At 57.7% G+C, this 56,094-nt stretch carries 53 protein-coding genes (1 of these 53 only partly in view); 24 read left to right on the top strand and 29 right to left on the bottom strand.

Going from position 1 to position 56,094, the window contains the following annotated elements; all coding sequences use genetic code 11:
- A protein-coding gene (gene lhpI / locus ACVTFQ_RS31800; RefSeq protein ID WP_269703786.1) for a bifunctional Delta(1)-pyrroline-2-carboxylate/Delta(1)-piperideine-2-carboxylate reductase crosses the window boundary here: on the top strand, positions 1–511 show its 3' portion. The gene continues 476 nt to the left of window position 1, outside the view; the window shows 511 of its 987 coding nt (coding positions 477–987); its start codon lies beyond the left edge, outside the window; its stop codon occupies positions 509–511.
- A 159-nt stretch (positions 512–670) separates the two neighbouring features.
- On the opposite strand, the gene ACVTFQ_RS31795 is transcribed toward lhpI, so the two are convergent.
- Positions 671–880, bottom strand: coding sequence for a hypothetical protein (locus ACVTFQ_RS31795; RefSeq protein WP_269703789.1), 210 nt, complete (start codon positions 878–880; stop codon positions 671–673).
- 189 nt (positions 881–1,069) lie between these two features.
- Complete coding sequence (locus ACVTFQ_RS31790) at positions 1,070–1,639, bottom strand: hypothetical protein (RefSeq protein ID WP_269703791.1); 570 nt, start codon at positions 1,637–1,639, stop codon at positions 1,070–1,072.
- Positions 1,640–1,693: 54 nt separating this feature from the next.
- Between ACVTFQ_RS31790 and ACVTFQ_RS31785 the strand changes: the two genes are divergently transcribed.
- Positions 1,694–1,981: a hypothetical protein gene (locus ACVTFQ_RS31785; RefSeq protein WP_269703793.1), complete on the top strand. Its 288-nt coding sequence runs from the start codon at positions 1,694–1,696 to the stop codon at positions 1,979–1,981.
- Positions 1,982–2,932: 951 nt separating this feature from the next.
- On the opposite strand, the gene ACVTFQ_RS31780 is transcribed toward ACVTFQ_RS31785, so the two are convergent.
- The 3 genes from ACVTFQ_RS31780 to ACVTFQ_RS31770 all read right to left on the bottom strand — a co-directional run bounded on the left by ACVTFQ_RS31780 (position 2,933) and on the right by ACVTFQ_RS31770 (position 6,850).
- Entirely contained in the window at positions 2,933–3,868 is a 936-nt protein-coding gene (locus tag ACVTFQ_RS31780; RefSeq protein ID WP_269703795.1) for a patatin-like phospholipase family protein, read from the bottom strand.
- Between the two features lie 233 nt (positions 3,869–4,101).
- The gene (locus ACVTFQ_RS31775) at positions 4,102–5,328 is read right to left on the bottom strand and encodes an MFS transporter (RefSeq protein ID WP_269703797.1); all 1,227 of its coding nucleotides are present in this window, start codon (positions 5,326–5,328) and stop codon (positions 4,102–4,104) included.
- A 13-nt stretch (positions 5,329–5,341) separates the two neighbouring features.
- On the bottom strand, positions 5,342–6,850 hold the full coding sequence (locus ACVTFQ_RS31770; protein WP_269703799.1) for an FAD-dependent oxidoreductase: 1,509 nt from the start codon (positions 6,848–6,850) through the stop codon (positions 5,342–5,344).
- 44 nt (positions 6,851–6,894) lie between these two features.
- Between ACVTFQ_RS31770 and ACVTFQ_RS31765 the strand changes: the two genes are divergently transcribed.
- Positions 6,895–7,389, top strand: coding sequence for a MarR family winged helix-turn-helix transcriptional regulator (locus tag ACVTFQ_RS31765; RefSeq protein ID WP_269703801.1), 495 nt, complete (start codon positions 6,895–6,897; stop codon positions 7,387–7,389).
- A 342-nt stretch (positions 7,390–7,731) separates the two neighbouring features.
- Here the strand turns inward: ACVTFQ_RS31765 and ACVTFQ_RS31760 are convergent, their stop codons facing one another.
- From ACVTFQ_RS31760 to ACVTFQ_RS31745, 4 genes are all read right to left on the bottom strand, one after another.
- Positions 7,732–9,237, bottom strand: coding sequence for a tripartite tricarboxylate transporter permease (locus tag ACVTFQ_RS31760; protein ID WP_269703813.1), 1,506 nt, complete (start codon positions 9,235–9,237; stop codon positions 7,732–7,734).
- Positions 9,238–9,250: 13 nt separating this feature from the next.
- Positions 9,251–9,718: a tripartite tricarboxylate transporter TctB family protein gene (locus ACVTFQ_RS31755; protein WP_269703803.1), complete on the bottom strand. Its 468-nt coding sequence runs from the start codon at positions 9,716–9,718 to the stop codon at positions 9,251–9,253.
- Positions 9,719–9,757: 39 nt separating this feature from the next.
- Positions 9,758–10,834, bottom strand: coding sequence for a tartrate dehydrogenase (locus ACVTFQ_RS31750; protein WP_283159216.1), 1,077 nt, complete (start codon positions 10,832–10,834; stop codon positions 9,758–9,760).
- 113 nt (positions 10,835–10,947) lie between these two features.
- Positions 10,948–11,916, bottom strand: coding sequence for a tripartite tricarboxylate transporter substrate binding protein BugD (locus tag ACVTFQ_RS31745; protein ID WP_269704317.1), 969 nt, complete (start codon positions 11,914–11,916; stop codon positions 10,948–10,950).
- 147 nt (positions 11,917–12,063) lie between these two features.
- Between ACVTFQ_RS31745 and ACVTFQ_RS31740 the strand changes: the two genes are divergently transcribed.
- Entirely contained in the window at positions 12,064–12,807 is a 744-nt protein-coding gene (locus ACVTFQ_RS31740; protein ID WP_269704319.1) for a GntR family transcriptional regulator, read from the top strand.
- On the opposite strand, the gene pyk is transcribed toward ACVTFQ_RS31740, so the two are convergent.
- The 4 genes from pyk to ACVTFQ_RS31720 are packed head-to-tail and all read right to left on the bottom strand — an operon-like array spanning position 12,793 to position 17,932.
- Positions 12,793–14,241 (bottom strand): pyruvate kinase, encoded by a 1,449-nt coding sequence (gene pyk, locus ACVTFQ_RS31735; RefSeq protein WP_269704321.1) that lies wholly within the window; start codon positions 14,239–14,241, stop codon positions 12,793–12,795. The two genes, ACVTFQ_RS31740 and pyk, sit on opposite strands and share 15 nt — an antisense overlap.
- Before the next feature lie 8 nt (positions 14,242–14,249).
- Complete coding sequence (locus ACVTFQ_RS31730; protein ID WP_269704323.1) at positions 14,250–15,518, bottom strand: glycerate kinase type-2 family protein; 1,269 nt, start codon at positions 15,516–15,518, stop codon at positions 14,250–14,252.
- Positions 15,515–16,609 carry a tartrate dehydrogenase gene (locus tag ACVTFQ_RS31725; RefSeq protein ID WP_283159215.1) on the bottom strand — a complete coding sequence of 365 codons (1,095 nt, stop codon included), beginning with the start codon at positions 16,607–16,609 and terminating at the stop codon, positions 15,515–15,517. Before ACVTFQ_RS31725 ends, ACVTFQ_RS31730 begins: the two co-directional genes overlap by 4 nt.
- A gap of 21 nt (positions 16,610–16,630) precedes the next feature.
- Entirely contained in the window at positions 16,631–17,932 is a 1,302-nt protein-coding gene (locus ACVTFQ_RS31720) for an MFS transporter (protein ID WP_269703719.1), read from the bottom strand.
- A gap of 123 nt (positions 17,933–18,055) precedes the next feature.
- Between ACVTFQ_RS31720 and ACVTFQ_RS31715 the strand changes: the two genes are divergently transcribed.
- Both ACVTFQ_RS31715 and ACVTFQ_RS31710 read left to right on the top strand, forming a co-directional pair.
- Positions 18,056–18,970, top strand: coding sequence for a LysR family transcriptional regulator (locus tag ACVTFQ_RS31715; RefSeq protein WP_269703717.1), 915 nt, complete (start codon positions 18,056–18,058; stop codon positions 18,968–18,970).
- Between the two features lie 156 nt (positions 18,971–19,126).
- Positions 19,127–20,293 carry an IS110 family RNA-guided transposase gene (locus ACVTFQ_RS31710; RefSeq protein WP_269703715.1) on the top strand — a complete coding sequence of 389 codons (1,167 nt, stop codon included), beginning with the start codon at positions 19,127–19,129 and terminating at the stop codon, positions 20,291–20,293.
- Positions 20,294–20,784: 491 nt separating this feature from the next.
- Here ACVTFQ_RS31710 and ACVTFQ_RS31705 read toward each other — a convergent pair whose 3' ends face one another.
- The 3 genes from ACVTFQ_RS31705 to ACVTFQ_RS31695 all read right to left on the bottom strand — a co-directional run bounded on the left by ACVTFQ_RS31705 (position 20,785) and on the right by ACVTFQ_RS31695 (position 25,643).
- The gene (locus ACVTFQ_RS31705) at positions 20,785–22,590 is read right to left on the bottom strand and encodes a UvrD-helicase domain-containing protein (protein WP_269703713.1); all 1,806 of its coding nucleotides are present in this window, start codon (positions 22,588–22,590) and stop codon (positions 20,785–20,787) included.
- A complete protein-coding gene (locus tag ACVTFQ_RS31700) occupies positions 22,590–24,725 on the bottom strand; it encodes an ATP-dependent nuclease (protein ID WP_269703712.1) in 2,136 nt (711 codons plus the stop codon). The genes ACVTFQ_RS31705 and ACVTFQ_RS31700 overlap by 1 nt, the downstream gene beginning before the upstream one ends.
- A 132-nt stretch (positions 24,726–24,857) precedes the next feature.
- Positions 24,858–25,643, bottom strand: a complete 786-nt coding sequence (locus tag ACVTFQ_RS31695; RefSeq protein ID WP_269703710.1) for an AbiJ-NTD4 domain-containing protein — start codon at positions 25,641–25,643, stop codon at positions 24,858–24,860.
- Between the two features lie 91 nt (positions 25,644–25,734).
- Between ACVTFQ_RS31695 and ACVTFQ_RS31690 the strand changes: the two genes are divergently transcribed.
- Positions 25,735–27,171, top strand: coding sequence for a DUF6035 family protein (locus tag ACVTFQ_RS31690; protein ID WP_470424650.1), 1,437 nt, complete (start codon positions 25,735–25,737; stop codon positions 27,169–27,171).
- Positions 27,172–27,316: 145 nt separating this feature from the next.
- Here ACVTFQ_RS31690 and ACVTFQ_RS31685 read toward each other — a convergent pair whose 3' ends face one another.
- Positions 27,317–27,982: a hypothetical protein gene (locus ACVTFQ_RS31685; protein WP_269703706.1), complete on the bottom strand. Its 666-nt coding sequence runs from the start codon at positions 27,980–27,982 to the stop codon at positions 27,317–27,319.
- A 330-nt stretch (positions 27,983–28,312) separates the two neighbouring features.
- Here ACVTFQ_RS31685 and ACVTFQ_RS31680 point away from each other — a divergent pair, with 330 nt between their 5' ends.
- Both ACVTFQ_RS31680 and ACVTFQ_RS31675 read left to right on the top strand, forming a co-directional pair.
- Complete coding sequence (locus ACVTFQ_RS31680) at positions 28,313–29,173, top strand: hypothetical protein (protein WP_269703704.1); 861 nt, start codon at positions 28,313–28,315, stop codon at positions 29,171–29,173.
- Positions 29,174–29,422, top strand: coding sequence for a hypothetical protein (locus tag ACVTFQ_RS31675; RefSeq protein ID WP_470424649.1), 249 nt, complete (start codon positions 29,174–29,176; stop codon positions 29,420–29,422).
- Between the two features lie 294 nt (positions 29,423–29,716).
- Here the strand turns inward: ACVTFQ_RS31675 and ACVTFQ_RS31670 are convergent, their stop codons facing one another.
- The 5 genes from ACVTFQ_RS31670 to ACVTFQ_RS31650 all read right to left on the bottom strand — a co-directional run bounded on the left by ACVTFQ_RS31670 (position 29,717) and on the right by ACVTFQ_RS31650 (position 35,149).
- Positions 29,717–30,808 carry an IS5 family transposase gene (locus tag ACVTFQ_RS31670; protein WP_269703701.1) on the bottom strand — a complete coding sequence of 364 codons (1,092 nt, stop codon included), beginning with the start codon at positions 30,806–30,808 and terminating at the stop codon, positions 29,717–29,719.
- 36 nt (positions 30,809–30,844) lie between these two features.
- Complete coding sequence (locus ACVTFQ_RS31665) at positions 30,845–31,267, bottom strand: hypothetical protein (RefSeq protein ID WP_269703699.1); 423 nt, start codon at positions 31,265–31,267, stop codon at positions 30,845–30,847.
- Between the two features lie 53 nt (positions 31,268–31,320).
- On the bottom strand, positions 31,321–31,602 hold the full coding sequence (locus ACVTFQ_RS31660; RefSeq protein ID WP_269703697.1) for a hypothetical protein: 282 nt from the start codon (positions 31,600–31,602) through the stop codon (positions 31,321–31,323).
- Positions 31,603–31,764: 162 nt separating this feature from the next.
- Positions 31,765–34,023, bottom strand: a complete 2,259-nt coding sequence (locus ACVTFQ_RS31655; RefSeq protein ID WP_269703695.1) for a S8 family peptidase — start codon at positions 34,021–34,023, stop codon at positions 31,765–31,767.
- A 1-nt stretch (position 34,024) separates the two neighbouring features.
- Positions 34,025–35,149, bottom strand: coding sequence for an ATP-binding protein (locus ACVTFQ_RS31650; protein ID WP_269703693.1), 1,125 nt, complete (start codon positions 35,147–35,149; stop codon positions 34,025–34,027).
- 116 nt (positions 35,150–35,265) lie between these two features.
- Here ACVTFQ_RS31650 and ACVTFQ_RS31645 point away from each other — a divergent pair, with 116 nt between their 5' ends.
- The 3 genes from ACVTFQ_RS31645 to ACVTFQ_RS31635 are packed head-to-tail and all read left to right on the top strand — an operon-like array spanning position 35,266 to position 36,077.
- Positions 35,266–35,490, top strand: coding sequence for a DUF2188 domain-containing protein (locus tag ACVTFQ_RS31645; protein ID WP_112945516.1), 225 nt, complete (start codon positions 35,266–35,268; stop codon positions 35,488–35,490).
- 51 nt (positions 35,491–35,541) lie between these two features.
- Positions 35,542–35,802, top strand: coding sequence for a hypothetical protein (locus ACVTFQ_RS31640; RefSeq protein WP_269703689.1), 261 nt, complete (start codon positions 35,542–35,544; stop codon positions 35,800–35,802).
- Positions 35,803–35,819: 17 nt separating this feature from the next.
- Positions 35,820–36,077 carry a hypothetical protein gene (locus ACVTFQ_RS31635; RefSeq protein ID WP_215567775.1) on the top strand — a complete coding sequence of 86 codons (258 nt, stop codon included), beginning with the start codon at positions 35,820–35,822 and terminating at the stop codon, positions 36,075–36,077.
- A gap of 96 nt (positions 36,078–36,173) precedes the next feature.
- Here ACVTFQ_RS31635 and ACVTFQ_RS31630 read toward each other — a convergent pair whose 3' ends face one another.
- Positions 36,174–37,298 (bottom strand): RHE_PE00001 family protein, encoded by a 1,125-nt coding sequence (locus ACVTFQ_RS31630; RefSeq protein ID WP_371338339.1) that lies wholly within the window; start codon positions 37,296–37,298, stop codon positions 36,174–36,176.
- A gap of 66 nt (positions 37,299–37,364) precedes the next feature.
- On the opposite strand from ACVTFQ_RS31630, the gene ACVTFQ_RS31625 reads away from it, so the two are divergent.
- From ACVTFQ_RS31625 to ACVTFQ_RS31615, 3 genes are read left to right on the top strand one after another with little or no spacing between them, the layout of a single operon-like run.
- On the top strand, positions 37,365–39,014 hold the full coding sequence (locus ACVTFQ_RS31625; protein ID WP_269703682.1) for a Mu transposase C-terminal domain-containing protein: 1,650 nt from the start codon (positions 37,365–37,367) through the stop codon (positions 39,012–39,014).
- 5 nt (positions 39,015–39,019) lie between these two features.
- Entirely contained in the window at positions 39,020–39,898 is an 879-nt protein-coding gene (locus ACVTFQ_RS31620) for a TniB family NTP-binding protein (protein WP_269703680.1), read from the top strand.
- Complete coding sequence (locus ACVTFQ_RS31615; protein ID WP_077472604.1) at positions 39,895–40,950, top strand: TniQ family protein; 1,056 nt, start codon at positions 39,895–39,897, stop codon at positions 40,948–40,950. Before ACVTFQ_RS31620 ends, ACVTFQ_RS31615 begins: the two co-directional genes overlap by 4 nt.
- 261 nt (positions 40,951–41,211) lie before the next feature.
- Here ACVTFQ_RS31615 and ACVTFQ_RS31610 read toward each other — a convergent pair whose 3' ends face one another.
- Positions 41,212–43,119, bottom strand: coding sequence for a HAMP domain-containing methyl-accepting chemotaxis protein (locus ACVTFQ_RS31610; RefSeq protein ID WP_269703678.1), 1,908 nt, complete (start codon positions 43,117–43,119; stop codon positions 41,212–41,214).
- A 255-nt stretch (positions 43,120–43,374) separates the two neighbouring features.
- Between ACVTFQ_RS31610 and ACVTFQ_RS31605 the strand changes: the two genes are divergently transcribed.
- Positions 43,375–43,884: a hypothetical protein gene (locus ACVTFQ_RS31605; protein WP_077472602.1), complete on the top strand. Its 510-nt coding sequence runs from the start codon at positions 43,375–43,377 to the stop codon at positions 43,882–43,884.
- A gap of 309 nt (positions 43,885–44,193) precedes the next feature.
- On the opposite strand, the gene scpB is transcribed toward ACVTFQ_RS31605, so the two are convergent.
- On the bottom strand, positions 44,194–44,892 hold the full coding sequence (gene scpB / locus ACVTFQ_RS31600; RefSeq protein ID WP_077472601.1) for an SMC-Scp complex subunit ScpB: 699 nt from the start codon (positions 44,890–44,892) through the stop codon (positions 44,194–44,196).
- A gap of 2 nt (positions 44,893–44,894) precedes the next feature.
- Complete coding sequence (locus ACVTFQ_RS31595; RefSeq protein WP_470424648.1) at positions 44,895–45,848, bottom strand: DUF1403 family protein; 954 nt, start codon at positions 45,846–45,848, stop codon at positions 44,895–44,897.
- Positions 45,849–45,971: 123 nt separating this feature from the next.
- Between ACVTFQ_RS31595 and ACVTFQ_RS31590 the strand changes: the two genes are divergently transcribed.
- The 8 genes from ACVTFQ_RS31590 to ACVTFQ_RS31555 all read left to right on the top strand — a co-directional run bounded on the left by ACVTFQ_RS31590 (position 45,972) and on the right by ACVTFQ_RS31555 (position 51,814).
- A complete protein-coding gene (locus tag ACVTFQ_RS31590) occupies positions 45,972–47,105 on the top strand; it encodes a site-specific integrase (RefSeq protein ID WP_077472599.1) in 1,134 nt (377 codons plus the stop codon).
- Between the two features lie 350 nt (positions 47,106–47,455).
- Positions 47,456–47,746, top strand: coding sequence for a type II toxin-antitoxin system Phd/YefM family antitoxin (locus ACVTFQ_RS31585; protein WP_142843345.1), 291 nt, complete (start codon positions 47,456–47,458; stop codon positions 47,744–47,746).
- Positions 47,743–48,120, top strand: coding sequence for a type II toxin-antitoxin system VapC family toxin (locus tag ACVTFQ_RS31580; RefSeq protein ID WP_142843344.1), 378 nt, complete (start codon positions 47,743–47,745; stop codon positions 48,118–48,120). Before ACVTFQ_RS31585 ends, ACVTFQ_RS31580 begins: the two co-directional genes overlap by 4 nt.
- 12 nt (positions 48,121–48,132) lie before the next feature.
- Positions 48,133–48,381 (top strand): type II toxin-antitoxin system Phd/YefM family antitoxin, encoded by a 249-nt coding sequence (locus ACVTFQ_RS31575; RefSeq protein WP_142843343.1) that lies wholly within the window; start codon positions 48,133–48,135, stop codon positions 48,379–48,381.
- Between the two features lie 42 nt (positions 48,382–48,423).
- Positions 48,424–48,711 (top strand): DUF7673 family protein, encoded by a 288-nt coding sequence (locus ACVTFQ_RS31570; protein WP_142843342.1) that lies wholly within the window; start codon positions 48,424–48,426, stop codon positions 48,709–48,711.
- Positions 48,711–49,868, top strand: coding sequence for a site-specific integrase (locus ACVTFQ_RS31565; RefSeq protein ID WP_142913679.1), 1,158 nt, complete (start codon positions 48,711–48,713; stop codon positions 49,866–49,868). The genes ACVTFQ_RS31570 and ACVTFQ_RS31565 overlap by 1 nt, the downstream gene beginning before the upstream one ends.
- Before the next feature lie 121 nt (positions 49,869–49,989).
- Positions 49,990–51,120, top strand: a complete 1,131-nt coding sequence (locus tag ACVTFQ_RS31560; protein WP_142843341.1) for an AAA family ATPase — start codon at positions 49,990–49,992, stop codon at positions 51,118–51,120.
- A 4-nt stretch (positions 51,121–51,124) separates the two neighbouring features.
- Positions 51,125–51,814, top strand: a complete 690-nt coding sequence (locus ACVTFQ_RS31555) for an HNH endonuclease (RefSeq protein WP_237681480.1) — start codon at positions 51,125–51,127, stop codon at positions 51,812–51,814.
- Positions 51,815–52,490: 676 nt separating this feature from the next.
- On the opposite strand, the gene repC is transcribed toward ACVTFQ_RS31555, so the two are convergent.
- From repC to repA, 3 genes are all read right to left on the bottom strand, one after another.
- Positions 52,491–53,705 (bottom strand): plasmid replication protein RepC, encoded by a 1,215-nt coding sequence (gene repC, locus ACVTFQ_RS31550; protein WP_142843340.1) that lies wholly within the window; start codon positions 53,703–53,705, stop codon positions 52,491–52,493.
- 155 nt (positions 53,706–53,860) lie between these two features.
- On the bottom strand, positions 53,861–54,883 hold the full coding sequence (gene repB, locus ACVTFQ_RS31545) for a plasmid partitioning protein RepB (RefSeq protein WP_064334703.1): 1,023 nt from the start codon (positions 54,881–54,883) through the stop codon (positions 53,861–53,863).
- A partial coding sequence (gene repA, locus ACVTFQ_RS31540) for a plasmid partitioning protein RepA (protein ID WP_064334742.1) occupies positions 54,880–56,094 on the bottom strand: 1,215 nt, incomplete at its 5' end. The genes repA and repB, both read right to left, overlap by 4 nt.

The following is a 56,094-nucleotide window of genomic DNA, read 5'->3' as shown; positions in this document are numbered from 1 at the left end:
CGTCAAGATCTGGGACATCGACCCGGCTAGTGCCGAACGCCTACGCTTAAAGCTGACAGACGATGGTTTCGGTTGCGAGATCGTAGAATCCCTGGAAGAGGCTGTGAATTCGGCCGACATCGTGTCAGCCGCGACGTTGTCGAGAACACCGCTTGTTCTTGGAAAATGGCTGCATCCCGGAACACATGTCGATCTCATTGGCGCGTTCACAGCAGACATGCGCGAAAGCGACGACGAATGTATCGCTAGGGCGGACGTCTATGTCGACACGATGGAGGCTTTTCACGAGGCCGGTGACTTGATCCAGCCACAACGAAGCAACGCCATAGACCGCGACCACGTGAAAGGCACCCTGGCCGACATCGTATCAGGTCGCCTCCCCGGCAGACAGTCTCGAGATGCGGTCACTGTTTTCAAAGCGGTTGGTACCGCGCTTGCCGATCTTTCGGCGGCAAGTTTAGCGTACGAGGGCAGTTCGAAACAATTTAAATCCTCCTCTAGGAAGGTTTAAAGACGTAAAGGACAGCACGTCGTCTGGTCGGGCGCGAACCGGTTTGGTTTCCTTATTCTCGGCGGCGCGCTCGGGCGACTGGTCGGCCTCGTCTTCCCCGGCGATCCCAGTTTTTGGGTGTTGGTTCCATTTCGCCTTGTCGGTGAAACGATTCCGCCTTCAGGATGCGTTGTCGCCGTCGCCGACAATTTCAACACGCTGACCACGGCTTACCCCTACAAGGAGGCCTAAACCATCGAGCGCGCCGTCGCACATGTCTTTAGCCGTGCCGGCACGCAATTCGACCCTCACTGTGTGGACGCCTTCGAGCAGGCGCCACCTTCCATCCTCGCGATCAGGCTGGCGAACATCGATGATCCATCCATTCATTTTTCGGCGCGAAGTGGATCAAGAAGGATCGTGTCTGCAGCATGAGGTCTTGACAAGGATCTAAACCGCCGCCCTTACAATTCGCTCCCTGAGCGTGGACACATATGCTTCCTCCGTAGAAGCATTTCACGGGAACAGCGATGAGTGCCGACCGACAAAGTCCAGTAAGCGCGCACATCGACAGAAGGATCACTTCGGTTCAAATCGCTTGAGCAATTGCCTCAGTTGATCATTCTGAAGCCGGAGCTTCACTGCCAGTTGGGACCGCAGCTCCCTGATCTCGCCGTCCAGTGCCTGCACGGGATTTGCCTCGATTGGCCCAGGCCGATCCGCCAAAGCAATGTCCAGCTCCGCATCCCTGGTGTGCCACGGCACCTTCGCCCTGGTTTTTCGGCGGATCGTTGGGAACGCCTTGCGCTTCGGATCTCGACGCTCGGCGCCCACGGTGCCAATAGTACGATCCGGGGTCAAAGCGGGGTCTTCTCCGGCCGGCGTCCCGTCAGCGACCTCTGCCGCGATTGTCGGCGATGGCTCCTGACGATCGCCTGTTTCGATCTTGCCAGCTAGCGATGCGGCCGATGATCCTTGCCCAGGTGCGGGCTCGCCTTCGTTCGCTGTTTCAGAGGGGTTGGAACGAGTTCCGGGCCTCTCAGCATCGTTGAGAACCTCGATGGGGTTGGCCTGGTCAACATAACGCTGATTAGCCGTCTTGCCCCGAGACAGCAATCCGGTGAGAAGTTTCCAAGGCGACTTTACCATCGCTTCTCAACTCCCATCTTGTCGTACGCTCCGGTAACCCGCCGGGAAACGGAGATGTCCGTTGCAGCGGCCGAGCACCATCGCGCTGAAGCGAAAGGCCGACCTGGCAGCAACCAATCCTCCGACATCACCTCAGTCAAGGCCGAGGCGTTTGCGAAGATCCGCGTTCTCCGTGCGGAGCTTTTCCGCAAGCAGCTTCCGCAGTCGCTGATTTTCCTGCTCGAGCTGAAGCAGATCCTCCATTTCCTCACCGGCAGCCGTGACAGGCGAGACAGCCTGCTGGGCGGGTTCGACAACCTCTCCGGCAGCAACCTTGGCTTTGCGTCCGCCTCGGCGAGCTGATGGCTTCATCTCGGTTGCGACGCTCTTGCTACCCCTCTTCGCCCGAGCTTTCTTGACGGTCGGGGCTTCAACCGAAGCATCCGAAGTTGCAATTTCCGACGCTGCGTTCTTGGCACGCGGGCCACGCTTCCTGGGCTCCGGCATCTTCGGCAGAGCGGTTTCGACTTCGGTGGACGTCGGTTCGGGCACGTTTGTTTCGTCAGACATTTGTTCCTCCGGAAAAAAGTTTGATGTTGGCGATTGCTGAATAGCTGCTGTCAACGCGGGTGCGCGCTGTGGCCGGTCTACGGCTGCATCTGAGCCTGCGGGAGATGCGCCAGCCCCGGGTGCCTGTAAGTTGCCATCGTGCTCGGCGAATTGGCGCAAATCGACCGTTCCCCAGATCGAATTGGATTGCGGAACGGGTTTTCGACGCGCACCCTTGTACTCAACGACAAAGTTCTTTTGTGGCTTTTTCAAATGTTCGAGGCTCCAGGTGCGCTCATCTCTTCATGCGCAGAGAAATTGTCGCGCATAAAAACGCAAAGTTCGGTCCTGCACAAGATGGGGCTGCCGGAGACGTGACGGGCGTGACGGAAGCCATGGTCCCGGGAAATGGCCCCCGGGAAATGGCTACCCGCGGCGGCCCCGCGTAGGCTATTCAGGAGACTCGGAAAAGGGGCATCGCCGCCTTCATCTAGGCCACTATTGCTGCAGAAAGGCTCGCTGAGACGAAAAGGCGGTTGTCAAGCAGGAATTGGAAAGTGAGCGACTCGTTCATCTGATGCCGGACGCTCATCGGCTAGTGAAATTAGCCTACTGTGTCGTGGCCGCACGGAGGACCCATCGCCGGTCAGCACATGGTTCATGACTGTGTCGTGGTGCGGGAACTAATCTTGGCCGGTCACCGACCCAGCTCACATCTCCGGCAACCTTTAAACAGGAATGCAGACTCTCTCGGCCCGCTTGGTGTCATTGCGAGCCTGGAAACGTTGGCCGCTGCGCCCAAACACTACCGTCGACCGTCTTTCGGTAGCCGATGTCATACACCGTGCGCATGTAGCTCCCGTTCAGCGGGTCGGTCATGGAATAGGGCACCTGCTCATCGATCGCCGCGATATTGAGATCAATGGCGGATCTCCGTCCATAGTTGTAAAGGGCGATCAACCCTTGCTTCGTCTGTGACTTGAGGAGGATCGCGTATGCTCGTGCCATGATTGGCAACGCCCGTTCAGGTGACATCGAAAACTCCGGAATGAGCGCGTTGTTGATGATCACATAGATATGGAGGTTCTCGTTGCCTGCTTGACCCGATGCGACGAACAGATGTTCGGGCAATGTCAGAAACTGCGACGAGCTGCCTCCGTCAGAGTGCAGTTCACGAATCTGCCTGCCATCCACTATCGCCCGGATAGAAACCGGCGGAAAGATGCCGGGAACGCTTGCTGATGCGATTAGTATTTGGCGCACAAGAGCGAGAGCATCCTGGCTGTCGCTATCCGCGATGGCGCCTATGTTCCAGACGACGGCCCGCTGCGTGTCGAGGTTTGTGGTCATGACCAGGAGACGGCGTCCCGCTTGATGTTCGCGCGCGATTTGGCGCAGGATTTCATCCGTAATGTTGTCTTCGACCATCTTTCGAAGAGCATCCCCCTGAAGGAGGCTTGCTGAGAGGACGCCAAGCCCTCTCCAGTTGATGTCGACAAGACTACGAGCTTCATTGGAAAGATAGAGGCGCCTCAGCCGCGCATCATAGGCGGGCCCCAGGAATGCGAACGGCGCAATCAGGGCCCCTGTGCTCACACCGGTTACCACCTCGAACTGTGGTCGGCTGCCGAGTTCGCTCCAGGCGGAGAGAATTCCTACAGAAAACGCGCCTCCAGCGCCACCGCCCGATATGGCGAGCATAGACGGCTTTTGTTTACCGATAACCGGGCGCCAGGAGGCGTGCACTGACTCCGGGGGCCGCGGATCATCCAAATGAGCCCTTATATTTCCGAAGCCGACGATTTGTGCCCGCCCGGCTTGCGATGCGGTGTATACCGGGCGAGCGGGTGCCGTACACCCGCTGAGGAAAAAGAGAAGACATAGCGCAATGACATTTGCGCTAAACCCGCAGGAACTCGGCATGGAGCGCATCGTCACGCTTCAGCGCCGCCCTGACGCGGAAGCCGGGCCGCCGCTATGAGTGCGCCGACGATTGCCACGGCTACTGCAATGGCAATCCATAAGCTATAGAGCGCGTATCCAAGGATGAACCCACCGAGGACCGGTGCGATAATATCTGTTACTGCGAGCAGGGACTGGGCGGCACCCAGAACCACGCCCTGCCGCTCGGACGGCACATGGGTAGAAAGAGCTGCGAGATATGTCGGCTTTGCAAGAGCATCGCCGGTACTGATACACAGAACCGCGATGACCAGCACGGGTATACGGTTAGCGACACCGGCGGTGATGAACCCCAAGCAAATCAGAAGGAATATCAGGAGGATCAGATCACGTTCGGTAAGGTGTTTGCCGAGCCAGCCGAGTAGGAACACCTGGGCAAAGACATTGACCGCACCATCCAACATGATGAGGTAGCTCAATTCCTTCGCGCCGAAAGCATGACCATGCCATTGAAAGGTCTCCGCAAGGAAGACCGGCATTTGCGAAATGTATGTCCCGTAGGCGAAGAAGTGGCATAGCATGACGATGACGAGAGCACGAACGACAGGCGACGCTGCGATCGCGCGGAGCGATATGTGCCCATCGTGCGGCCGCTCTTTTCCAGTCTTTGTTGGACGCCCTCCATCCAAGCAAAGAGATGTAACGACAATGGACGTGGCTACCAACCCAAGCGCGGCGAGGACGGGAATTGTCAGCGACATCTCGGATAGGAAACCTGAAAGCCCTGCGCCAACGATGCCGCCGAGGCCCGCACCGCCCATGAGTATCCCCATGGCACGTCTGCGGTTTGAGGCATCGGTGTGATCTGCAATATAGGCCGCAGTGACAGAGATGTTGCCTCCGGTAAGTCCGAAGAGTGCCCGAGCGATAAGGATGAACGCAACGCTCGGCGCGATTGCAAGTAGCGCAAGGCTCGCCGCTGCAACGCACTGGCTCGTCAGCAGGACATTCCTCCGGCCGAAGCGATCCGAGAGCTGCCCAAGAGCAGGGGCAGAGGCGAATTGGCCGACTGCCTCGGCGGCGATAACTATGCCCAGAACAAGCGGTGTGCCGCCCATTGCCCGGACATGAAAGGGCAGAACCGGCAAAACGGAAGCGGTGCCGGCGGTGTTCGCGCAGACGATTGCAAAGACCGGAAGGATGATCCGCCAATCGAGCGGCTTGGATGGACTGATGTCGAATTGCGGTTTGGTCGTCATATTCCATCCCCCCCTATACGGCCTCGCCTGACGGCAAGCCCACGCGTTCGAGATAGGCTTCCAGTTGCGCCACGCCTTCCGCGTCAAAAGCCAGAATCGCACCGACATACCCGTCTGGTCTGATGAGGACGCACTCATCCGCCTCCAATCCGTACGCGGCTCGGATATGACCGAACGCATCGAGCACGTCGCCGCGCTGGCCGAGGCGGTGGATATGCAATCCCGGCCGCGATGCCACGCTCCATTCTCCGTTTACGAGCAGCGTCCAATGCGGCCCGATGAACAAGCTGAAGAGCCGCGAAGGCTGCCCTCCTGCCCCCTTAATGGGCGCGTCCGGTGCGCGATCGCCCGCCTGCAGACCGCTGTTGCGGCTTGCTGCGCGCAAGGCGAGAGGCGATTGCGGATATCCGATGTCGAGCTGCTGCACCTCGCGCCCGCGACGGATCTCGCCATGCTTTCCCGCTTCGAGCAGTCGACTTGACAGACCCAGAACCTCCTCCGCCACAGGACGGCGCTCGGCCTGGTAGGTGTCGAGAAGTTCATCGCCGGCTCCACAAAGCGCGGCCGCGAGCTTCCAGCCGAGATTGTAGGCATCTTGAACGCTGGTATTGAGTCCCTGACCGCCGGTGGGCGGGTGGATATGAGCAGCGTCGCCCACCAAGAATACGCGATCGACCCTGTATCTGTCGGCTAGTCGGGCGTTCATAGCGTAGGCCGATGCCCAACTGACGTCGTGGACCTTCACCTCGTTGCGGCCCGTCCGCTCGACGATCAGCTTTTCCAAACCATTTGCTGAAAGGTCCGGGTCCCCATCCGCAGAGACCGGCGCCTGTATCTGGAACAGATCGGTACCCATGAGCGGGCAGATGGCAACCATCCGCTGCATGTCACCGGTGTTGAACTGCCACCAAACATCACGGCTTAGGCCGGTCAGGCCAACGTCAGCGACAATCGCGCGCACGCCCAGGGTTTTGCCGGGGAACGCGATACCAAGTGCGTGTCTTACGAAGCTGCGACCTCCGTCCGCGCCGATCAGATGGCGTACGCGAACCGTCTCCGCTCCGCCTGAACCAGAAAGACGCGCCGTAACTCCGTCGCCATCGTGCTCGAAGCCCGTCAACTCGCTTCCGAACTCAACCCGCCCACCCAGCTCCGCCAGCCGGTCCCGCATGATTTTCTCAGTCAGAAACTGCGGGATCATCAGCGGAATATGATACGGCTCCGCGGGTGTCGCCTGAGCCCGCTCCCCAAAATCTTTCTCCATGAAGCTGCCGTCGTCGCGATACTCGCGCATCCTTGGGTAAACGCCCCCCGCCGCGACGACCTTATCCAGGATACCGAGATCCTCGAAGACCTCTTGCGTCCTTGGCTGAATGCCTTTGCCTCGCGAGCCCGGGAACGGTTCGCGCGTCTTGTCGATCAGGCGGAAAGAGACCCCTCGCCGCGCCAGTTCTATTGCTAGCGTAAGGCCAGCCGCTCCCGCGCCGCAGATGAGCACATCTGCTTCGAATTCGTTTGTCATGTCGTTCTCCATGTGTGTATTATGCACATAATAGGAGAAGCGCTATGCCGTCAAGGAATAATGTGCAAATTACACATATTAGCAAAAAGGTCCGTGAACTGCACGGTTCGCTAATCGATATCGTCACGCTCATGAACCGACCCCAACGTGACGAGGCGCTCGTTCGGGAGGCAGGAATCGCCCTAGATCGAGCTCTATTCCCGCTCCTTGTCGGGATCGAGCGGCGCGGTCCGATCGGCATTGTGGAATTGGCGGCCGGCGTCGGGCGGGACTACACCACGGTTAGTCGCCAGGTCGCGAAGTTGGAGAGCCTCGGGCTTGCCGAACGCAGGCAAAGCCCGGCTGACCGTCGCGTAAATGAAGTTGTTGTCACGGCGAAGGGCAAGGCGATGACCGACAAGATCGATGTTGCACGAGAAAGGATCGCCCTTGGTGTTTTTGCGAATTGGGAGCCGGCGGAAATCGACGATCTTGTTCGGTTGATGCGAAAGTTCGCGGATGCGATGGGGAAGGAGGCTGGGAAGTCGGACGCTGAGTAGCTATCAAGCCGACAGCCATCCGAGCCTGTGCAAGCTCTTACATCTCCTCCTCTACGACGTAGCGCCCCCCACAGGTCACGGTTTCCGCGGATTCGATGCTCGGTCTTGCTCAAAACTTTTTCGACCGTTGGTTTCTGGCCGCATATAGCTCTTGATGAGATACGAACTTACGACCCATGACTCCCCACAACATGTAAGGCGTTGAATCTTTAAGCCGTCGGCATAGCCACGATTATGGAAACTAAGAGAAATCATACCATTCGGCGTTCACTAAGGAAGGTAGCTCCCCCACCCATAACTTGATAACTCGCCTTGGGCCCGAGGACATGAAAATGTCCGGCATCAGTCATCCTCCACGAACACCTGATCGCGCTTGGAACGTATCGACGGTAGGAGCGCTAGGAATACGCAGACCAGACCCATACCGAGCAGCGACGCCGCGATAGGGTTTGTGATGAACACCGTCGCGTCGCCGCGCGAGATGATCATCGCTCGACGGAGATGCTCCTCGAGCAGAGGGCCAAGAACGAAGCCCAAGAGAAGCGGTGCTGGTTCGCAGCCCACACGGATCAGGACATAGCCGAGTATGCCGGAGATGATGATCGCATAGACGTCAAACGGATTGTTGTTGATCGAATAGCATCCGATCGAGGCAAAAATCACGATGGCCGGGAACAGCATACGGTAGGGGATGGTCAGCATCTTCACCCACAGGCCGATCAGCGGCAGGTTGAGGATGACGAGCAGCAAATTGCCGATCCACATCGAAGCAATGATACCCCAGAACAGCGCCGGCTGGCTCGTAATGACGTCCGGTCCGGGCGTGATCCCCTGCAGGATGAAGGCGCCGACGATGAGTGCCATGACCGGATGGGCCGGAATGCCGAGGGTGAGCAACGGAATAAAGGATGTCTGTGCCGCGGCGTTGTTGGCGCTTTCAGGGCCCGCCACGCCCTCGATCGCACCGTGACCGAACTCTGACGGATTTTTCGACAGGTTCTTTTCGGCCGAGTAGCTGGCGAAGGACGCCAGTACGTGGCCGCCGCCCGGCAATACGCCGAGAAGCGAGCCAAGCGCCGTTCCCCGCAGGACAGGGCCGATAATCCGCCGAAAATCATCTTTCGTCAGCCAAAGGTTCGTGACGTGCTTTACCCCGACTTCGCGCGTGTGTTCAGCCTGAAGGTTGCGGAAGATTTCGGAGACCCCGAAGATGCCGACGGCAATCGAGACGAAGTTGATCCCCTGTGACAATTCCAGGCGACCAAATGTGAAGCGCTCCTCGCCCGTATAGATGTCCTGGCCTACCGTCCCAAGGAGCAAGCCGATTACGATCATGCCCAGCGCCTTCAGCACTGAACCGTGAGCGAGCGAGATCGAAACGAGAAGCCCGAGAACGATCAGGGCAAAATATTCCGGTGCACCAAATTCAAGCGCGATAGAAGCAAGCGGCGGAGCGGCGATTGCCAACAATAAGGTTGCGGCGCAGCCCGCGAAGAACGATCCGAGCGCTGCAGTTGCCAATGCTTGACCAGCGCGCCCCTTTCGGGCCATCTGATAGCCATCGATCGCAGTCACGGCGGAAGAGCTCTCCCCGGGCAGGTTAATGAGGATTGCCGTCGTGGACCCACCGTATTGGGCGCCGTAATAGATGCCCGACAGCATGATCAGCGACGTGACCGGCGAGAAGGTGAAAGTGATCGGCAAGAGCATTGCGATCGTCGCCGTCGGCCCGATACCTGGTAGAACGCCAACAAGTGTTCCGAGCAGCACTCCAACAAAACACCAGACGATGTTTATCGGCGTGAGGGCCGTTTCAAAGCCGAGGGCAAGATTCGAGACAAGATCCATCATGGCTGGCACCTCAAAGTCCGAAGACCGGCCCGAAAGCCGGGATGGAAATTGCCAACCCCACTTTAAAGACCAGATAGCAAAGAGTGGCGATGACGGCGGCCATCATAGCCGCCGATACCAGCGAGTTTCGGCGAGACGCGAGCGCTGTCATGAACGTGCAAAGAAGGACGACGGGTACGAGTCCAAGATCCCGGGCTCCGGCTGCAAAGATGGCAAGTGCGAGACAGATGAGGACGATTCCACGCCAGGCAACGGCACCATCGTTTGGCTCCGGTTCACTGCGCAAACCATCGAGGCAGATGACGCTGCCCAGTGCGGCCAAGACGAACGCTAGAACGACCGGAAAAAAGCCCGGCCCCATCTGTGTCGCGGTCCCGAACTCATACCGCAGACCCTGCGCAGCGAATGCGGCTGCGATAGCAATGAATATGCCACCGGCAATCAGGTTTCTCCGGGTGTGCTTTTCGAGTGTAGCCATGGTCTCCTCCCTCTGGCCTCCTCTGACGGTTCCTCCCGTTCAGATGATATTGGACCCTGCGATTGCGTTGCATACGGCATCGGTGACCTGTTTGGTGTTGGCGGTGCCCCCGACATCAGGGGTCAGGATGCCTGCTTCGGTCACGCGCTCGACGGCACTCATCAGCCGCGCCGCGGCCTCGCGTTCGCCGAGATGCTCAAGCATCTGCGCCGCCGTCCAGAAGGTGGCGATCGGGTTGGCGATGCCCTTGCCGGTGATGTCGAAGGCCGAGCCGTGGATCGGTTCGAACATCGACGGGAAGCGACGCTCCGGATCGATGTTGGCGGTCGGCGCGACGCCGAGCGAGCCGGCCAGCGCACCGGCCAGATCCGACAGGATGTCGGCATGCAGATTGGTCGCCACGATCGTATCCAACGTATCCGGCTTCAGCGTCATGCGCACTGTCATCGCATCGACAAGCATCTTGTCCCAGGTGACGTCCGGGAATTCCTTCGACACCTCCGCGGCGATCTCGTCCCACATCACCATGCCATGGCGCTGGGCGTTCGACTTGGTGACGACGGTCAGCAGTTTGCGTGGACGCTCCTGGGCCAACTTGAAGGCGTAGCGCATGATGCGGGTGACGCCGACGCGGGTGAAGATCGCCACTTCCGTGCCGACCTCTTCCGGCAGGCCCCTATGGGCGCGGCCGCCATGGCCGGAATACTCGCCTTCGGAATTCTCCCGCACGATCACCCAGTCGAGATCGCCTGGGCCGCAATTGCGCAAGGGCGGCGTGATGCCGGGCAGGATCTTCGTCGGGCGCACATTGGCGTATTGGTCGAACCCCTGGCAGATCGGCAGGCGCAGGCCCCAGAGCGTGATATGGTCGGGAACGTCCGGGGCGCCGACTGCTCCGAAAAAGATCGCGTCGAACTTCTTCAGATTCTCCAGCCCGTCGGCGGGCATCATTACGCCATGTTTCTTGTAATAGTCCGAACCCCAGTCGAAGGTCTCGGAGTGGATCCTGAAGTCACCGCTTCGCTGTTCCAGCGCCTCCAGAACCTGAAGACCCGCCGCTATCACCTCAGGGCCAATCCCATCCGCGGGGATCGCTGCAATCTTGTATTCACGCATGGGAAGCTCCTATTGGAGGATATCGCGCTCAGCATCAAGCGCCGGGTTCATGGCTCGTTGTCATGACGAGTGACGGGTCGGCGGCGCATTGCCAGCCGCCGACCCAACTGAGCTTACTTGCCGCTCTCGTTGATCAGCTTCGTCAGTCGCTCGACTTCAGACACGAACTTCTGGTCAAGTGCCGCCGGTGTCGCTAGGTCTTCCGAAACTGGTGCGGTTCCAAGGCTTGCAAAACGCTCGATCACGACCGGATCCTTGAGTGCGGCGCGGAGCGCGTCTGCGAGCTTGTTGCGGATGGCTTCAGGCGTTTCCTTGGGCGCCCAGAGCGCATGCCAGGCGCTGAGTTCGAACCCTTGCAGGCCGCTCTCCGCGACGGTCGGAAGATCCGGCAGAACGCCGATCCGCGCTTTCGTCGTGATCGCATAGGGATGAACTTCGCCGGCCTTGATCTGGGTCATCGTATTGGTCGTCTGGTCGCAGGCGAGATCGATGCGGCCGCCGATGAGATCGGTCATCGCGGGACCCATGCCCTTGTAAGGTACCAGTGTGATCTTGGTGTCGAGGGCATCCTGCAGCAACCTGCCGCAGAGATCGGAAACGGCACCCGTGCCGGCGGTCCCGAAGGTGACGGCAGGCCCGTTCGCCTTCACATATGAAACGAGATCGGTGAACGTCTTCGGCTCGAAGTCCTTCCTGCCGACGACCGTCATCGGGACCTCGGTAATCAGCCCGACGCTCGAAAAGTCTTCGATCGGCTTGTAGGTCAGGTTCGGGTAAAGTGCAGCGAAGGTTGCTACGCCGATATGGTAGAGCAGCAACCGGTAGCCATCGGGGTCGGCCTGCGCCACTGTTGCGGCACCAAGAGAGCCGCCGGCGCCGCCCATGTTTTCGATCAGCACCTGCTGGCCAAGGGTCTTGGACATCGACTGTGCCACCAGGCGCGCCACGGTATCACTCGGTCCACCTGCGGCTGCAGGCACCACGATTGTGATGGGTCGATCAGGATAATTCTCCTGCGCCAGCACCATATGGCTGGACATGGCAAACAGGACACCTGTGAGGGACAACAGTACCTTTTTCATCGCGCTTCCTCCCTGAGATCGCGAAGGATGCCTCCACATCCTTTTCCATGCTAGCTTGCATGCAAGTTTACATTTATTTATGCGCGCCGGTTTGTCAAGCTCCGAGAGAGCGGCTATAACGAGCCTTGACACAGCGACAGGCAGTTCATGATCAAGACGATCGACATTCCCGGAGCCGCGCCACGCGATCCGGCCACAGAACAGAATTCAGCAAACTCCGACATTAACGGTTCGGGTAGGGTTTCTGCCGCCTATCTAGCCATCAAGGATGCGATACGCTCCAACGCCTTTCCCCCCGGGTATCAAGCCGCGGAAATTGAAATTGCACGTCAGCTCGGCATGAGCCGAACCCCGGTGCACGAAGCCATGGCGCGACTGCAGGAAGACGGACTGGTCCGGATACTTCCCAAGAAGGGCATCATCATCTGCGCCCTGTCTCCCGCGGATATCGAAGAGATCTACGAAGTCATCACCGCGCTCGAGGGTGCAGCGGCGGCACGGCTCGCCCGATTGCCGATAGAGGAACGCGCACCGGTCATCCAGCTTCTGAAGGCCGCCACGAAGCGGATGATTGAGGCATTGGCGGACAATGACCTTCCACGATGGGCTGTCGCCGATGAGGATTTTCATCACACCCTCGTAACTGAGAGCGGAAACAGCCGCCTCATGCGGATGGCGGGGACCGTCGCCGATCAATTGCATCGCGCCCGCATGTTCACCCTCAACCTACGGCCCTTGCCGCTGCACTCGGCCGGTGAGCATCGGGAAATCATAGAGGCAATCGAGCAGGGTGATGGGGATGCTGCAAGCCGCGCCGCACGGCTGCACCGCAAACACGCGCATGACGCACTCATCCCCCTTATCGCTCGATACAATCTACGCAACCTCTAGGTTGTCGGTTGCGGCGATCTGCACAACGCGGAGATTGTTGGTGCTGCCCCTTTGCGCGAATGGAAATCCCGCCACGATGACAATGTGATCGGAGGGACTTGCCAGCTTTGCTTCCTTCACCGCCTGTTGCGCATGAAGCAGCGACGCCTCATAGGTGTGGACATCTTGTGATCGCACGCCGACCACCCCCCAGAACATGTTGAGCCGGCGCGCGACTTGTTCGGACGGAGTGAGCGCCAGAATTGGCAATGCCGGTCTAGCACGCGAGATTCTGGCCGCGGTTGTTCCGCTCGATGTATAGGCCACCACAACCGGCGATCCCAGGGCCACGGCAACGTTGGCGGCCGCAGTGGCAACCGCATGCGGCGGTGATTGAGCGACATCGGGCTCCGTTGCCTCAAGGATCGGCCGGTAGTGCTTGTGCTTCTCCGTCTTCTCGATGATCCGGTTCATCATTTCGACCGCCTCCACCGGAAAGGCGCCTGTTGCGGACTCAGCCGAAAGCATGACCGCATCCGCCCCATCATAGATGGCACCAGCAACGTCCGAGGCCTCAGCACGCGTCGGCGTTGGCGAACTGACCATCGAGTCGAGCATCTGTGTGGCAACAATCACCGGCTTGGCCGCTAGGCGGCATGCGCGGATGATTTCCTTCTGTTTACCCGGCACATCCTCCGGCGGGATCTCGACGCCGAGATCGCCTCGCGCAACCATGATGCCGTCCGAAAGCCTAACAATATCGTCGATGTCATCGAAGGCAGACGGTTTCTCGATTTTAGCAATGAGGCCAGCCCTGTCTCCAACGAGGGACCGGGCTTCCATCATGTCGCGTGCACGCTGGACAAAAGAAAGCGCGACCCAATCGACGCCAAGCTCGAGCCCGAATTCCAGGTCCTCACGATCTTTCACCGTGAGCGGGGAAATGTCGAGGATAGCGCCGGGCACGTTGACACCCTTGCGGTTCGACAAGGCGCCTCCATTGAGGACCTCGCAAACAAGCCGCCCGTCCACCTCCTCCATGATCCGGACTTTTATTCTACCGTCGTCGATCAGGAGGTCCATCCCGGGCACCGCCACCTCGAAGATTTCCTGATGTGGTAGCGGAATGTCGTTCATTCCGTCGCCACCCTCGCGGCCAAGGATAAATCCGATGGTGGATCCACGTGCGAGATCGAGCCTGCCATGTGCCAGAACTCCGATCCGGATCTTCGGACCCTGAAGATCCTGCAGCACGGCGATAGCAGCATCATGCTCCTGCTCGAGAGTTCGGATGTTCCTGTAGACTTCCGCGTGATCGGCCCGGGCACCATGGCTGAAATTCAAGCGAAACGTATCGACACCGGCGAGAAACAGCGAGCGAAGCATGTCGGGCGAACTTGACGCCGGTCCGACCGTCGCGACGATCTTCGATCGCCGGTTGTTGCGTATGAACATGTTCAAACCTAACCTATGAGAATTGCGCGGATGTCGTTGACGTTCGTGAGCGTTGGGCCTGTGACCACCAGGTCGCCGATGGCCTTGAAGGCCGTGTAACTATCGTGGGCAGACAAGGTCGCCCGTGGATCGATACCAGCATCACGCATTCGGATAAGACTGTCCGGCGCGACCAGCGCCCCCGCAGCATCCTCGACACCGTCGATACCATCGGTGTCACCGGCGATGGCCCAGATGCCGGAAGCTCCCTTGAGGGCAACAGCAAGGCTGAGAAGGAATTCCGTATTTCTTCCACCTCGCCCCTCGGTCATGGCACCAAGGGAAACGGTACCCTCACCACCGGACAGGATGACGGCAGGTGCTGCTACAGGCAGGCCCTTCTCGCGGGCGGAGAGTGCGATGCCTGCCATGACACGCCCCATTTCGCGAGCCTCACCTTCCAGGGCATCTCCGAGGATCAGTGGACGCAAACCGGCTTCCAGCGCGGCCGCGGCGGCCGCATCGAGCGCTATCGAGGGGGCAGCAACCAGCCGAATCTTGCCTGCAACCTCCCCTGCCTTCGGTGTCTCGTTTCCTTGCGCCAGCACTGCGCGCGCAGAATCGGGCAGGACAATGCCGTAGCGGGCGACGATGGCTGCTGCGTCTGCCAAAGTGGTAGGATCCGCGACCGTTGGACCCGAGGCAATCTCCGATGGATCGTCACCCGGCACGTCGGAGATGACCAGTGTCACCAGTTTTGCCGGCAGTGCTGCGCGGGCCAGATGTCCTCCCTTGATAGTGGAAAGATGCTTGCGGACGGTATTCATCTCGGAGATGGTGGCACCGCTGGCAAGCAGCGCCTGATTGACCGCTCGTTTGTCGGCCAAAGTCATCTTGCCCGCAGGCGAGACAAGTAATGACGAACCGCCGCCGGAGATGAGAGCCACCACGAGATCGTCCGGACTAAGGCCCTGGAGGGCGGCGAAAATCTTCTCTGCAGCCTTGATGCTCATCTCATCCGGGACGGGGTGGGAGGCCTCCAGGATTTCGATGCGCCCCGCCGGAACGGCGTGGCCGTAGCGAGTGACCACGATGCCCGAGAGATCGACATCGGGCCAGGCGGCGTCGACCGCGGCCGCCATAGCAGCCGACGCCTTGCCCGCTCCCACCACAACGCAGCGACCTCTGGGACGCTCTGGGAGGTTGTTGACAACAGCTATTTTCGGATCCGCGCTGGCAACGGCTGCGTCGAAAATTCGACGCAGCACCTGGCGAGCGGACACATCGTTCCAGGTCATTCTGCAGCGGCCATCTTCAAGATATTGGACCCTGCGATTGCGTTGCATACGGCATCGGTGACCTGTTTGGTGTTGGCGGTGCCCCCGACATCAGGGGTCAGGATGCCTGCTTCGGTCACGCGCTCGACGGCACTCATCAGCCGCGCCGCGGCCTCGCGTTCGCCGAGATGCTCAAGCATCTGCGCCGCCGTCCAGAAGGTGGCGATCGGGTTGGCGATGCCCTTGCCGGTGATGTCGAAGGCCGAGCCGTGGATCGGTTCGAACATCGACGGGAAGCGACGCTCCGGATCGATGTTGGCGGTCGGCGCGACGCCGAGCGAGCCGGCCAGCGCACCGGCCAGATCCGACAGGATGTCGGCATGCAGATTGGTCGCCACGATCGTATCCAACGTATCCGGCTTCAGCGTCATGCGCACTGTCATCGCATCGACAAGCATCTTGTCCCAGGTGACGTCCGGGAATTCCTTCGACACCTCCGCGGCGATCTCGTCCCACATCACCATGCCATGGCGCTGGGCGTTCGACTTGGTGACGACGGTCAGCAGTTTGCGTGGACGCTCCTGGGCCAACTTGAAGGCGTAGCGCATGATGCGGGTGACGCCGACGCGGGTGAAGATCGCCACTTCCGTGCCGACCTCTTCCGGCAGGCCCCTATGGGCGCGGCCGCCATGGCCGGAATACTCGCCTTCGGAATTCTCCCGCACGATCACCCAGTCGAGATCGCCTGGGCCGCAATTGCGCAAGGGCGGCGTGATGCCGGGCAGGATCTTCGTCGGGCGCACATTGGCGTATTGGTCGAACCCCTGGCAGATCGGCAGGCGCAGGCCCCAGAGCGTGATATGGTCGGGAACGTCCGGGGCGCCGACTGCTCCGAAAAAGATCGCGTCGAACTTCTTCAGATTCTCCAGCCCGTCGGCGGGCATCATTACGCCATGTTTCTTGTAATAGTCCGAACCCCAGTCGAAGGTCTCGGAGTGGATCCTGAAGTCACCGCTTCGCTGTTCCAGCGCCTCCAGAACCTGAAGACCCGCCGCTATCACCTCAGGGCCAATCCCATCCGCGGGGATCGCTGCAATCTTGTATTCACGCATGTCTTTTCTCCACTTTGAGATTTAACGATGTTGGACCGGGGCGACTTTGCCCCCGTTTTCCGGTGCGGTGCGCGACAACACGAGCGTCACGATCGCGGATACGACCAGCAGACCGGCGACGAAGTAGAGCCCGCCCGCAAAGCTGCCCGTAGTGTCCTTGATCCAGCCGATTATCGAGGGGCCGACGAAGCCGCCCAGGTTACCGACCGAGTTGATGGTAGCGATACCGGCTGCAGCCGCTGGTCCAGACAGGAAGAGCGTGGGCATGCTCCAGAGCGGCGGCTTCGAGCAGCTAATGCCGATATTAACCAGCGTCAGCGCAATAAGGACGGTCAAGACGCTTGTCGCACCCGTGGCAAAGGCAAGCCCGACTGCCGCAAGCAGACAAGCGCCGACCACATGCCAGGTCCGTTCACCGGTCTTGTCGGAATGACGTGCCCAGAGAACCATTGCAACAACTGCGAAGATGCCCGGTACCGCGTTGATGAAGCCGACCTGAAGGGATGACAGGCCGAACTCCTTGATGATCTGCGGCGCCCAGATGCCAAGGGTGTAAAGACCGGCGGACGTGCCGAAATAGACAAGGGCGAGTGCGATGACCCGGATGTCGGCGAGCCCTGCCAGGATGCTGTGGCTGGCCTTGCCCTTTGCGGCCTGCTCTGCGTTCATAGTCTTAACAAGCCAGTTGCGCTCATCTTCCGAGAGCCACTTGGCTTTTTCCGGACGGTCGGTCAGGTAAAAGAGGACGACGACGCCGAGGATGACCGCAGGAGCGGCTTCAATCAGGAACATCCATTGCCAGCCTGCAAGACCGAGGAATCCATGCATCTCCATAAGCGCTCCGGAGATCGGCGAACCGAGCACGGTCGACAGCGGGGCTGCGGCCATGAAAATCGCGGTCACTGCCGCACGTCGACGAGCCGGGAACCAGAAGCTCAGGTAGAGGATAATCCCGGGAAAAAAGCCTGCCTCGGCGACGCCGAGCAGGAAGCGCAAAGCATAGAAACTGGTTGTTCCCTGCACAAAGGCCATAAGGCCGGAAACGATCCCCCAGGTGATCATGACGCGGGCAATCCAGATGCGCGCACCGACTTTGTTGAGAATGAGGTTGGACGGAACTTCGAACAGGAAGTAGCCGACGAAAAAGATGCCTGCTCCGATACCGAAGACGGTCGACGAAAAACCGAGGTCTTGATTCATGGTCAATGCGGCGAAACCGATATTCACCCGGTCCAGGAATGCTACAAAATAAAGCAGCATAATAAATGGCACGATGCGCAGAGTGATTTTGCGCAGAACGCGCGTCTCCAGGTCGCTGTTCATAGCGAACTCCTCCCAATGATCCGTTGGGCGCACCTCCTGCGCCTTTGGGGAGGACGTTAATTCGTACTTTTCTCCCAAGCGACAATGCTTCAATTATATAATTAAATGATATAAGGGCATGTCATGGAACTGGAACAATTAAAATGCTTCGTCGCTGCGGCCGAAGAACTGCATTTCGGTAGGGCTGCGCAGAAAATGGGAATGCTACCTGCATCGCTGGGACGGCATTTAAGACTGTTGGAGGAGTCGCTCGGCACTCGCCTCATGTCTCGGACAACCCGAAGTGTCGCCCTGACCGAAGATGGAGTCGCCCTGCTAGAGGAGGTGAGGCCCCTTCTTCATCGTCTCCAGACACTTGCGGAAGAGTTTCGATCAAGGAAAACTCAGCAGGCGACCGTGCTCCGCATAGGTGCAATAGACAGCGCTGCAGCAGGTCTTATACCGCCGCTGCTGCATGATTTTCGGGAGCGATGCCCCGGGATCATCACGCAACTTGTCGAAGACAAATCGATACGTCTCATTCCAAAACTGATTGCCGGGCGTTTGGATATCGTCTTCATTCGACCTCGAGACGGACTGAACCGGAACCTGGATATTCGCACCCTCACGCAGGAAACACCCGTTATTGCACTGCCTATCACGCATCCGCTCGCGACCCGCGAGCGGATCTCCGTCGATGAACTGCGCGACGAGCCCCTCATCGTTCCAGAGCGTCGCTCTCGCCCGCACAGCTATGACCTGACCATGAAACTTTTCGAGGACGCCGGACTACACCCGCGCATCGCCCAGATTGCTGACGAGAAACAAACGATTATCAACCTCGTTGCGGCAGGTATCGGATCTGCCATCGTCCCCCGCTGGACCGCGAAACTCGCGGTATCCGGGGTGACCTTCGTTCCCCTCATGACGGTTGGCGGCATTTCACTCCGGAAACTGCCTCTTGCCGCAGCCTGGGCAAGAGCTGTTCGTGATCCCGGACGCGACCAGTTGCTGGAACTTCTCGACACAAATATCGACCGATATGCCGAGCAGGCGTAGGATCCCGCCCCTCCGTACCATCTGCCTCTACCCGATACCGATAGAGAGGCGGGCGCCAACATCTGGTTCCTCTTCGCCTTGAGATCCCATCAGGGGTGAGTAGCGGCCTGCACAGTGGCAGAGTGAGGTCGCTAGAAAACTCTCTGGAGGCCAATCATGCCGATAACAGCAGATCGAACTCAAGCACAGACCGCTACCCCCGTTGATCTTGGCGCAATTTTCGTCTCGTTGGAATTGAGCAAATCGACGTGGCTTGTAACGGCTTTGTCGCCGGGAAGCGAGAAGATGTCCCGCCATACCGTCGCAGGAGGCGACACCGCTGGATTATTCTCGTGTTTTGCCGCACTTCGCCAAAAAGCCCAGCGGCGTCAGGAGAAGCAGTACCCGCTGGTGGTGATCCAGGAGGCTGGACTTGATGGCTTTTGGCTAGGACGGGTACTAAGCAAGGAAACCTGGATTGAGAGCCACATTGTAGAGGCCGCGTCCATTGCCATGCCCCGCCGCCATCGCCGGGCAAAAACGGATCGCATCGACGGCGAAACGCTGATCCGGGCCTTGATGGCTTGGAAACGTGGCGAGCCGCGTGCGTGCTCAATGGTCAAGCTCCTCACACCTGAGGAGGACGATAATCGTCGGATCGGACGGGAGCGAAAGACACTGGTTGCCGAACGTGTCTTCCACGTCAATCGCATCAAGGGGCTACTCTTCACGCAAGGAATACGAGAATACGAACCTCTAAATCGCGACCGTCGGCAACGTCTGGACGAGCTGCGAACAGGAGATGGCCGTCCGCTTGCAAAGCATTTGAAAGCGGAAATCTGTAGAGAGCTTGATCGCCTCGAATTGTTGCTCACCCAAATCAAGGCCGTAGAAGCAGAACGAGATGCTTTGATCGTCCACGAGACGCCGGAAACGCCGGTGGGCGCGACCGCTCTTTTGGGCATAAGAGGAATTGGTCCGGAGTTTGCTACGATACTCTACACGGAAGGTCTGTTCCGACACTTCGACAATCGACGGCAAATCGCCTCCTACGCTGGCCTCGCCCCCTCCCCTTGGCAAAGCGGCAATGTCAATCGCGAACAAGGGGTCTCGAAGGCGGGAAATCCGCGACTGCGAGCGACAATGGTCGAGCTCGCCTGGCTATGGTTGCGGCATCAACCGAGTTCGGCACTGACCTGCTGGTTTAAGGAGCGTATCGCTCGCAACGGCGGCCGTCTGAAGAAGCCGATGATTGTGGCTTTGGCCCGCAAGCTGCTCGTTGCACTCTGGAAATATGTGAGCTCCGGCGTTGTGATCGAAGGTGCAATCATGAAAGCCGCCTGACACGCGAAACGGCTGCGAAAGCAAATTCTAATCCTCAGGGTGTGATCAGCCCTGTCGGATCCAGGTGAACGGACCGGGATTCCTTTTGGCTTAAACCGCCGGTCTTGAGATTGGTCCCGTTCTCCTGAGCCCGCGCCCGCGAAAGCGGGAAATTGGTGCCTGCCGCCAAGAGCGGCGACCGGATGTGAGGTTGTACAGGCGCGAGAACGGGCCGGTAATTGCTATGGGCTCAGACCATGGATCCACCTAAAACGGAGAAACTCGATGCCACTCGAATGACCAATTGACAAAAATCCTGATGTGAAAGGAATCGAACCAACACTCAATTCTCACGTCTCTCAAACGCCTGAAAGCACTTGATAATTTATTCGACGTAGAGGACCACACATATTCAGCTGCGGCCTGTGCAATACCGATCGACGATCACCTGATCCAAGTTAAAGTCCATCTCGGCCCGAGACCCGCTGTTCGCGAGCGAGCTCGGCGTCTACTTACTCAATAGCTTCTATCAGGTCATAACCGAAAATATGCTCGGCAAGGATATCTGTCGTCTCGTACGGCTCGCCGATCCCATTGACCCTCCCGACCTCGGCAATCAAATGAAGGTTCTTTCGCGGGCGCGATGCAATCACATATAGGAGCTTCTTGGCGCTATCTAGCGCGTTAGGATCAGCGAAATGCGGAACCATGCCTTCGAGCAGCGCAAATGCTATCACCGAATCGAATTCAGCCCCTTTGACACCGTGAATGGTTGATATCGTGATTCCGGAGCGTGCCGCGAACACGCGCCTGAACATCGCAATGTTGGATACCGCTTGCACACCGGCGTTTTCCAGCCGTTCGATTTGGATTCTCGAACGTTCGAAAAATGCCGTGCGATGATCATCGAGCGACGGAAATAGCGCAATGTCGATCCCGAGCGACAGCAGCAGCTCGTCAAAAAACAGCTCTAGGTATTCGAGGCCATCATCGACCAGGATCTGAATTTGATTGCAGTGGCGCAAAAGATCCCGTCGAGAGGTTTTCGACGTGTCGATGCCTACAGACCGAAAATGCTCCAGAACCTCGCCAGCCCAGCGCATCCTTCGAACGAACATTTGTGGCTCTGGCCGAGTTAATGCAAGCCGAGATATCTTGAACCAGATATTTTCTTGGTCTCGCGAAAATGGCGCCATGCCCGGGCCGTCAAAATTGTATTCGGGCAGCGCCGCCACGAGGCGTCGAGTTATCGCCGCCAGTTGCACCCATTGCGGTCCAACAACGCAGATCTCGTGCGGCGAAATTCCAAGCGTTTCGACATTATGGCGAATGAGCCGCACGATCTCATCATCCAGCTCTTGGTGATTGATCTCCTGGTCGAAGGAAATGAAGCTTCCGTAGTCGCGGTCTTTGCCGACAGCCTCAATGGCCGCAGGCACGACACAGTAGTTCGAGAAATAGCCGACGATCCTTTCGGAGGAGCGGTAATTGTTCGACAGGCTTTTCTCTGCGAGATCGATGCCAGCGCGCGCAGCAAATTCTGGCCGAGTCATCGCATAGCCGCCCAAGGAACCGTATATTGCCTGGTTGGGATCCCCGACGATAAACGTTCTCGTGTTTCCGGCCGATCCCCTTAGAATGGCGGCAACAATTGCGTATTGGATCTCTTTGGTGTCCTGATATTCGTCAACGAGGATATAGCGGAATAGAGATCCAAGCAGCACGGGAATCGTGGGATTGCTGGCGATCAAGTCGTGCGCGCAGCTCAAGATCATCTCAAAGTCCAGTTGCCGGTGTTCCTGAAGCCGATCCCAATAGCGTTGCAGGACGGCTGTTGCTGCTGCTCGGCGGTTCGGATTTGCTCCCTCAAGCTCGAAACCAGTCGTCGTGAAATAATACCGACAATCCAGCGGGCGGACAAAATTCGGAGATTGCTGGCAGAGTTCCGTCAGGATGTCATCGGTTTCATGCTGGTCAATCACCCGGAACCCTTTGGCAAGACGATCATGATAGATAGCATACGGTCTAATGATCCAGTCGAGACAAAACGAATGTATCGTGCCGATCCAGAGTCGATCGGTCGACACCCCAAGCTTCTCGATACGTTCAGCAATCTCTTCGGCGGCACGATGCGTGTAGGTAATGGCGACCACCCAGTGGCGTTCGCTTTCCAGCTTCGACAGTTCGAGGGCGATCTTGTACGTCAGAGCTCTCGTCTTCCCACTCCCCGGGCATGCAGCAAGGAAAACGCTCCCGTCATGAAGGACGGCATCAGTCTGCTCATCATTGAGGTCGCCATTTTGCCATACGAAAACCATCAGGCATGTCCCATGACATCGATGATGACGTCGCCGGCGACCGCAGCGATCAATGCTTCCCGGAGCGGCTCTATCGCCAGCTCGCCAGCGCGGAATGATCTTACCTGCTCCCTGAGCTGCGCAAGCTGTGCGTCGCCGATCACCGCGGGATCCTGGTGAAATTTCAGGCGGTGCTCGATCATATTTGCGAGAACAGCGCGACCGATCGGTCGATGGGCGGAAAAGATCGCTTCGACCAGATAGTCCGGGATGCGCGTCGAGGAGGATACCTGCTTGGCCATCTGGATTGCGAGCCAACCCTTCCCGGCATAATCCGCCATGGCAAGGATTCGACGGCCAAACACTGCCGGATCGTTGGATCTCAACTCCGCAGTTGCAGCAACTATGGTCGGATTGTCCTTATAGACCGCGTTCAAGACTGAAACAGCAAGTTCCCAGTTTCCCGCCGCCACGAAGTCGACTTCGAACGTTCTCGGAGCATAATGGACGGACACCCAGTCGTTGCCGTCCTTGAACGCCGTCAGTCTTGCCCGCCGGGCGACCCCGGCCGCCTGGGCTCCGATTGCTTTTTCTTTCGCGCCCTTCAGCGCCTTCGTATCGTCCTCGGCGGGCTCCGTATTGAAGAACGTCGCGTCAAGGTCGGTGACGATGGCGCATCGTCTTCTTATTCTAAGGTCGTGGAAAAGCACCGCGACATTCTCGAATCCGGTGCTGCGGATGTTGATCAGGCTGACGCCCAGTTCATCGAGGCTCACCCCGAGAACTTCTTTGACGAGGACAGGCACGAGGATTTCTTCCGCATCGCCTTCAACAAGGATGACACTTTTAGCGAAAAGGAGATTGCTTCTAACCGCGTCGAGATACCGTTGGATGCTTCTGATCTCCGGCTCATCAAGTCCCGCACTCGGCCGGAAAGCCTCGCAGCGTGAGCCACTGCGCCCTAGGATATTAACGTTTTCAACGTTGCTGACTTCTGAGATCTGGGTCGAGTGGGTGGAATAAATTACCTGGGTATCGGGGTAGCTAAGGCGGTCAAACAGAGTTTTCTGGATGTGCGTGTGGATATGAGCCTCGGGCTCCTCGATCAACAGAAAGTTTGCGCACGCCTGCTTCGCTTTCTGGTATTTAAACTCGAGGAGCTTCAGCGTCAGGTAGATCAGGTTGGCACCACCGAGGCTCAACTCGTTGATGGCTCCCTCATAGTCGTCGTCCGTTTCGCCGACGAACAGCTTCAATGATTGGAACAGCCGGTCGGCTTCGTGGGGGACCGCCGACCTCACCGCCAAGCTCGCAGGCGAATATGTTTCTCCCGCTGCATCGCGGATCGTTTGCCGTATATCGGCTCTGATTTCGCCAACATCGGGAAGCGCTTCGATCTCGGTATTAAGCGCTTTGACGCGCTCGGTGATCGGCGCCAATGCAGCGGGGTCAATTTCGCCACTCTTGCTGCGCAAAAGCGTCAGCAATGGATTGGTCCGCTGCCCCTGGAACTCGCTGACGACATCACGCAACGCTTGGACAAAAGTGAAGCAGACCTCCTTGCTCACGGACATGATCCCTGGAACCCGACCGCCGAGGCTCGCGGGTTGAAGCTCCTCGGGAAACTGCACTGTGGCAAAATCGCCAACCAACGCCTGATAGACGGCTGGATCGGAGAAATCAGCAGTGCTTTTACCGGTGAAGACCGTCTCGTAATCGTCAAGCGTGATCGTGTTTAAGATCCCCGCGAGGCCGGCATGATCTCCCTCAGCAAGTTGGCTGAGAAGCGTGCGCGTCGCGGCGTTAGGTCGGAAAATCAAATTATAAGTGGCTCTCGCGACGGCGTCGTTTTCGATGACGCCGGTGCCATGGAGGAAAAGGGCCTGGATTGCTTCCTCCTGGGACACCTCCGCAAACTCAATGCTAATGATGATCCAATGCCCCCGCCAATTGCCGAGGCCGCGGTGAAAGTCACCCTCTTCAAGCCGGTACGCCCAGCGGAGGAAATCATCGTCGAGCATCAGCCGCATTGCGCGGAACAGGTTCGTCTTTCCCGAACCGTTCTCGCCGATGATCGTATTAATGCCCTTGTTGAAATGAAAGTTTGCCCGCTCGAAATTTCGATAGTTTACCAATTGAACGCGGGAGATATGCATCGTGGATCCTTCGAGACTCGTGGTCTCGCGAATATACCCGCAAAAAGAGAGAAGAACATCGTTCCACGACTGTAGCGGCGGTCTATCCCACAGGCATAGTTGTTACCGGCACAGAGCGATTTGCCGCGGGTTTTAAGTCCGCCTCAGCAGAAATACGGCGAGGCTGCACGCAACACTGACAACGAGCTCTGCCTCGGCGGCCGTCGCGTCTCGGCCTTCCTGCACATGACGTCCATTCTGTGAGGCGTAACCCCATAACTTATGGACCGCATCCCCCAAAGGCGGAGTCAGGGCCAGACTATTGATAATCTGGTCGAGATTCTGATTGGGGGCGTTTGTCATGTCTCGAGCGACGCATTCGAGCGCAGCCATCGAATGCTGAATGGCGCCTGTGCGGTCTGGATCCGGACGACGTGAGATATCCTTCAGCGCCTCACGGATTTCGCCGGCCGCCGTGTACCTACCGCTCTGCGCAAAAGCTTCGACCGCCTGCTCAGTCGCAATCGCGAAAGTCGGATCACCACGAAACACTATTCCATCCGGATCTTTGAGCTCCCAACCGATCCCTTTCTCGCGGAACACCCTGTTCAAATCATCCTCGAAGCGCCGCTGTTCGTCTGGGCGGTATTCGAAGTTGCGCCAAAGTGCTTCAGCGATGTCATAGACCTTGTACCAGTCGCACCCTCTCAACAAGCCGAGGACTTCATCCCAGATGTTTGGGTATTCGCTCCAGTTGCGAGGATCTGGAACCTCGAGCAATATATCGCATACGATGGTCCGGATCGCGGTCGGGCTTAGTCCGCAGCTTCGCGCGATGCTCGCGACCTGGAACCGCAGAAAGTCGGGAGCATCCTCGCGGATCGTGATTTCCGGTTCCGGGCCACGATAACCATGTCTATCGGAAAAGGATCGATTCATTTCTTGCGCCTCACCTACGCTCTTTCGTCAAACGTAATTCTTCATTTTGCGTGCATGAAAGCAACCGAATCTGCCTATCTTCGAGTGACTCGTGAAACCAGGTGCGATCATGCAAGGAAATGTCACCTTTGACCCACTCGCTTTTGCCGAGCCCGTCGAAAAGCCTGAGATCACCGAGATTCTCGATTTGGAGAGCGGGGAATTCTTTGAAACCACAGCTTTTATCTCTCAAAAGCGCTATGACCGGTTGGTCGCGGAGCGCGTTTCGATCCGGGAAAATCTAGCGGACAAGCCGCTTTTCGCATGCGGGCTTTGCGCGACGCCAGTCTATCTGGTTGCCTCTCGCGAGAAGCGTTTCTTTTTTCGCCACTGCCGGGAGGATGGTTCTTGCCCGTCGATCACCCGTTCGGCATTGAGCCGCGATGAGATCCGGGCGCTCAAATATGATGGCCAGCGAGAAAGTGTCGCTCATCGAAAGATCAAGGAACGGCTCCTGCGCAGTCTTGCAGCCGACCCCTCGAACAGCGAAATCCTCTCTGAAAGGCAGTGGCGCTCTGCCCGAGACCCCGGCAGCCGACGTCAGCCCGATGTGCAGGCTCTTACCACCTTTGGCCGGGTGGCTTTCGAGGCGCAGCTGTCGACGACCTTCCTCGACGTGGTAGCAGGACGTCGCACATTCTACCGCAGTGAAGGCGCATTGCTCATTTGGATTATGGCAGGATTTGACCCCGATTATCGGCGCATGACGACGGACGACCTGCTGTTCTCCAATAACTCCAACATTCTCGTTGTCGATGAAGAGACAGCGGCTTTGTCCGAGAGTAGCGGCATATTCTACCTCCGTGCGCATTACCGCGTCCCGGAACTGGTATCGGGCGTCATCAGAGATGACTGGGCAACTCAGATCGTCGCCTTCCGCGATTTGAGAATAGATCTGGAATCACAGTCAGCCTGGGCCTTCGACTACGACGGCCAGTCTCAGTTGCTCCTCGAAAACGCAAGGATCGAGCTCGAAACGCGGGATCGCGACCTGCGTGAAAGGATTTGCGCATTTTGGTTGGCGCGCAATCAGCACACTCCCGACCCACTGTCCGCTGAGGAAACGTGGCGGAGCCTGGTCGCAGAACTCTCGGCCCGCGGCGTTACACCTCCAACGAACGACAGACACGACCGCGCCGTTACTGGTCTGATGAACGGCGTCCTAAGCGCACGCGAAAAGCGCCCGGTCGGTTGGGACTTCAAACACCTCATCGAGGTCGCGCACCGCATTTGCGACGGATATCCGGAACACGCGCTCGCGATGGGATTTGCCCTCAAGGAATATGGATGCGAGGAATTGATCAAAGCCCAGGACAAGAGCGGAAAGTGGGAAAAGCGCGCCCGCACGATCCGGGAGAACATCCGCGCAGGTGATCAACGCTATCTACCCGATGAAGATACGCTACCATTTCTCACGTTCGTATTTCCTGAGATCGGCAGCAAAATCGAAAAGTTCCTGTCGTCTCGTCTCGCCCAGTCCAAGCTCTGAGGTACTAGCGTCGATTCCCCATGCGATTCAGCCTCTCAGAATTTCCGGTGCGAACGCGGGGTGTCGAAATTCGTGCCGAACGGCCAGAAGGTGCGAGCGTGTGTGGGACCGCCATCGCTGTCATCAATCACGGTCCCGACCTCAGTCACGCGGCATCATCGTCGAAATAATAGGAGTCATCGACGCTGCCACCTGTATCGAATTCAGCCTCTCGATAGGCCACGCGTCCAGCCACGAGGTCGAACGTCACGTAGGTTGTGAAGTTGATCTTGTCGCCTGAAAACACCCTGTCTTGATCCTGCTCGCCCTCGGCAGTACCTGTAAGCATCACTGTGAGGCCTTCGTCATTCGATGATACGTCTACTTCATCGATATAAAAGCCATCGAAGTACGCATTCGTCGTCGCCATCTCCCCCGAGAGCTCGTCAAGGATCGTAAGCGGATTTTCGTAAGCGTATGTACTGACTTCCTCACCGATGTTTCTGTTGCTCCAGATCTTACCCGAGAAATGCCCCGCTTCGACAAGAAACGCTGAAATCTGCGATGCAAGTTCGTCTGAGGTTGGCAGGTCATCGGGAATTCCCTGCAGTTCAGCAATTCTCTGGTCCATAACCGCGAGCGCCGGCATCAGGAGTTCAGCTTCTTCGAGCGAAGTAAGCGGATATTTCCCTTCCGCGCGAAGTGCTGCCGCAGTTCCGTATCCGAAATAGGCGGCAACAATTTCGTGGGCGTGTCCCGCGACAAGTTTGTTCCCCGTCAACGCGCGGTATTTCGCACGCAGGGCGTCAACGCATTCTTTGTGGATAGACATGACAAATCCAATTCACTCCGGCGTCTGATACGGTGAACACAAGCGCTTCATGTCACCTTGCGCCGGCAGATTGGTTGCCGTTTAGGTGAGGACTGGTATCTCTAAATTGCCGCCTTTAGGGTCGCTTGCAGCCCTGGCGATCGGCTCCGAAAGGGAGGATATCTGATTCCACCGGATTTGGAAGTCAGGCGAATTGCCTCAGGAAGAAATTCTGGGCCGGCCCATGAGAATGAACCTCTTGCCGAATGAAAGGCGCACGGTAGCGAATCATAATGGCCGCGTTCATTCTAATTCCACCGCATCTCGCCGAGCCTGAAATGGGAGGAGCTTATGGAGATTTACTGCAGGGGAACGGCTCAAATTAGGCATGGTGAAACTGGCGAAATCTACGAAATCGAAAGCGACGAGCTGGATTGGGACGCAGTCGGTGGTGATGAACGGCAGATGGGATCGGAAATCCACTATGAAGCTGTCATCGATCATCCGGAACTTGGAGAGCTAAGCTGGGGTCTGTGGGAGTATCCCATCGGTATCGAGAATTACCATATCACCAATGCAGGACCGCACGAGGTCATACGGGATTTCGATTATGGGCTGGAGCACGGTGAGCCGGAACCTGACGAATGGGTCGATTACTCTGTTCCGGATGATCCGCTCACAGTTTTCATGAGCTCCTACCATCATACAGGCGACCTGCTCGCGGACTATGGAGGCGACAGTGGCGGTCACTTGGTCAATCGGATGATCTTTTCGCATCAGATCACTGCGATGGAAGCCTATCTGGCCGACCGGCTGATAAATCAAGTCGAGCGCGACCCGGAGGCTTTCAGGCGGCTGCTTGGGCAAGACGAGGAGCTGGCGAAGGAGAAATTCACACTCGCCGAAATTTCGAGAGATCCGGCTCTGGTTGGTAAACGGGTCCGCAAATATCTCCGGTCGATTCAGTATCACAATCTCGCCAAAGTCGACGTTCTCTACAACATCGCGCTAGGGGTCCGCATCCTGAACCTGATCACAGACAAGCCACGCCTTTTCAAGGCGGTGCTGCTTCGACATGACTGTGTCCATCGCAATGGTTTTGACAAGGAAGGAACCGAACTGCGCATCTTTACCAAGGTATTCGTTCAGGAAACCGCCGATCTGATCAAAACCTTCATAGAGAATATAGAACGGTCCCTACGGGACGATTGAATGCCGCTAGATCAGCTAGGTCCGCATGAAACGCCGGAGTTTCTGGCGAAGAATTGGCAAAGTCATTGGCTCATCAAATCGAATCTCGACAAGTTGGACCGCATTTTGTTCACAGAGACTTCTCTTCAAGGCATCGCGCTCCATGTTCCGTTTCAGCGCCATTTCTCCTCCGAATGCAGCAATGGCTCTGTAGTGCTGCTCACCATGGTGTTCCAGAGCAAGGCCGATGGCGGGCAGATACACGTCTAATCGTTGGCGCCCCAGCCATGGGGGCGACGCCTCCCTTAGGATAACTTGGTCGGGAAATAGCTTTTTCAGCAGACTGTACATTTCCGCCTCCCTCACCCATCGGCTAAGACCAAGAGTGTACTGGACTTCGGAACGCGCAGTGGGCTTGTCCATTCCAGGCATCAACATCAGCTGGACACCTCGATTTACCCCGATTTCCTGCATTGACGGGGTGATCTGAGCCTACCGCCGCTCTCGGTGGTGATATTTGAACTGTCTGTATTGGCATTCCCGCCCCTTGCGGGGTGGCCGTCGTCATGCGGCGGCATGGCGACCTTCGTGGAAGACGTATCGGAGCATGTTGTAGGCGATATTGGCCATGCCAATCTTCACCTTGGCCCTTCCAATCCCGATGGTCCTGATGAAGAGCTTCATCTTATCCTTCTGCCTTGCAAAGACATGCTCGACAGCGGACCTGATCTTGGATCGTCGCCCGTTGGCCCGCGACGTCGTTTCCGGCATTGGCTTGCCCTTCGGCTTTCGCTGATGAATGTCCGACTTCAGGCCATTCCTTACCAGCCACTCCTCGTTCGTCTTGGATCGGTAGGCGCTGTCGGCCCAGACCGTTGAGGCGCTATTGTCCTTGGTCACGACATTCCGGAGTTGGGCACCGTCATGGGCGCTCGCACTTGTCACCGTCCATCCCCGTATGAAGCCATGTGCCCGGTCGATGCCCGCGTGATTTTTGTAACCAAACATCGGAATGGCGATGTCATGGGTCTTCGTTGGCGCTGATGTCGGCGTTTCCCTCGGCTGCTTCGCCTTGGAATACTTCACCGTCCAACGCGCATCGCGATCCTTCTGGGCAAGCTTGGCGGGCTTCTCCTTCCAGTCCTGCGGTATCTCACCGGCTTTGATCGCGTCTTTCTCTTCCTGATTATTGCGCTGCCTCGGAGCCTGGATGATTGTCGCATCGACGATCTGCCCGCCCTTGGCCAGATACCCGGACCGCGACAGATGTTTGTCGAAGCGAGCGAACAGATTATCGATGGCACCGGCTCGCACGAGACTTTCGCGAAACAGCCAGATCGTCTTGGCGTCCGGCACCTTGTCGGAAAGGCCGAGCCCCAGGAACCGCATAAACGAAAGCCGGTCCTGGATGACGAACTCGGCCTGGTCGTCGGAGAGATTATAGAGCGCCTGGAGCACCAGGATCTTGAACATCAGCACCGCCGGAAACGGCGGACGCCCGCCTTTTGATCCATCCGATCGCTTCAGCGCCTTGGCCAGCGGCTTCGCGAACACAGGCCACGGGATGATGGCATTCAGCTTCTCGAGCGGATCGCCCACGGCGCTCAGCCGTTCATAACGCTCGTCCAGATCAAAGAAACCAGGCTGCCCCCGCATCATCTGCTCCCGCCAAATCGCGCATGTCGGATTGAATCACGATTTGCCGAAAAGGGGGAGGTTTTTAGAGGGGTCCAGCTGATCGATATACGGCGCGATAAACTCCCCAATATCATCACCGTAGAGATCAGCAGCAGCCTCCGGTCCCGAGCGACGGGCGATACACAGGTGGCATATTTCGTCGATGTAGGTCGCATCCGACAACAATCGAACAACCTGATAGGTCCATGCGCCTGAATGAGACGCAATCCGCATAGCCTCTGATATCATTTTGCCATGGGCCGGGCGTGCGCATGAACAGAAACAACGCTCCCCGGTAATCAAATGGTCAAATGCAACAAACTCAAAGCCCTCGATCCCGAACTCATAGCCTTGCGTACGCGGCCCAGGTCGAGGGTTCGCGACCAGCGGCTGCTCAAGGGGGATCGCCTCCATCATTTTCTTGGTTTCAAGAAACATGCTGGGCGGAATCGTCACGTGGTTCAGACGCAGGATGTGGTTTGTTTGCGTTTTTAGCTGCTTCGACCAAAGTCGATGGACATCAGCCCCGCAGGGCCATAATTTATGGGACTGAGTTGCAAACCCTGCGTGTCAATCTCAACGACGTCAACCATGGTCTCTTTGGTTGTGGAAAAGGCCAGCTCGACATACCAGGTTTCGTATCCGATGTCCGCAAGCCGCGCCAAGGATGCACAGCGCTCCTTGAAATACATCGAGTGAAGCTTCACCGAGGGGATCTTCCGGAGCTCTAAAGTTGCTTGCTGCCGAAGATTTTCGACGAGAATTTGTGTCATCAGCTGTTCGACGGCATCTACCGGCCTCACTCCCACGGTAGCGGTCCTGAGAGCCAACGCTTCGCCAAATTCTCTCTCGGAAAAACCGAAGGAAAGCCGGCCACTCCTCACGTAACTGCCTCGATTGCAGGGGTAATTGCAGATTCGGAAGACGTCGACCTTCTAAATCTCATTCGAGACCTCGATGTCTTGGTTCAAGACCGCGCTTTCAACGAAGTTTCCAAGCGCACGAGCTGTCGAGTCATAGATCGACTTCTCTCCATCAGCGCTCGAAAGCGTGAGTACGAAAGCCACTTCTTGCGGCCCAGCCTGACTGTGATGCGTCCACCCAAATTGGTAGAGGTCGCGCATGTAAACGCGCGCATATAGCCGCATATGCGACCCGGAAAAGCCTAGCCCACTGCTTTTGGTAAAATCCCGGCAATGCCTTCTGATCGGTTGCCATTTTCGCAGCTCTTCACGAGCGTCGTTCTCCGGCAGTGTCGATTCCTTCATTGAACCAAGAAGGGAGGGCCATTTCTTTGGCCCAGTAGGGTACATCAAAGATGTCTCCAACCGAGAGGCGAAATAATTCGCGCCGCCGAACGGCGAAACGAGGGGTCGCAGCACGGCGGTCAGGCTGGCGCGCCCAAACAACTTTCCATCTCGCACCAGCTCGGGAGGGATGGGAATATCGTTCCAGTAGTATGCGGTTCCCGGCTCGAGTTGTGCCCGCCACGCAAGCGTGACGCTGCCAGGCGCGCAGGTCCAAGGAAGGTGCCCTTGATACGGCGTTCCCCAACCGAGGTTGGGATCGTGCTCGCTGCGTTCCGCTGAATTGATGAGGAGAGCCTTAACCAGATCCGGCGTTGGTTCACGTAAGCTATCGAAAGTGTGGGCTGCCAAAGACGATACCAACGGCGTTGCGTAACTGCTTCCCGTATCGACAACTCCACCCAGCATCCTGAGATTTGAAAACCACGATAAGTCCGGTTTCATCATCCCATCGGGGCCAGGACCGGGCAGGCAGGCAGGGCAACGGTCGCCCGGCGTTCCATCTGGGAGCGCCTGACGGCCACCGACAACAATTGCCGCTTCACAATCAGCTGGCGGGTTGGGTCGAGAATTATTGTCCGGGCTGACATTTCCAACGGAGATCACAGGGAGAAAGCCCGCCGATCTCGCCAGGAGGCTGATTTCGTGCCCAAGAACGCTCACTTCTGAGGGGTCTAAGCCGATGCCATCTTGATTGGCGGAAATATTCCAGACGCGTGCCTCTGGATAAAGACGTGCAACCTCCGTCAGGTAGTCAACCAACTCACGCTCATCGAAACGACGGTTTGCGTTCTTATGGGGGACCGCCTGAACCGATCCAATGCGGCAGTTCAGCTCCGGCAACAATCGATTATTATTCCAGGCGTGGCCATGGACAACGAGTGAGCTGATACAGTTGCCATGAAGCTTATCAGCTTGGGCATTCGTCACGAAAGGCGTTGCCTTGAAGGCTTCAGCTGCGCTGTAACTTTTCGCATGCAGTCCCCCGTCCACGACAACGACGACGGGTGCGTTTTGATCGATTACCGGCGCAGGAGGCTCAGCTCCTTCGCCAGGGGCCGCCACTCTGATGGGCCGCACAGGATCGATTCGATAGGAAGCACCGGAGGCGATTAGCTGCCGCAATCCTTCTTTGTTCGGAATACGAACCGTGGCTCGGCCGACGCCGGTGTTTCGGTAATCCCGCATGGCCCTTGCTATGCTGGATTGTCGCGGCGTCGTTAAAGCGCGCGGTTCTTCCGCTTGCTCTGATGTGCCTAGCGTCAACCGTACACTCGTGAAAGTCGGCAATACCAACCTCTCATTGGCAAAGCCCTGAATACGCTCCAGGACCTCTACCTTGGCATCACGATCACGAAAAGGAGCAAGCCAGACCACGAACAAACGTCCATCGTCATCCTCCGGCGCGGAATTCCAGAGCTCATTGACTGACCGGCCGCGCAATCGACTTTTCGCATCAAATCGCTCCAGTGACGAAACTCGCGATATGTCTGCTTGCACCGCATAGCCGACCGGACGTTGGATCGCGTCGAGAAGGCGAGGCAACTGTTTGATGTCGGCCTCGATCAAATAACCGCTTGGAAGGGGTGCAACCAGCCTGCAGCCGTGACGCTGGGAGAAGAGGTCGTCTGGTGTGTGTGTCGGAGCGAGGGAATCTTCGGTAAACATACGAACTACGAGGTGAGTTAGCCCCGAATATGTCGGCAACTCCGCGCGGTGCTCATAGATATCGCGTGTTTCGCTCGCAAGAACTTCCTGCTGTCGGCCGAGGCGCTCCGTGACGATACTTTCAATGCCCTTGCCGCGCCCTGTAGGACTCCGGAGCGCCGGGTCCATTTGAAGGCTCAAAACAGGATAGAGAAGGGGCTGGTCTCGAACTTCCGCCATGCTATGCCTCCCCATCCTGTTGCTTCAAATATGCATAAATGGCTTGCCGTGACACACCAAGGATGCGGGCGGTATCCGCGCCCGCAATACCGTGTTTCTCCTTCAATGCTATCGCCACCTGCCGCTTTTGCTCGGCGTCCAATGGCTGCCGTTGGACAGGGGCGGTCCGCCCTGAGCTGGGCTCTAACAGAGCCGCAATGACGGCTCCAAAATCGATGTCACGCGAATCATGGACCGCATGACGCCGTGCTGACAAGCTCATCGTTTCGATATCGGCCCCCGATAGTCCTTCGGACACTGTAGCAAACAGTTCGGCGCGACCATCTTCATCTTTATCCTCAAAGAGAAAATGCCGCCAAAGATCGGCACGGACGCTTTCCTCCGGAAGCCCAAGATCTATCTTGTAGGGGAATCTTCTCCAGATCGCAGGATCGAGAAGGTGAGCATGATTTGTTGCAGCAACCACGATCGAACTCGGGTCCAGCCCATCAAGCGCTTGAATGACGGTATTGACCACACGCTTGAGCTCGCCCAGCTCGTGTCGATCATCCCGCAATTTTGCAACAGCATCCATTTCATCAAGAAATAGAACAGCGTTCCGCGCCGGTACGAAATCAAAAACCGAGCGAATATTTTTTGCCGTATCGCCGAGCAGCGAGGATATCACGGAGTCGAGCCGGACGACGTAGAGGGGTCGTGACAACTGTGCAGCGATGTGCCCGGCAAGAAGAGACTTACCTGTTCCGGGCGGGCCGGAGAGCAGAAGCCCTAGTCGCGACGCCAATCCTTTGGCACTCAAGTCATCAATGCGACGGGCATCCGCGATGAAATCGCTGAACACGCGCCAACCGCTTTCATTTAGGAAAATAGGTGTATCGGGCCAAGTCTGCTCTTCGACAAGCGGCAACCGGGATTTCGAGTCGACAGGCAGGGACTCCATGTAACCGGACGCCTTCAAAGGCACCCCCCTCTTCCGAACCAGCGCCTTGAGTTCCTTGGCAATGGAGGTCTCACCATTCTTGTCGAGGTCTCGCGCGAGCGCATTCGCGGCTCTGCGTACGCGCGTGTAGTCAGCGGATAACGCCGCATCGGCTAACTCCAGCACATTTTTCATCTCAATGGTCATGATCACTCCATGCGTAAAATATATACCCCAGTCCGTAAACCACATTAGCCATATTGACAATTAAATTTTAATTAATGTAAAGTCGATTGGCACTCAAGAAAAAGGAATCTGATGCAATGACAAAGAAAAATCAGCATGTGGTTCCCCACAACGGCGAATGGGCCGTGCGGGGCGCTGGAAATGAGCGAGTGACCTCCACGCATGGAACGCAGGCCGACGCGGCTGCTGCTGCTCGCAAGATTGCGATCAACCAGCAGAGCGAAGTGGTCATCCACCGTCCCAACGGTCAAATCCGGGACAAGGATTCCTACGGTCGCGACCCGTTCCCGCCACGTGGTTAAAACCTGAGGCCGCCTGGAGTGAGGCGGCCTCTTCATCAAAGGAGAGAAGAAATGCAGTTTGAAGGCGCATTAGTTCGCGAGCAGGGCGTCACATTCGCCGTCGTCATTGTTAAGCCGCACGTTCTCAACAGCGGCCCTCAAGCCGATGAGGTTGCTTATAGCTTCCAGCCAGCATTCCCCGGCGTGCCGATTGTTCTCATGGCGCAAAACAGCCGGGGCGTCCCGACATATCGTGGTCGACGTGATCTCGTTAATTTTCTGTCGCGGGTGCCTATGCAGGCGATACCCTGGAAGCGCTACACCCTGAACTGATCGGGAAGACTACCTAGATGCTCAAGACCGATACCCGTCAGGCAAACTGGCGACGAGCCAATCCGACAAAGTATGAGGCTCACCTCATCGTGCAGCGTGCCTTAAAGGTGGGCGAACTGAGGAAGAACACGTGTGAGGTCTGCGGCAACGCAGCCGTCGATGCCCATCACGATCAATATGATGAGCCTTTGAAAGTCCGGTGGCTATGTCGTCGCCATCACACGAGGCTTCACCATTACGGCGAGGACCTGTTTCCCATCCGGACTTCGTGTTAGCGCTCATCAGAGAGGTGCGCAGAAGAAAACGTGAGCCTACGAAGCCAGGGCTACGGGAAAACAGCGTCACAGACGGCGGCAGAAGAACTTATCCGACTAGATAATCCCCCATGCCCGAAACCTCCCCCTCCCCGTCATCTCCCGCAACCCCAGCTCCATAACAATTCTGCGCGCCGCCTGCGGCGTCACCTCGAGCGTCTTCGCCACCATTTTTGCCGACACCAATGGTTTGGCCATCACCAACTCAACCAGCTCCGGCAGTTTTGAAGACGTCCGGCGCCCGTCCAGCTTTCGCTCCATCAGTGTTCGAGCCAGCGCCAGGCGATCATGTTCCTTCATCCCGATCTCGGCGGCCGCAATCAGCCCGTCGGCAATGGCCAGCAGCCGAACCTCTCGACTGCGATGCCGGCGCCGATCAACCGGGATGGTTTTCAGGCCGAGATTTATCGCCACCAGGTGAGCGCCCGTGGCAATGCCACCCTGGCGCAGGATCGAGGCTGCGAGGTGCCGGCCGAGCCAAGGCGCGTGCTGCAGAACCTCGATCGTGTTCCAGGCATCGAGGGCGACCACGGCCTGCAGCACCGGCGGCAGATTTTCGGCCTGGCGCAGCACGGTGCGCCATTCCTCCAGCCGCGCGTCCTCGTCCCAGTCGAGATCATAGACAAGTGGGTCACGATCCCGCACCCGACTTGTTGGCGCGGCCGCGCTCTTCAACACGGCTTCCGAGCGCGCCAACACCGCATCGATGGCGGCCAGCTCGGCGTCGAGGACGCTGGCGTCGTCGCTGTCCTCGCCCTCCCCGGCTTCCGTCGCATCAACAGGCACCGCGGCGTCTTTGCTCTCGGTGGCGCTGTCATCCAGAGATGCTGCAGGCCACGCCTGCCCCGCCAAAACGTTGTGCCTGCGCAGGCTGCGGAGGCCGTCGGGGCTGAGCGCCCAGCCGGGCGGCTGCGCGGCGATACGCCGGCGGGTACGCAGGACGTCGCGGGCGATGGTCAGTTCGTGGGTCGGGGTGCGGATGTCGCGAGTGGCGTCGTGGAGAACGAGATCCTCGAGATGGACGAGCTCGCCGTCGATCCACAGCGAGGCGCAGGCGTCGGCGAAGTCTTGCCTCTCGAGGAAGCCAGCGCCGGCGGGCGAGCGAGAAATCCGCTCGTCGAGACGGGTGAGCGCAATGCCGGTGTCGCTTTTACTTTGGAATTTCAAACGGCAAAACGTCATACGTTTGTTAGAGTTAGCGCGCAAAAATAGCCCAGATTTTCGCTAACGACTTCGACGGGGCAGCGCATGCCAAAGCCACTTCAAAATCGTGGAGCCGGCCCTTTTCCTTCCGAGGAAGACTGGTTGAAGGCGCGGAGAACCGCCCGCGAACTCGATCGTGTCTTGGATGCTGGACGAGCCAAGAAAGACGCGATTGCCAGGGCAGCGGCTGAACTTCAGCTAACATCCCGACAAATCTATAATCTCCTTGCCCGGTATCGGGTTGAGCGAACGATAACAGCATTATTGCCTCGGCTGCCTTCCGAGCGGCGCAAGCGGCTATCGGAGAAGGCAGAGGAGATCATCCAAACAACATTGCGCGAGCAGTGGATGACACTTGAAGCGCCGCCTCTTGCGCCGGTTGTTGCCGAGATCCGCGCCCGATGTCAGGAAGCCGGCGTCGTTATCCCTTCCTACGTCACGATTTCCCGGCGAATCCCGTCATTATTCTCCGTGGAAGAGATCGCCAAAAAACGGTCGGCCAATCCTAAGCATCTCATGCGGCTCAAGCCGCGGCCGGGTTATATCCACGCACCGCACCCGCTTGATGTCTGCCAGATCGACCATACTCCGACCGACATAAATTTCGTGGAGGTGGTCAACAACGGCGGCGTATTCATCGGTCGACCGTATCTGACGATCGTCATCGATGTTGCGACCCGCGCCATTCTTGGCTTCTGCCTTACCCTAGAAAAGCCCTCTGTCTTGTCTGTTGCGCTTTGTCTGGCACACGCGATCTGCCGGAAAGACGAATGGCTTACCGCTCGGTCGATACACCATGCATGGCCAATGTTCGGCCGTCCGAAGCTTCTGCTCACCGACTCGGCCAAGGAATTCAAGGGAAATGCTTTTCAGCATGGTTGCGACGACTACGGGATTCGTATTCGCCATCGCGACCGCGGTAGAGTTCATCAAGGCGGCGTTGTCGAGCGGCTTTTGGGCAAGCTCAATGGGGTGCTGTCCACATATCCCGGTTCGTCAGGAAGTTCTGTGGCCGATCGCGACGAATATCCGTCACATCAGCGCGCTTGCCTGAGCTTCTCTGAATTGGAACGCTGCCTGGCGTTGGCAATCCTTGATCATAATAGACAGGAGAATTCCAAAACGCTGAAAGTGCCGGCCGCAGAATGGCTACGCGGTAGCGGGGGGTCGCCCGAACACGAGGACGAGCCGCAACGAGTACTTCTGTCATTCCTGCCCAGCGCTGGCCGACAACTTTCACCACAGGGATTGAGCATGTTCGCATTGCATTACTATTGCTCCTGGCTCGGGTCTTTCGTTCCAGAACGCGACCGGCTCGGTAAGCTTGAGGTTCGATACGATCCCCGTGATATCAGCCATATCTATGTTCGTGATCCAGATACCCGATCGTTTCGACCCGTCGGACGCCGCGATGGCCGCATTGAACCGGTGACCTTGTGGGAGCATGATGCGGAACGCGCTCAATTGCGCGCTATCAACCAGCGCTCAAGCATAGAAAAAGTGGCTCTACGCCGTGAGATATCTGCCATCGCTGATGCTGCCAAGCTCTCCAAACGGGAGCGTCGGGACGCGGTTCGTAGAGCGCATGCCACGGCAGCTAAAAAGCCCTACGCCTCAATCGCTCCAGGCGAAGCACCGGCCAACCGGGCTCACCCCAAGAGACAGAAGAATCGTCTGCCGGTGGAAGACTGGTAAGCGGCATGTCTGATCATTTATTTGACCACGTACGTCCCATTCTCGACCTCGGAGATGACGAACGCGTAGCCTATATGCGGGCGCCGAGGTGGATTGGCCATCAAATCGCGAAGGACACCCAACAACGACTGGCTGACTTGCTGGCCCGACCTGTGTCACTGCGGACCCAAGGGCTAATGCTCATAGGCCCCTATGCAAATGGGAAGACCATGATCGCGGAGCGGTTCGCGGTGGAGCACCTTCGGGCATCGCCGAACCAACGAGTTTGGATTGTTCAGACACGTGAAGGAGCAGGACTTGGCCATTTCTATGGCAGTATTCTTCAGGCGTTTCATGCGCCTGGTGGCGATATATGGAATGTTAGCCGGAAGGCGGAGCAGTTGGATCACCTGCTGGAGAGCATCAAACCCAGGGTGTTGATATTTGACGAGTTCCACAATGCTCTACGGGGACGGTCCCGCGACGTCGAAGGGGTGTTTGCCTTTCTCCGCCGGATCGGCCGGCAGTATGATATCTCGCCTGTCCTCATCGGCGAAGTCGCCATCTACGATTTTGTCAACGCGACTAGCGAGATGGCAACTCGCTTTGACCTCGTTGCAATCCCGAGGTGGCAATATGACGAAAGCTACCTGACCCTCCTCGACAGCCTCGAAGCGGCTTTGCCTCTCGCGAAGGCCTCCGATCTATCGGATGAAACATTGGCTCAACGAATTTTCAGCCTATCGGAAGGTTTGATCGGAGAGATTGTCTCCGTTGTGACCAAAGCTGCCGTGGGGGCGCTTCGTTCTGGAGCGGAACGCATTACCAAAACCGGTATCGATGAGCTTGGCTACACCCCCATTTCGCATCGGCGCAATGCGGCGTTGCGCAGGTGTTTGATATGACCCGCATAGAAATCGACGCACCACTCATCGACATCCAAGAGCGCTACCTGGATACAATTTCCACACGGTGGCCCATCACTTTCATGCCACAGCCAGACGAGCTATTGTCGAGCTGGCTACACAGGCTTGCCTATGCCAACGGTGTACCAGGGCGCTCTTTCGCCCGAGTACTGGGGCTCACACCTGGAATGTGGTCCGCCAGGCTTGATCTAAAGCTTTCCATCACCTTGGCAAAACAGCTGCAGACGTATGCGGATATCACACCTGAACAGCTAACCGCTATGACACTGCCGGACAATCAAACAAGGCAGCTTTTTTTACCCCTCCGAAACCTTCACCGACGGCAGGGGTCGACATGGCTACAATTCTGCCCGCGATGCCTGGCTACTGATGCGCACCCATACTTTCGGCGAGAGTGGCGGCTGGCAACACGACTTACCTGCGAAAAGCATAGCAACAGGTTGCGAGATCGATGCACCTCCTGCAATCAGCCCGTGGCAGCCTTTGATCAGAGCGAACTCAAACCGCACCACTATTGTGCCCGGTGTGGTCACGACTTCCGTCGTGCCTCGACCATCTACCTATGCCCGGCGGTGATAAAGCTTGACCAATGCATCCATGAAATCTTTGGCAGCGGTTTCATTGCCGGATCCCCGATCGACAATCTGCTCGTCCGGCGGTTAATGGACATCCCTCAATTGACCGGCGTCCATCAGCGAAAGTTGTTGACTGGTTTGTCCGCGTCATTTCGTGCACGATGCTACGAGCAACTTGTATGCCACCCATACGAAGACGGCACAGTCAGGCGGCATGTTCATGGGGTTGGTCGGGCTCTCGGATCGCCAATCGCGAAAGATGGTGGCAATAATGTCCTAATCCGACTGCTCACGGATGCGCTCGCCCGTCAACCGGGGCGGTCGGCGGTTGGCGGTAGCCGACCATTTGTCGATCTTTCGCACTTCCTTGCAACCGCTCAGCAAATGAGACGGGTTTCGGTGACGTCGCCGTTGTGCAGGAGAGATGCAACCGCGATCGTCCGTTGCCAATGTTGAAAATTCACTTCAAAGCCTGTGCCTCGGGAGCATCTTTGAAACGGGCGATGGAATCGATCTCGGCAATTTTCTGGAATTCACGAAGATATTCCAGATGATCTTTTTGAAATCAACGGCTGAACATTGTCAGGAATTTTGGCGACGTACTCGCGCGCGAACGAGATGTAGACGTCGAGCTTGAAGCCTTCCGCCTAACCGTTTCGACAAGATTAGGCGGAAGCTGCGTCAATAGAGTGGGGATACAGGTATCAGTTCAGATTTTTAAAACTCTTCCCAGCTATCGACCTTCGCAGCGGTGTTGCCACGCACGGCGTTAGAAACGCGTGCCATCAGACGTCTTGCCGGAGACGGCGCAGACGCTCTATCCATTTCTCTGCGAGGACCGGTGGCTGCATGGGTTGAACCAATCTCGAAACTGGCGATCAGTTGGAATAGTGCCTCCGCTTCCCTGGCCAGCGAATGGCTTGCCGCCGTCGATTCCTCGACCATGGCGGCATTCTGCTGAGTGCCCTGGTCCATGGTGTTGACGGCAGTGTTGATTTCCCGCAGTCCCGTCGCCTGCTCCTTAGCGCCTTCGACAATCGCCGTGACATTGGTGCTGACACCCTGAACTTGCGCGACGATCTGTTCCAGAGCTTTGCCGGTTTCCGTCACCAGTTCGACGCCATTCTTGACCTGTACTCCCGATTTGCCAATCAGCGCCTTGATCTCTTTTGCAGCTTTTGCAGAACGCTGCGCGAGTTCGCGCACTTCCTGTGCAACGACGGCAAAGCCTTTGCCCGCCTCGCCCGCCCTGGCGGCTTCTACGCCGGCATTCAGTGCAAGTAGATTGGTCTGGAAGGCGATCTCGTCGATGACACCGATGATGTTGGAAATCTCATTCGACGAAGTCTCGATCTCGTGCATCGCGGTGACAGCTCTGCTGACCACCGCACCTGAGTGCTCCGCCGATTGGCGCGTCTGCTGGACCATGTTGCCGGCCTCTTCGGCACGCCTGCTTGAGTCGGTGACCGTCGTCGTGATCTGCTCCAGTGCCGCTGCTGTTTGCTCGACCGATGCTGCCTGTTGTTCCGTCCGCTTCGAGAGATCGTCGGCCGCCGCACGGATCTGATTGGACCCGGCTGCAATTGCCTGGGCATTCTGGCCGACGCGCCGCATGGCGTCTTCGAGCTTTGCGACGGCATCATTGAAGTCGAGACGGACCTGATCAAGCCGGTCTGCAAAGGTTTCGGTAATCCTGTAGTTCAACTTGCCTTCAGAGAGACGGCCTAGCGCACTGCCGATGCTATCGACTGCAAAGCGAACTTCCGACGCCTCCTGTGCCTGCAGGCGTTCACGGTCAGCACGCTCCTGCTCGGAAAGCGAACGGTTGGCTGCGGCTTCCTGTTCAAGCCGAACCCTATCACGTGCGTTATCGCGGAAAACACCGACCGTGGACGCCATGGTACCAATTTCGTCAGAGCGTCCTTCGCCATAAATGGTGACGTCGAGATTGCCCTTTGCTAGGGCGTCCATCGCGCCAGTAATGGCGTTTACAGGACGGATAACGCCGGCAATGACAGTCCAGATCGAAAAGGTGGAAACGGCGGCAGCCATTGCTATCAGCGCTATCATCAAGGTTGTCAGCATAGACTTCAGGGCATTGCCTTCCGCCAGCTTTTCCTTGGCAACACGGATCTGTACCTCGACTAGCTTGGCTATATCTCCACCCAGAGGATCGATTGCCGGATAAAGTTCTTTGTCTGCGAAGCTGGCGAGCGCAGAAGCATCTTTCGACGTGAGGATACCGAGAAGCTTTTGGACGTGGACGTCTGCCTTCCGGCGCGCTTCTTCGAAGTGATCGGCAAGCTCCTTTTCTTCACTTGTCAGGGTGGTACCTGTGTACGCCTTCCAATGATCGTTCACATCAGTCAGTGCGGACTGAACATTCGCTGTCCCCTGCATCGGCGACAGGACCCCGGAACGGGTCTTGTGAACGGTATCGACAATGTTGACCGCATAGCGATCACCGATGATTTTCAAATGTTCCATCGGTTCGACGCGATCAACCACGATGGAGTCAGCAATTTTCGCTTCTTCTTCCATCGCGTAGAAGGAAAAGGCAGCAATCATCATAATTGTAGCGGTGAGCACCGAGATGCAGGCAAGCAGTTTCACACGGATAGTCATTACATCCTCAACCAGGCAATAGAGACGCACGTCTCTGGATAATTCGGCAACTGTTCGGGGCTGTCTGGCAGAATGATGCTTCGCTGAGGATCCCCATCCTCAACTCGCCGAGGATTGGACAATCATGGGCGCACCCGTTAAATCTAGGGTCAATCTGTTTATGAATTATAAATAACTTGATAGAATAGCCTAAAAATTAGCCATCGCGAGTAAATATCCGCCATTCAAGTTAAAGTTGAAGCCGAAAGATGAGCTATGCGCAAACATGCCGGACTAGCATTATTGGGTTTGAGCATAGCCACCACGGCCATAGCGGCGGACGGAGCAAAAGCACCAGGAGTGTCGGTCAATCCCAACGAGCCGGCTTGCCTGAAGGTGCCTGCGGCCGATATGGAGCAGTTCGTTGGCGCTCCGGCACGTGTCCGGGAAACGAACAACGGTCTTTGTTCCTGGGAGGGCAGCAGATCGGGTACTTATGTAAAGGTCATGTATTTCAAGGGCGAAAGCCTTGGTATCCCCGCTGGAGCGGAGCGGGCTTATTTCGATCAGGGTATCGAAATCATGAAGGCCGAAAACAAGCCGGGGGAACTCGTGGAGATTCCTGCGTTAGGAGATAGTGCCTGGGGGTTGAAGATCACCGAAAATCCTATGAATTTTTACTCGGTGTACACGTTCAAGGGCAAAGACAGCATCACCATCATGTCCAATGGCGTCGGTTACGACGCGACCGTCAAGATTGCGCAGCTTGCGGCGTCGCGTATGTGAGATCTCTTTATTCGACTATCGGTCGGTTGATGGCGGTGGAACTCTGTATTAATACTGACGGCGCCGATCAAGCTGCGTCACGAAACAACGTGGCGATCAGAATGTTGTGGACGGGTTTGCCCGTAGACTAGGGATAACCGGCGGCAAGCCGCAACCGACCAATTGCCTACATGTCACAGTCATCTGGACAGCTTAACAACACAACAGTGTGTTACCGACACCACGTCACCCATGACAGCTCAGCTCCGAACGGATGCTCTCAGTGTCAAGTTAAGTGCAGCGGAGAATTAAGTATCTACAGCCGGCTTGTTAATCGTCATCGTCACCGTAGCCAATATCGGCTTTTGCATCATTACCAGCCTTTGCCACAGTTCGCCTGCTCAGAAGCCCTGCATCCTCCAGTGCCTCGATATTTGGAAGATCACGAAGAGTTTCAAATCCGAATACGGACAAAAACAGTTTTGTTGTTACATATGTATACGGCGCACCGGGTGTCGGGCTCCTAGGCCCCGAAACGATAAAGCCGGCATCCCGCAGCCCGGCGATCGTGTCACGGCTAATCTCTCTGCCAAAAATCTCCGACAGCTCTGCCCGGGTGGCGGGTTGAAAGTATCCGATGGCAGTCACGACCATCGCCTCGGTTTCAGAAAGCGACGCCGCTATGGACTGTGTCGGGGCGGTCGAGACGCGGATAGTCTCGGCGAACCGCGGTCGGGTGCGGTGCTGCCATCCGCCAGCCACCGACACCAGCTCGTAGGGACGGTCCTGCAACTCCTCGACAAGATCGTCAATCACCAGGTCGATGCTGCAGTCTGAACCAACCACCCGCGCAAGAAACTCACGGCTCACCGGCTCAGTTGAGGCAAAAATAACCGCTTCAACCCGCAGCATCCACTCCCGCCAGCGCAGCTCAGGCGGCAGATCCTCCAACTCGCGATCATACAGGACGTCTTGCTGCCGATTTCGTGATGGTCGCCTTACGGATTTGGCTGCTGGAGACTTGCTCATTGTCACAACCCAAATATTCGGAATGACGGACGACCTGATAGCTCGTGGACCGCGTCAAAACTCTCCAATCGATCGAACAGACGAGTGGCTGCCCAGCGTGACAGATGACTACCCGGCGCAGATGCCGAAACAGCGTCCTCGCTGAGGAGCTTTTGAATAACCGCATTGGCCCCCTTGGTCCGCACCTTCGGCGCTGCAGCTATCAACCGTGCCGCGCGGCGATCAATGTCGGTACCCGAACGTAACGCCGCCTCCACGCCCGCGACCACTGCCAGGCAGATCGCCCTCGAATAAGCAGGCTCGCCCGGCCGCACACGTCCTCTACCGCCGATCGTGCGGAATGCAGGCCCAAAACGCTCGGGCAGCAGCAGCGGCACAGGTTTGGGCCATTTCAGTTTTTGCGCCAACACCATATCGGCGAGACCCAACGCCAGAACTTCCGCATCGGCACGGGCGGTGCAAATTGTTGCTATCAGATCCGCCGCGACGAAAGGCGGCGCGCGTGCGGACTGGATCGCGAAATCGACCTCATCCGGGATCGAAGCAAGGGCGTCATCCCATCGAAGCTGCAAAAGATCGGCAAGTTCCTTCACGACAAGTGACCCAATCGGGCCGGAACGGCGCACAAGCAATCGTGTGGCGAGAAATATCTTTCCGGCAGGACCTGGATCGTCACCTGCACCAGTGAGCAATACCGCATCGCGAATGGCACTTTCTTCCTCAGCGCGACCAACCATTTTTGCCGCAACCTCAGCCGATTTCAGGGCGAGGCGGTCGCGCCAGCAGCCGAGCCATGGCAGGTCTGCTCGGATCAAATCATCTATTGATTTCAGAGCGATACCGGCAGCAAAGGCAGCGCTTGCTTCATCCGTTTCCCGACGGCGGGCCAGCGCCCAAACGGGCAGGCTGGGCAACCAAACATGAGGGGTCGATAGTGCGGGCGTCGGAAAATCCATGCAGGGATCATAACCGGACTGTGCGGTTTAGGCCAGATAATTGATTTAAAACGCACAGCATGTCGGCATAATATTATGTCCGATAATCTTGCATTATCGGACGTCTTGCTCTTTATATAGAGAATGGCCCAAATCATCGAGCAGAACACCGAAATTGACGTCGAGGAGACCTCAGCGCCGTCTCTCAGCACAGCCTCGGGCGGCGATGTTTCCGCGCCAGAGGTGTCAGGTGAAAGTCCCCTCCCCTCCCTCGCTGCTCAGGATCAGACGCCCGCCCATCTTGCAAGCCTTGCTGATCGCGCCCGGGGTTATGTTGAAGCGGCCAGTTCCGCAAATACGCGCAAGGCTTATGCCTCCGACTGGAAGCATTTTGCTGCTTGGTGCCGGCGGTCCAATCTTGCTCCGCTCCCTCCGAATCCACAAACCGTCGGGCTATACATCACAGCCTGTGCTTCCGGCACGGTTGACCGAAGCACCAAGGCCAACTCTGTCTCGACCATTGAGCGACGCCTCTCCTCCCTCAGTTGGAACTATGCCCAGCGCGGTCTCTCGCTCGATCGCAAAGACAGGCATATCGCAACCGTAATGGCCGGCATACGCAACAGCCACGCCAAGCCACCTGTCCAAAAGGAAGCGGTCATGGCTGAGGATATCATAGCCATGGTCGAGACGCTCGATCGCGGCTCCCTGCGCGGCCTGCGCGATCGGGCAATGTTGCTCATCGGCTTTGCTGGCGGCCTTCGGCGCTCCGAGATCGTCGGCCTCGACCTGAAGGCCGACCAGACTGAGGACGGTCGCGGTTGGATCGAGATCCTCGACAAGGGCATGCTTATTACGCTGCGCGGCAAAACCGGATGGCGAGAAGTCGAGGTCGGTCGCGGCTCGGCCGATACGACCTGCCCGGTCGCCGCAATCGAGACCTGGATCAAGTTCGCCAAGCTGGCTCATGGCCCTCTGTTTCGCCGTGTGACAGGGCAAGGGAAGGCAGTCGGGTCAGAGCGGCTGAACGACAAGGAAGTCGCTCGGCTTGTGAAAAGGTCCGCGATGGCCGCAGGCGTTCGAGGGGATCTCAGCGAACTTGAACGCGCCTTCAAGTTTTCAGGCCATTCCCTTCGCGCGGGCTTGGCCTCTTCCGCTGAAGTCGACGAGCGTTACGTCCAGAAACAGCTCGGTCATGCGTCGGCAGAGATGACCCGCAGATATCAGCGGCGGCGGGATCGCTTCCGCGTGAATCTGACCAAGGCATCAGGGCTTTAGGTGAGCCCTCCCCTACTCCGGAGTGAAATCGTAAGGGGATATTTCGGTGCCGAATTTCTCGCTTAGCGCTTCGATTGAAATCGGAAGCTAAAAGCCACAGCCGGCGTCGAAAGCCGGCTGCATCAGGGCACTCATGCTGATTTTCGTGAGATCGTAAGCCATTGAATTTATGGTAAATGATTTGCTAAAGGAACTCTATTTAAATATTACGGTTCGCCACATGGTATGATTATCGGTTGGCATTCTAACCATCGATAAGTAACCCTTATCAAAAGTGATGCGTACAGCCTGCTTGTACGCCTTGCCAATTGAGCTATAATAGCGGTCATCTCAGCTTTCGGAGGCCGTCCATGCCGCAGTCGACCTACAAGATCAGCGAGGCGCGCAAGAATTTCGCCGAGGTGCTCGAACGCGCCAATCAGGGCGAGGAAATCATCATCATGCGCGGCAACGAAATCTATGCCCGGATCGGCCCCGCCGATGGCGGCAAGCGACCGTTTGGCCTGTTGCGTCATCGCCAACTTCCCGACGACCTGTTCGACGACGTCGATGCCGAACAGGCGGCGATCGACGCCGGCGACTTCACCGAAGAAACCGGCATCTGGCAGGGCGAGTCCAGCGATCCTAAGAACCGCTCATGAAAGTGCTGCTCGACAGCCATGCCGTCTACTGGTGGACGATCGGCAGCGATCGGCTCTCGGCGACCGCCCGTTCGCTGATCGAGGACAAGGCCAACACGATCCTCGTCAGCGCCGTCTCCTTCTACGAACTCGACAACAAGATGCGGCTGAAGAAGCTCGACCTGAAACCGCAGGAACTGCGCGCCGCGGTGACCGCCAGCGGCCTGCAGACTCTTGCCATCAGCGATCTGCATGCCGAACTCGCCGCTGCCTTCGATTGGGAGCATCGCGACCCCTGGGACCGGATTCTGGCGGCCCAGGCGCGGCTCGAGCATTGCGCTTTCGTCTCCACCGATCTGGTATTCGATGCAGTGCTGCACGAACGTGTCTGGTAGAGGACGTTGAACATGAAACTCCTGGTTGAGATTGACGAGGCCTCGGCACGGCTCGAGGAATTGATTGACCTGGCGGCAGGTCAGGATGAGATCCTGATCTGCCGCCACAGGCGGCCGATTGCTGCGCTGACATCGATTGCCGCCGGGGAAGGGACGATGGACGAGGTCCTGAGGCTGGCTGCCGAGGGACGCGCCACCGTGCCCGCTGATGCGACCTCCAACCACGATGATCTCCATGACGACCACGGCCTGCCCCGATGAACGTCGTCAATCGCTGCACTCACGGACGAGGAAGAGGGTGCCATGGATGACCGGGTGAGATTTGCGCTCGAAAAGCTCCTGAACGTCGCCCACGAGGACACCGGCCAAGGCCGGCGCGTCGCCAACTTCCTGCTTGCCTGGTGGAACGCCGACGTGCATGGCGGTTTCGATCTCACCGATCTTGCCAATGTCGATCCGCACATTGGTGCGGACATGGCGACGATCTTCACCTTTCTCGCCCGCGAGGAGGACATCGTCTACCCGTATGACTACCGGAGCGAGATCGAGCAGATCATCGCGCGGTGGCGGCCACAGAAGGAGCAGGCCTAATGGTCGCGCGGCCGGGTCAGCCGGCGGTGCCGCCGGCGGTCGAGCGCCGCGCAGAACAGCTCGATACGATCGCCGCGGTGCTGCCGATCGACCGGCGCGACAAGCTCGCCGAGTTATTGACCGACCAGGATGTCGAGACACTGCGGCATCTCGTCAACGAAGGCATGGGCGAAAACACGCTGCGCGCGCTGACCTCCGATCTTGCCTATCTGGAAGCCTGGTCGTTAGCCGCAACCGGATCTCCCCTGCCCTGGCCGGCGCCGGAGGCGCTGCTGCTGAAATTCGTGGTGCATCATCTTTGGAATCCGCGCCAGCGCGAGACCGATCCCGAGCACGGCATGCCGGCCGACGTCGAGCACGCGTTGCGGGATGGCGGCTTCCTCAGGTCCACCGGCCCGCATGCGCCGGACACGGTGCGGCGGCGGCTCGCGAACTGGTCGACGCTAACGAGATGGCGCGGCGCTCAAGGTGCTTTCGCCTCCCCTGCCCTGAAGTCGGCCGTTCGCCTCGCCGTCCGTGCCGTGCCGCGACAACGCCTTCGTAAGAGCGCCAAGGCGGTGACCGGCGACGTGCTGGCGAAGCTGCTGGCAACCTGCGGCGAACACAGTCTCCGCGATCTGCGCGATCGGGCGATCCTCATGGTCGCCTTCGCATCCGGCGGTCGTCGCCGCAGCGAAGTCGCCGGCCTCCGAAGAGAACAATTGACGATCGAAGCCCCGGTTGAGGCTGAGGATGGAAGCCTCCTCCCCTCTTTGTCGATTCACCTCGGTCGGACCAAGACCTCCGGCGCCGATCAGGACGAAGTCGTCTATTTGACCGGCCGACCGGTAGTCGCCCTGAACGCCTGGCTGGCGGCCGGCAAAATCGAAAGTGGCAGCGTGTTTCGGGCGATCGACCGCTGGGGCAATGTCAGCCGCCGGGCGCTCGATCCGAAGGCCGTCAACGACATCGTCAAGCAGCGGGTAAGGATGGCCGGGCTGGAGCCGGCGGAGTTTTCGGCGCACGGGCTGCGATCCGGGTACCTCACGGAGGCTGCGAACCGAGGCATTCCCCTACCCGAAGCGATGGAGCAGTCGCGGCATCGATCGGTCCAGCAGGCGTCGAGCTACTATAACAGTGCGGTACGGCGAAGTGGCAAGGCCGCCCGGATGCTCTGAAGACCGCGCTGGACGAAATTGAAGAGGATGGCGGATAGGGTATTCATCGGAGGGCTTGATTCGGATCCTCTACGTAGCGTAGCCCTTCCTCACACTCGAAACGTGCCGTCCAGGACATCAAATGGCCTCCTCAAACTTGCAACGGCTTGGACTGGCGAACCAAAGGCCCGTCGCTGAGAAGGTTGCCATCCTCGTCGGACCCAACGGCTCCGGCAAAAGCCGCTTTCTTCGCGAACTCGCGATCCAGATCCGTGGTGATCGGGATCTGGCAATCATTTCCAACACCGCCCATGATCGCTTTTCCGGCTTGCGTGGATTGAAGCGCATCACGGCCGGCAGAGGCAGCAGGTCTCCAAAGAGCATCGTCAAGCGCGCGATCGGAAGGACCATCGACCAACCGGACTCACGATTTTACCAGATCGGCGCGATCCTCGAATACTGCGGTTATCGGCCACGGTTCGGGTTCCTCGTCGATTCGGACCCGTACACGGCATATCTAGACCCAGCAGATTTCCTGTTCGATCCAAACGACTACGACGCAGTCGTCGCATTCTTGCGTCGGCATAACCCTGCCGAAATTCTCTGGATTCACCAAGGGGAATCGGCGTTGTCGTTTTCATTGGGTCGAGAATTCGGAGCTATCCTCCGAAGCGAGGATAGCCTTCGACGGCTTGGACGCATTCGCGGAATCCAGGTCTTTCTCGAAAGGCACGATGGCGAAGTCATTGAGCTACTGAATGCCAGTTCGGGTGAACTCGCACTGATTTCCTCCCTCGTGTTCTTGATCAGCTCCATCGGCCAGGAACCGGTTATCCTGATTGACGAGCCAGAGAACAGCCTACATCCCCGCTGGCAGCGGGAGTATCTCGAGAAGATCGTCGCGGCAGTCTTTTACCGCAACGCCACGATCGTCGTCGCGACCCACGCGCCTTTGATCGTCGTTGGTGCTCTTGGAGCCTTGCCCGATATTGTCTCTGTGTTTCAAGTTCAAGATGGCGAACCGTCCGTACTCGATCTGCAGGAGGCCAAGGACTCAGCAGCGAACGTGGAAGGCGTCCTTTGGCGCGCTTTTGATGTGATCACGCCAGCAAGCCATTTCGTGAGCGAGGAGATGGTAGGTGTCGTTGCGCGGGTAGAACGCGGTGAAATTACCCGCGACAGCGCGATTGCGCTCGTCAACGATATGGCGATCAAGAGCTTCGACGAAAAACAGCGGAAGTTTTTCAAAGCGGTTGAAGACTTGATGGAGTAGGTCGATGCACAGCGGCGCGGGGACAACAAGAGCGATGGTTGACCGCTATTTGCCGGCGCTTGACGATTTTCAGCTGAGTGTGGAGGAAGCTGCGGCGGTCGGGAAGGCCTTGGAAATAGAGAAGCCCTGGGACTGGAAGTCCGAGGACCAGAACGAACTGCAGGCGCTCAAAAGCGCGAAGGACAAGATCCTCGCCTATCACCTCGCGCGCCATGGCGGAAATTGCTGTTATTGCCGCCTGAACCTAAATGGTGCGGGCCCGTACATGACCGATCGCGAGCACATCCTTCCCAAGGGAAAGCCGGTCTACAAACCATTCAGCTATGCGATCTGGAATCTCGCGGCCGCGTGCAAGCGGTGCAACATGCAGTTCAAGCGTAGCGGAGACGGCTTTGTCGTAGACGCGGACGATTCAACCAAGTTTCAAGACAGCAATAACTATCGCTTTGTGCACCCAAATTTCGACGCCTACAGCGAGCACCTGATACGGCTCGAAGCGCAGGTTGACACCAAGAACATCGTTGTGTTCGTGAAGACGGCCGGGAGTGAGAAGGCAATCTACACCCATGACTTCTTCGCCTTGCATGAACTGCAGGTCGATAGTTTCGACAAAGCGCAGGGTCTTGAAGGGGAAAGCCCCGAGACGGACCTTGCTGCCAAGGTTCGTAGGCTTGCCAAGCAATTCGATCAGTAGCGGAATTTGGGTTGCATGGACCGCTTCACGTGGCTGGCTTTTCGCGGAAGTACGTGATCCGCGGATCATGAGATAAGAAACTCTCTTTCCAGAATCACGTTCGAAAAACGATTGTTTTTCAGTTGTTTAAGGCTGTGGTCAGCTGACCACTAAAAAAGATGCCCTCGGCGCCCTGTGCCCTGAGGGGCACGGCTGTGAGGCTGACTTCTTCAGGAAGCATCATCACCGCCCCCCATACCGCTGTCATCGCTGAAGGCGAAAGGGGCGCCATCGTCGCCTGGCAAGGGCAGATGGATCTACGAAACCTTTCAACAGCGGCGCCCTATTGGAGCGGCGCAGCCATCCCTGAACTCGGCCCAAGAGGTCGCGGACAGCCGCATGCGTTCCACCGCCGATCTCCGGCCAGATCGCACCGCCGGGTGCGCCGTCGAGCCCTTCCCGGCGCCGTGGTCCTCTCAATCCGCTGCTTCCAATTGGGCGCGCCGCCCCCTGTTCTCAACACAGCACACGCGTCCCACAGCCCCCAACCCAGAGAGCTGGAACGACCCTGCCCCCATAACATACGTTCATTTTCAGCTGCTTAGGACTGTGGTCAGCTGACCACCAAGAAAATTGCCCAGATGCTTTCTTGGCCGCTCCACCCGCATCTAATTTTCGAGTTCGGGCTCATTGAAACCTACCCAGCTTGCAAACTCCCCTGCCCGTTGGCCCTCAACAACGCCATTATCATAGGACCAAGCGAAAACTCTCCTCGTTCCGTGCGCCTTGTCAGATCCCGCAGATAGCCGCCAGCCGAGTTGATGAAGTTTGCGCGCTCCAGGATGCAAGCGACAGCCGCGGCCGCATTTTCCGGCCCCATGGCATCGCAGGCTTCCTGATAGGCCGAGGGGCTCACCTTCAGCATCGATCGAACGACTACCGCCGCTGACATCAAGTCTCGCCAGTTTCCGATTGCGCCACCCGGCCCGTAGTCCGATATCGTCGGGCATGCCTTCAACACCACACCCAACGGGAACGCCTTAAGCGGCTCGCTCTTCGGCCGGCGGATTTCGCTCGGCTTCGCTCCCTGCTCTTTTCGAGAGCTAGGTTCAAGTTCACGGATGGATTCGGGATTTGAATTCTGTATGTGCTGCTCATTGTGAGCATCATTGGTGCTATTATTTTCGGAATTTTCGTGAAATTCCAGCCGATTGACTATCTCCTCGCGCAGCATCTCCATTTCTTCAAGGATCGTCGTTACATCGGTGAGCGTCGGAGCGCGCGGGATTCTGCCCACAAGCGCTACATAGATGTCCTCGATCGCTTTCCAGTCGCCTTCGGCGCCTTCCTCCATCGCGGCCGTAATTAGCTTGCGGACATCGCGTCGGCAGATCGTCAGGCTCTCCTTGGCCTTCCTGAACGCCGCTCTGTTGGCCATCACCTGCTGCGCCTTCATCGCCAACTCTTCGGACCGTGCCAAGAGCGGCGACAGATCGAAACCGAAGGCGCTCTCGATGCGTCCCTCGCCGTCCTTACGGGCGTAGCGCTTTCCATTGGCGCTATCCTTGCGGACGATTAGGCCTGCTTCCACCAGGATGGCGATATGTCTGCGCAAAGTCGCGCCCGCCATCGCATGCGCTCGTAAAGCAAGCTGAGCATTCGAGGGGAAGACAATCAGTTGGGCGTCTTGGCGCAACTCATTCTCAGGATAAAAGCTCAAAAGCGCGTCAAGAACCGCGAGGCTATTGGACTGAATCCCGAGTAGTTCCATGGCGGCGGAGGCGTCTCTGAAGACTTTCCACTTATCCGCTGCCTTGCCTTGTTTGATATCGGCCGAAGCCGACTGGCGCCGCACGAGCGCAAGCGTCATCGGCCGCCGCCCGAATGGCGTCGTCACACTTCCTGTCTGCATCGTCTTTCACCTTTCAGCAGGCAAAAGAAATCAGCTCACCAAAACGGCGCCAAAGACTCTTGACGAAGATTCGAGGAAATGCGATTCTGTTCGTGCTAAAGAGACAGAAGGGCTTCCACGACGGCAACGTTGAGGGGGCTCTTTTCTTTTGCGGGTTAGTCTCCCTGTTTCTGTGGATGCTTTGCACGGTGTGCCTGATAAAGCGCCGGCAAATGTTCGAGTACGAAGGCGGCAAAGTCTGGCGTGGCTTTCCTGTCGATCGTAATCTCCAGCTTGCTCTTGCTCTGTGTCACCTGCGCAAGTCTGTCGCCATCGGGGGTCGACATGACGTCCGGAAGCCCGCGCGCGATGCGACGCGGCTTGAGATGGCCTATCAGCGCCTTGAAGCGGTCTGCCGATGGCAGCGTCTGCACCTCTGCTGAGGCCGCAAATTTGATCGCGTCCGACGGCGAAGCTGCCTTCTCGACCAGTTCTGCCAGTTGTTGCCAGCTGGGTCGTCCAACTCCTGGAGCGGCCCCAATGGCATCGATCAGTTCGGAGGGGAGGGCGTCGACAAGAAGGAGCATCTTCGACAGATTGCTTTTATCGATCGACATTGCGGCAATGACGATCTCTCGCGAGAACTGCTTATTCAGTCGATGCGCGAAGCGCGCCTTTTCGATGAAGGTGAGATCCTCACGCTCATTGTTCTCCTGGCCCTGCGCGACGACGAGTTGCTCGTCCGTCAGGTCACGAACGATTGCCTTTACAGGAAGGCCAAGATCTAGAACCGCGCGCAGTCGGCGGTGGCCAAAGGCCACCTGATATCGGCCTGGCTGGTCGGGATGAGGTCTCACCAGGATCGGGACCTGCTGCCCTTGCTCGCGGATTGAATCAAGGAGTCCGTCGATGTCCCCCTGCATGCGATCCCGCACAAAGGAGGGCTCGATGGACGAAGCGTCCAGTTCCACCACGGCGTGGCCCTCAGCAAGCCGCCGCTCAATCTCCTCCGCGCGGCCAAGTCGATCGTTCTGCTCGCGTAGCGCGTTGCCAATGTTTGCGGTCAGCTTCGTTGACGGGTCGCGCTCCTTTCTCACCACCCCGAGAAGCGGCATGGAGCGGCTCTTTGCCGTCCGGCTCTCTGCTGCGGGCGTTTCGGGTGCGTCTGTCGAGACCCCGAGGATGTGCTTGCGGCTCATGTCGGTCTACCCCATGCTTTTTTAATCAGGCCTTCGATTTCGTCGTTGACCGCGTTCATGGCTTCCAAGGCTCGATCATAGGTCGAGCGCGTGAACTGGCTGCGCTCGACTTCGAAAAGGGTTTGGTTGGTCAGGCCGGCGTCCGAAACCGCTGTCGTCTTAAGCATCGGGAAATTGAGAACATTTTCACCAAAGATCGACCGAAGATAACCTACCATCTGGTTTTGCGGTCCATCGCTTGGTTCGAAACGCGTTATCAGGTAGCGCATCCAATTGAACTTGAACTCGGCCCCGGCGTTCTCAATTTCGCGTAGCAGGTTCGATGTCATGGCCAGGAACTGGTTCATGGACATCACGTCCAGCATCTGCGGATGCACAGTGACCAAGATGGAGGTTGCCGCCGTCAATGCCGACAGCGTGAGGTAGCCTAGCTGGGGAGGACAATCGATAACGACAACGTCATAGTTATCCGCGATGTCTTCGATGACTTGACTGATCCGACCGTAGAAGAGCGTATCGCCTTCCTTTCGCTTCATCAGCGCACGCGGCGTGTCGTGCTCGAATTCCATCAGTTCGAGATTACCGGGGATGAGGTGGAGATCGGGAATATAGGTCCCTCGGACCACTTGCTCGACCGGTACCTGCTCCTCATCGTACCTGATGGCGCCGTAGAGAGTTTCGTTCGGACCCACGTCTGTTTCTGGCTGACTACCGAAGAGGGCGGAAAGGCTTGCCTGAGGATCGAGATCGATTGCCAGAATCCGGTACCCGCGCATGGCCAGATACTGTGCGAGATGCGCGGCGGTGGTCGTCTTACCCGACCCGCCTTTAAAATTCATCACTGAAATAACCTGAAGCTGCTCACCGTCTCGGCGATGCGGCAGGTAGCGTCTGTTCCCGCGGCCGACCTGGTCCATGTGCTTGCGGATTGCATGGATGTCTTCGATCGAGAAAGTCCGCCGACCACCTGGGCTCATGGTCAAGTTCAGCTCTGGCATTTCCGAAGCAGTCTGCCTTAAATAAGACTCACCGACGCCAAGCAGCTTGGACGCCTCGGATGGCGCAAATGTTCGAATTCCCTTCTCGGAGGTCGGAGGGAAGACCTTGAGATGATGTGCTTGAAGTTGGCTGGAGAGGGCGTCTGCATGACGCTCCATCAATGCGGTCAACCCTTCAAATACGGGCGCTGTTTTCGCGGCGGTCTTCGCCAT

This window comes from Rhizobium sp. O111 (genome assembly GCF_055616315.1).
Note: the sequence above shows the minus strand (reverse complement) of the source record. Positions and strands in the feature narration are given on the sequence as shown.

Excerpts from the sequence above, each read along its gene's own strand:
- ACVTFQ_RS31785 (WP_269703793.1), top strand. The coding sequence starts at position 1,694 with ATGTCCGTTGCAGCGGCCGAGCACCATCGCGCTGAAGCGAAAGGCCGA.
- ACVTFQ_RS31775 (WP_269703797.1), bottom strand. The coding sequence starts at position 5,328 with ATGACGACCAAACCGCAATTCGACATCAGTCCATCCAAGCCGCTCGAT.
- ACVTFQ_RS31635 (WP_215567775.1), top strand. The coding sequence starts at position 35,820 with ATGCTCAAGACCGATACCCGTCAGGCAAACTGGCGACGAGCCAATCCG.
- ACVTFQ_RS31750 (WP_283159216.1), bottom strand. The coding sequence starts at position 10,834 with ATGCGTGAATACAAGATTGCAGCGATCCCCGCGGATGGGATTGGCCCT.
- ACVTFQ_RS31755 (WP_269703803.1), bottom strand. The coding sequence starts at position 9,718 with ATGGCTACACTCGAAAAGCACACCCGGAGAAACCTGATTGCCGGTGGC.
- ACVTFQ_RS31580 (WP_142843344.1), top strand. The coding sequence starts at position 47,743 with ATGAAAGTGCTGCTCGACAGCCATGCCGTCTACTGGTGGACGATCGGC.
- ACVTFQ_RS31725 (WP_283159215.1), bottom strand. The coding sequence starts at position 16,609 with ATGCGTGAATACAAGATTGCAGCGATCCCCGCGGATGGGATTGGCCCT.
- ACVTFQ_RS31685 (WP_269703706.1), bottom strand. The coding sequence starts at position 27,982 with ATGTCTATCCACAAAGAATGCGTTGACGCCCTGCGTGCGAAATACCGC.
- ACVTFQ_RS31745 (WP_269704317.1), bottom strand. The coding sequence starts at position 11,916 with ATGAAAAAGGTACTGTTGTCCCTCACAGGTGTCCTGTTTGCCATGTCC.
- ACVTFQ_RS31660 (WP_269703697.1), bottom strand. The coding sequence starts at position 31,602 with ATGACACAAATTCTCGTCGAAAATCTTCGGCAGCAAGCAACTTTAGAG.
- ACVTFQ_RS31700 (WP_269703712.1), bottom strand. The coding sequence starts at position 24,725 with ATGCATATCTCCCGCGTTCAATTGGTAAACTATCGAAATTTCGAGCGG.
- ACVTFQ_RS31610 (WP_269703678.1), bottom strand. The coding sequence starts at position 43,119 with ATGACTATCCGTGTGAAACTGCTTGCCTGCATCTCGGTGCTCACCGCT.
- ACVTFQ_RS31640 (WP_269703689.1), top strand. The coding sequence starts at position 35,542 with ATGCAGTTTGAAGGCGCATTAGTTCGCGAGCAGGGCGTCACATTCGCC.
- ACVTFQ_RS31715 (WP_269703717.1), top strand. The coding sequence starts at position 18,056 with ATGGAACTGGAACAATTAAAATGCTTCGTCGCTGCGGCCGAAGAACTG.
- ACVTFQ_RS31730 (WP_269704323.1), bottom strand. The coding sequence starts at position 15,518 with ATGACCTGGAACGATGTGTCCGCTCGCCAGGTGCTGCGTCGAATTTTC.
- ACVTFQ_RS31620 (WP_269703680.1), top strand. The coding sequence starts at position 39,020 with ATGTCTGATCATTTATTTGACCACGTACGTCCCATTCTCGACCTCGGA.
- ACVTFQ_RS31570 (WP_142843342.1), top strand. The coding sequence starts at position 48,424 with ATGGATGACCGGGTGAGATTTGCGCTCGAAAAGCTCCTGAACGTCGCC.
- scpB (WP_077472601.1), bottom strand. The coding sequence starts at position 44,892 with ATGAGCAAGTCTCCAGCAGCCAAATCCGTAAGGCGACCATCACGAAAT.
- ACVTFQ_RS31740 (WP_269704319.1), top strand. The coding sequence starts at position 12,064 with ATGATCAAGACGATCGACATTCCCGGAGCCGCGCCACGCGATCCGGCC.
- ACVTFQ_RS31615 (WP_077472604.1), top strand. The coding sequence starts at position 39,895 with ATGACCCGCATAGAAATCGACGCACCACTCATCGACATCCAAGAGCGC.
- ACVTFQ_RS31680 (WP_269703704.1), top strand. The coding sequence starts at position 28,313 with ATGGAGATTTACTGCAGGGGAACGGCTCAAATTAGGCATGGTGAAACT.
- ACVTFQ_RS31605 (WP_077472602.1), top strand. The coding sequence starts at position 43,375 with ATGCGCAAACATGCCGGACTAGCATTATTGGGTTTGAGCATAGCCACC.
- ACVTFQ_RS31590 (WP_077472599.1), top strand. The coding sequence starts at position 45,972 with ATGGCCCAAATCATCGAGCAGAACACCGAAATTGACGTCGAGGAGACC.
- ACVTFQ_RS31670 (WP_269703701.1), bottom strand. The coding sequence starts at position 30,808 with ATGCGGGGGCAGCCTGGTTTCTTTGATCTGGACGAGCGTTATGAACGG.
- ACVTFQ_RS31565 (WP_142913679.1), top strand. The coding sequence starts at position 48,711 with ATGGTCGCGCGGCCGGGTCAGCCGGCGGTGCCGCCGGCGGTCGAGCGC.
- repC (WP_142843340.1), bottom strand. The coding sequence starts at position 53,705 with ATGCAGACAGGAAGTGTGACGACGCCATTCGGGCGGCGGCCGATGACG.
- ACVTFQ_RS31770 (WP_269703799.1), bottom strand. The coding sequence starts at position 6,850 with ATGACAAACGAATTCGAAGCAGATGTGCTCATCTGCGGCGCGGGAGCG.
- ACVTFQ_RS31645 (WP_112945516.1), top strand. The coding sequence starts at position 35,266 with ATGACAAAGAAAAATCAGCATGTGGTTCCCCACAACGGCGAATGGGCC.
- ACVTFQ_RS31665 (WP_269703699.1), bottom strand. The coding sequence starts at position 31,267 with ATGTTTCTTGAAACCAAGAAAATGATGGAGGCGATCCCCCTTGAGCAG.
- ACVTFQ_RS31795 (WP_269703789.1), bottom strand. The coding sequence starts at position 880 with ATGAATGGATGGATCATCGATGTTCGCCAGCCTGATCGCGAGGATGGA.
- ACVTFQ_RS31625 (WP_269703682.1), top strand. The coding sequence starts at position 37,365 with ATGCCAAAGCCACTTCAAAATCGTGGAGCCGGCCCTTTTCCTTCCGAG.
- ACVTFQ_RS31765 (WP_269703801.1), top strand. The coding sequence starts at position 6,895 with ATGCCGTCAAGGAATAATGTGCAAATTACACATATTAGCAAAAAGGTC.
- repB (WP_064334703.1), bottom strand. The coding sequence starts at position 54,883 with ATGAGCCGCAAGCACATCCTCGGGGTCTCGACAGACGCACCCGAAACG.
- ACVTFQ_RS31780 (WP_269703795.1), bottom strand. The coding sequence starts at position 3,868 with ATGCTCGCCATATCGGGCGGTGGCGCTGGAGGCGCGTTTTCTGTAGGA.
- ACVTFQ_RS31655 (WP_269703695.1), bottom strand. The coding sequence starts at position 34,023 with ATGGCGGAAGTTCGAGACCAGCCCCTTCTCTATCCTGTTTTGAGCCTT.
- ACVTFQ_RS31630 (WP_371338339.1), bottom strand. The coding sequence starts at position 37,298 with ATGACGTTTTGCCGTTTGAAATTCCAAAGTAAAAGCGACACCGGCATT.
- ACVTFQ_RS31695 (WP_269703710.1), bottom strand. The coding sequence starts at position 25,643 with ATGAATCGATCCTTTTCCGATAGACATGGTTATCGTGGCCCGGAACCG.
- ACVTFQ_RS31585 (WP_142843345.1), top strand. The coding sequence starts at position 47,456 with ATGCCGCAGTCGACCTACAAGATCAGCGAGGCGCGCAAGAATTTCGCC.
- ACVTFQ_RS31650 (WP_269703693.1), bottom strand. The coding sequence starts at position 35,149 with ATGACCATTGAGATGAAAAATGTGCTGGAGTTAGCCGATGCGGCGTTA.
- ACVTFQ_RS31760 (WP_269703813.1), bottom strand. The coding sequence starts at position 9,237 with ATGGATCTTGTCTCGAATCTTGCCCTCGGCTTTGAAACGGCCCTCACG.
- ACVTFQ_RS31595 (WP_470424648.1), bottom strand. The coding sequence starts at position 45,848 with ATGGATTTTCCGACGCCCGCACTATCGACCCCTCATGTTTGGTTGCCC.
- ACVTFQ_RS31705 (WP_269703713.1), bottom strand. The coding sequence starts at position 22,590 with ATGGTTTTCGTATGGCAAAATGGCGACCTCAATGATGAGCAGACTGAT.
- ACVTFQ_RS31555 (WP_237681480.1), top strand. The coding sequence starts at position 51,125 with ATGCACAGCGGCGCGGGGACAACAAGAGCGATGGTTGACCGCTATTTG.
- ACVTFQ_RS31560 (WP_142843341.1), top strand. The coding sequence starts at position 49,990 with ATGGCCTCCTCAAACTTGCAACGGCTTGGACTGGCGAACCAAAGGCCC.
- ACVTFQ_RS31675 (WP_470424649.1), top strand. The coding sequence starts at position 29,174 with ATGCCGCTAGATCAGCTAGGTCCGCATGAAACGCCGGAGTTTCTGGCG.
- ACVTFQ_RS31710 (WP_269703715.1), top strand. The coding sequence starts at position 19,127 with ATGCCGATAACAGCAGATCGAACTCAAGCACAGACCGCTACCCCCGTT.
- ACVTFQ_RS31720 (WP_269703719.1), bottom strand. The coding sequence starts at position 17,932 with ATGAACAGCGACCTGGAGACGCGCGTTCTGCGCAAAATCACTCTGCGC.
- ACVTFQ_RS31575 (WP_142843343.1), top strand. The coding sequence starts at position 48,133 with ATGAAACTCCTGGTTGAGATTGACGAGGCCTCGGCACGGCTCGAGGAA.
- pyk (WP_269704321.1), bottom strand. The coding sequence starts at position 14,241 with ATGTTCATACGCAACAACCGGCGATCGAAGATCGTCGCGACGGTCGGA.
- ACVTFQ_RS31790 (WP_269703791.1), bottom strand. The coding sequence starts at position 1,639 with ATGGTAAAGTCGCCTTGGAAACTTCTCACCGGATTGCTGTCTCGGGGC.